Here is a 57526-nt window from a genome sequence, read left to right on the forward strand (position 1 = left end):
ACACTCACTGCGGAGGGAGGCGAACAGCTATTGGTGCCGCGCGGCTTCGCCCACGGCTACTGCACGCTCGAGCCCAATACCGAGGTCGCCTACAAGGTGGACGGCTTCTACTCACCCGAGTGTGATGCCGGCCTAGCCTGGAACGATCGGACCCTTGCCATCCAGTGGCCGATTGTGCCTGAGGACGTGCTCCTGTCTGAGAAGGACAAGTCCCTACTTGCTTTCTCCGACTTCGTCTCGCCCTTCCGCTACGCACTGTCTACCGCGCTCGCCTAGGCCTGCTACGCCGCGTCTCCTAATTCAGGTTAAAGTTATACTCATGGCAGCAAAGCGCATTCTCGTCACCGGCGGCGCCGGCTTCATTGGTTCGGCGGTCACGCGCCACCTGATCGCCGAGACGGAGCATCACGTGCTCATTCTCGACAAGCTGACCTATGCGGGCAACTTAGACTCTGTCGAAACGGTCGCCAGCAGTCCCCGCTATCGCTTCGTGCAGGCGGACATAGTGGACGCGCCGCTGATGCAGGAGATCATCACCTCCTATCGCCCTGAAGTCATCATGCACTTGGCAGCCGAGAGCCACGTTGACCGCTCGATCGACGGGCCAGGCGCGTTCATCGAGACCAATGTCGTTGGTACCTACACCCTGCTGCAAGCCGCCCTGGCCTACTGGCAGCTCCTGTCCTGCGTGGAGAAGGAGGCATTCCGTTTCCACCACATCTCGACTGACGAGGTCTTCGGCTCTCTCGGCCCTGAAGGCTATTTCACGGAAAGCACTCCTTATGATCCGCGCTCGCCTTACTCCTCCTCGAAAGCGGCCTCAGATCACCTTGTGCGCGCTTGGCACCACACCTATGGCTTGCCGATCGTAATTAGCAATTGCTCCAACAACTACGGTCCCTATCACTTTCCGGAAAAACTGATCCCACTTGTCATTCTCAATGCGCTCGAAGGTAGGCCTCTGCCAGTCTATGGCGACGGCTCGAATGTGCGAGACTGGCTCTATGTCGAAGATCATGCCCGAGCCCTTGTCACGATCGCTGAGCGAGGCCGCGTCGGCGAGAGCTACAATATCGGCGGCCACAACGAGAAGACCAATCTCGAAGTAGTCCGGGCGATCTGCGCCAATCTGGACGAGATCGCCCCTGACACGCGCATCGGACCGCGCGACAGGCTGATCACCTTTGTCAAGGACCGCCCCGGGCACGACCAGCGCTACGCTATTGATGCCTCCAAAATCAGCCGGGAGCTGGGCTGGATCCCCCAGGACACGTTTGAGACAGGACTGGCCAAGACTGTGTGCTGGTACCTGGACAACCGCATCTGGTGGGAGCGGATCCGCTCCGGCATCTATCGCGGCGAACGGCTGGGGACAGCGGCATGATCTTGGTCTTCGGCAGCGGTGGTCAGCTCGGGCAGGAGCTGACTGAGACCGCCCACTTGGCGGGCACAGCCCTGACCGGACTGGGGCGGGCAGAGGTTAGTATCGCTGATGAGGCCGCCGTCCAGCGTGTCCTCGACGGCCTGAAACCGACCGTCGTCATCAATGCGGGTGCCTACACCAAGGTTGATCGGGCCGAGACCGAAGCCGCGGAAGCCTTTCGCGCCAACGCTATAGGACCTGAGGTCCTCGCGAGCGCCTGCGCGTCCGTCGGTATCCCGCTGGTTCATGTATCGACGGATTACGTCTTTGACGGAACCAAGATTGGCGCTTACCGCGAGAACGATCCTGTCGCGCCGCTCGGCGTCTACGGCCGCAGCAAGGCGGCCGGCGAGGAGGCGATCCGGTTCCATGCGCCCCGGCATGTAATCGTGCGGACCTCCTGGGTGTATGGGGTCTACGGTGCGAACTTCCTCAAAACGATTCTGAGGCTGACCGGCGAGCGCAATGAACTGAGAATTGTCGCCGACCAGCACGGGTGCCCCACCTCCACAACCGATCTCGCCCAAGCTCTCCTCACCGTGGCGCAACACCTCAGAGAGGGAAAGGTGCCTTACGGCACCTACCATTGTGCCGGTTCAGGGGCGACCACGTGGCACGGTTTTGCGCAGCGGATCATCATGGCGCAGCGCCGCTTCACGGGACGTGCCCCGGCCCTCGTTCCAATCCGGACAGACGAATATCCCACGCCGGCCAAGCGACCAGTTAACTCGGTGCTGAACTCCAGCCTGTTCCGCCGAACCTTCGGCTACACCGCGCAGCCCTGGGAGAGTGCCGTCGACGCCGCGATCGAGCGGCTGCTGCCACAGCTCTTCACTGCATCCTAGAGCCCAGGCAGAGGGCACAACAAGGAAAGCACCATGGACCGCAAGGGCATCATTCTCGCCGGGGGCTCCGGCACCCGTCTCCACCCGCTGACGCTTGGCACGTCGAAGCAGCTCCTGCCGATCTTCGACAAACCCATGATCTACTACCCGCTCACCACCCTCATGCTGGCGGGAATCCGGGATATCCTGATCATCACCACTCGGGAGGACCAAGCGGCCTTCAAGAGGGTTCTCGGAACCGGACGACAATGGGGCGTTCGCCTTGAGTACGCTGTTCAGCCGAGCCCCGATGGACTCGCCCAGGCCTTCGTCATCGGCGAGGACTTCGTGCGTGGTCACCCCTCCTGTCTGGTTCTCGGCGACAACCTGATCTACGGCCACGGTCTCTCTGAGGTCCTCACACGGGCCCATGCGCGTCGGGAAGGCACCACGGTCTTTGGTTATCGGGTCGAGGACCCGCAGCGTTACGGCATCGTGGCCTTCGATGACCAGGGGCGGGCGACCTCCATTGAGGAGAAGCCGGCCAGACCCAAATCGCACTGGGCGGTGATCGGACTCTATTTCTACGATGAGCAGGCGATCGACCTCGCCAAGAGCCTAAAGCCTTCGGCGCGTGGCGAATTAGAGATCACCGACCTCAACAATCGATATCTCTCCCAAGGAAGCCTGCATGTGGAGCAACTCGGCCGTGGATACACATGGCTCGATGCGGGAACGCACGAATCGCTGCTGGAGGCATCCGAGTTCGTCCACGTGCTGCAATCACGCCAAGGTCAGCTGATCGCTTCCCCGGAGGAGATCGCCTACCGGGAGCGCTGGATTGACCAAAATACCTTTGAACATGCTGCCCGCGCACTCTCTAAGACCAGATACGGACGCGCACTCCTGGCTCAGCTTCAGGCGCAGGAGCTGTGATCCTTGACGAGTACGCCGGCGCCAACTGGTGGTCCACAAGAATGGCGCCGATTGGTTTCGCTGCGGAAAACGCCAAGTTCGCAGAGTGGTCGGCAAGCGACGCGGCCTGTTCGATCCTGAACCTAACGCCCTTCTTAGATATCCCGGTTTGAGCCAGATGAGTAGCGGCCCGAATTTCAACTCGTGGCAAAGAATTCTCGTCGCGGCCTTCCATCTGTGATGGATCAGTGATCCATTTCGCACCTCCCATTGCGTATATGGGAGCCTCTCGAAATGGGTAGCTTGGGGCGATGTGCGCCCCATTAAGGGGTAGAGATGGCATCTGTTGCTAGTGCATTCGACGGAGCTGTGTCGCAGGAGGCGTACAGCTATTTCTTGAGAGGTATCAAGAACTCTCTTGGCGACGACTCGTTTCGCGTCCGGGACTTCAGTCAGAATCCAGCGCACTCGGTCGTAAAGGGAACGAGTGGATCCGACTACGTGATTCTCGGCAGCGGCGACAAGCTGGCGAGCGTGAAGGGGCTCCGCGCGGCTTCGATACTGTCGAGACCAGCAGCTCGATCAACATTAAGGGCACCGGGTTCCGGGGCGTCGTTCTGACCGGCGATACAAACGCCAAGGTCACCGGCAGCTCTCTGGACGATCGGATCGCAGGCAACGACGGCAACAACCTGATCAAGGCAGGTATCGGCAAGGACGTTGTGGCCGGTGGGGCAGGTAACGACAGCATCTTCGGTGAAGGTGGTCGCGATACGCTCTTCGGTGACGCAGGTAACGACTCAATCCTTGGCGGCGACGACAATGACCTGCTCAGTGGCGGTGTCGGCAACGACACCCTCAAGGGCGGCGACGACAGCGACCTGCTTTATGGCGGAAGCGGGAGTGATCGCCTCTACGGCGACAACGGCAGCGACCGCCTGTTTGGCCAGGAGGGCAATGACCTCCTGGATGGCGGCTCCGGCAACGATCTTCTGGATGGTCTCGTCGGCGACGACGTGCTCTTCGGCGGCGCCGGCAAGGACACGCTGCTAGGCGGAGACGGAAGCGACACGCTCTTCGGCGGCACGGGCTCCGACGTCTTACGGGGCGGCGAAGGCCACGACACCTTCGACATTCAGAAGGGAGCGCGCGGCGATATCGATACGATCGCCGACTTTAACCAGAATGAGGATGTCATCGACCTGTCCGGCACTGCAGCGACGAAATTCAGCAGCCTGTCTCTCAAGAGCGACGGCCATGGCAATACAGTCGTGACTGTGAAGGCGGATGGCACGAAATTCAAGCTGGTCGGCTATGATCCGAACGATATCAACAGCTCGTTCTTCCACTTCTGATGCTTGCTACTCCAAACGGCGAATTGGAGCTTCCGGTGGTTAATCCTCCGGAAGCTCTTCCGGTTTTCGTCGTCCCGTATTCGGCCGGTGCGTCCTTCGTCTGGTGTCCTCGCCTCGAGGGCGGCACACTTGCCGGCCTCCGGGTGGCGGGCGCTGCTGCGTCCATCCACGAGCGCAAAAAGCTACTTCGCCCTGGCCAGAATCTCGAGGTCCTGTTCGTAGACGGTGTGAGCCTCCGGGACGGCGCCGAGTGCGCGCTGGACGTGACTGCGGTCGATGGTCATGAGGTCAGCTGTCATGGGCTCGCGCGGCTTGCGCGCTGGGACGACGGAGAGACCCGGCGGGCGCTAAGCCTCATCGCCAATCGCTTTACAAGCGCGCAGGGATCATCCCCCGTCCTCGAGCGGTATCTTGCGTTCATCAGCACTTGGCAGGCTCCCGCCCACCTCATCAGTGTATTTCCCGAAGGCTGCCTCATCGAAGTCGATGCCACGTGCCAAGAGAGCGACATTACCATCTATGCCGTGACGGGTCACGGCTTGCGCCGCATCGAGGCAAAGGTTCTTCACAATCGCGACGGCAAGTTGACCCTCTGGCTTGATGCCATCGATGCACCGTATGCCTATCTCGAGATCCAGGGCTCCCTGGTCCGGATCAATCTCGACGTGAGACCGGTGCGGCCTGCTGCCCCTTTCACGGACGCCGCCGACGGCCCCGAACTTGTCGAGGCCCTGCACGGAATCGTCGAAGGTCCCTCCGAGGAGCTTGCGGCGTGGGCTGCGGGCCGTTGCCGGGCTCAGACCTCAGTTCATTCGGATGAAGGGACCATCAGGCTGTTCCGGGCTGTCCGGTTGCCGGACTCCGGTGATGTAGCCTTTTTCCTCAGCATTGCGGGCGAACCGGCGGACCTGAGGCAACTCAGAATCGAGGCCTTCGGCGAGAGGGAGGATCTCGACAGCGCGATCATCGCGCGAGATGTCGACAGCGAGGCCGGCGAGTTCCGACAGCAGATCGTCGTGACGGCGTTCGGGCCGCGATCCACCTCGCGCTGCTTCAAGCTGTCATGGGTCTGCGCCGGACAGCCGAATGCCACCTGGATCCGCGAGACTGATGCGGCGGATACCAGAAATCGCGCTCTGGCACAGGAATTCGCACCCCTGGCCCTGGTCAATCGCAAAACATTCGAAACCGTCCTTCATCCCCTGGCAGCTGCCGCGGAGGCGGACGTGGCGCCCGGTCTCCTGCAGATCATCGATCTGACAGACGAAACCGCCAAACCCTATGCCGACATCGTCGTGTTTGTGGGGCGTGATCTCGAGGCACTGCACCGCACAGTCCTGGGCTTGTCGCTCACTACACGGAACACGCCGTTCTCCGTCCACCTTTGTCTGTTCGATCCGCGTCTGACGGCGGCGCTCGAGACGGCGGCCCGCAACTGGACGCGGATGTATGCCGTGGATTTTCGTCTGTCCATCTTCAGCTCGCGGACCACAGACGCGCAGGTCGCACGGCAATTCTTTGCGAGTGCGCGCCCGCAGATTCTCTGCCGGGCCGGAGTGGCTCCCCGGCTGAGCGGCTGGCTACCCCAGATCCTGTCGAAGCTCGAATCACGGCCGAATGGAATTCTCGTCGGCGCCGATTCAGGCCTTGGCGCTGCCGGTCAGGACAATGCATCTGTGGTCCGGCTTGCAAGCCTGAACCGCAGCGAGGCGGGAGCCGGCTTGGCTGATCGGATCATCGCGGCCGCCGTAGCTCCCGGAGTTAGGCCGAACCTTGAGGCGACACCGTGCTTCTATACCCTCGAAGGCTTCATCCTAGTCCAGGCGTTTCAGGGCGCGGCGGGTGAGACATTGAAGATTGATGATAACCTCCGTTTCACCCGCACCGGGACAACCGATTGTCACGATGACTTTCATGCGCAAATTGATTCTTACAGCCTGCAGATTCTGCACAAATCATCACCTGCGGCGAGGCTCCGGGTTCGCAAGCGCGTTGGCCACGTGGCCGCTGAATAAGTCCAATCTTTATCGGCCTGGTTGAGGTGACAGATCATGAGCAGTCATCGCTATTCCCCCTCTCAGGTCGAGGACGTTGCGGATGCACTGAAAGCGTGCCGGCAGCATTTCCTGTTCGCGCTGTGTTTCGACAGCGGCGTCAACATCCTTCTGCTGGCCTATCCGATCTTTATGATCCAGCTTTACGACCGGGTCATTCCGGCTAAGAGTTGGGAGACGCTCATCGCTCTGGTGATTGGCCTAGCGACTGCCGTCTGTGCGAAGGGTATTTTTCAGTGGGTACGGGGCACACTTCTGGTGCGTGCCTCGGCGCGGATCGAGCGCCGGCTGGCTGACCGGCTATTTAAGGTTGTCGTCCGCCGGTCAGCAAACGGCACGGGACCGTCCAACGCGCAGCTCATCCGCGACTTGGACAGCTACCGCCAGTTTGTGACCGGCAAAGGAGCTCTGGCTGCGCTCGATATGCCTTGGGGGTTCCTGTTCCTGGGCGTCCTCATCGTTCTGGATCCCATCATCGGCACAGTTGCAGGGATCTGCATTGCTATTTCTGCGGCGGCGACGGTGGCCAATTCCATTCTCACGAAACGGGCCCTAATCAACGCCAATGTGGTCGCGAACGCATCGCACCATTTCAGCGAAGCAGTCACACGTTCGGCCGAGGCTGTGGTTGGCCTTGGAATGTTAAATGCTGTCGTCGTCTGCTGGCGCCGGGAACGCGATAAGGCCATCGAGGAGCAGTTGATCGCCAGCGGACGGGGCGTCGTTTTCTCGTCCTTTCTCGGCTCGGCTCGCATTCTGATGCAGGGCGCTCTCATGGCCGCGGGCGCGATCCAGGTCATCAATGGCGAGGTCCCATTCGGGGTTGTTTTTGCGTCGATCTTCATTTTCGGCTTTGCTATGAAGCCTGTAGATCAGCTGATCGCGGCCTGGGAGGATTACCACCCGGTCAAGGAGGCCATGAGACGCATCAATGCGGCGCTCAAGCACACCCCGGAGCCCTCGACATCGCTGCAACTGCCGCGCCCGGCGGGAACGATCACCTGCCAGGATCTGACCTTCCTGCCTGCCGGATCGGATCAGGCCGTGCTGAAGCGGATCAGTTTTGGTGTTCGGGCCGGCGAGAGCCTGGGCCTCGTCGGCTTGAACGGATCCGGCAAGACGACCCTGGCGCGGGTCCTGACGGGGAGCCTGCGCCCCCACCGCAGGGTCCGTCCGTTTCGATGGAGCAGAACTGGACCAGTGGAGCAACGAGGATTTGGGACGCTTCATCGGCTATCTTCCCCAGAGCGTCAGCCTCTTGCCCGGCACCGTTGCCGAGAATATCGGCCGCTTCGGTATGTTCTCCGACGAGGCAATCATCGATGCGGCCATGAGAGCGCGCGTGCATGACGTAATCCTGCGGCTTCCAAAAGGCTATGAGACCGCACTGAACGACGGCGCGCTGCTCTCAGGCGGGCAGCGCCAGCTGATTGCTCTGGCGCGCGCTATCATAGGGCATCCTTCCATCGTCGTTCTCGATGAACCGAACTCCAATCTCGACGGGCCCGGCGAGGAGGCGCTGATCGCCTGCATGCGGGAGCTGAAGGAGCGCGGCACCACGGTGATCCTGATCACTCACCGGCCCAATCTGGTCATGCATCTCGACCACGCCGCCATACTGAAGGAGGGCATACTGGTGAGCTTTGGCGCCACCTCCGAGGTCTTCAAGCAACTCGGTCGACCGACAATCGTCAAGAAAGTGGCGCAGGCGCATGAGTAATCAGCTTCCCGCAGTGGCTGTCAAAGGCTCGCCGGTCAACGACTCGGCCTCCGGACCTGTGCTTTTCGGAGGCCTTGCCGCTCTGGCCCTCCTGGGTCTTGTGGCGGCCTGGTCGTCATCCATGTCGGTCGCAAGTGCCGCTATCACCTCCGGGGTGGTGACCGTTGAGGGAAACCGCAAGGCGGTTCAGCACCCCACGGGCGGCGAGGTCGGCGTCGTCTTTGTGCGCGAGGGGCAGTTCGTCGAAAAGGGGCAGAAGCTCGTGCAGCTTGAACTAGCCGACGCCAGAGCCGAGGCCACCGTCTTGAGCAGCGGCCGCGCTGCAGCCCTTCTGCGCGCAGCCCGCCTTCATGCGGAGCGGACGAACGCCGCCGAGATCATCTTTCCCGAGGCCTTGCGCGACCAGACGACGGACCCACAGATCCAGATGTTCTACCAGCAGGAACTCGGACTTCTGGCGGCACGACACGCAGCCTATCTTGGGCAGATCAGCCTGCTGCAGCAGCAGATCGAGGGCAGTCGCCGTCAGATCAAGGCGTTACAAGACCGTTCCCATGCCTCCCAGACCCAACTACTCAGCATCGAAGATGAACTCAAATCGCTGCAGCCGCTCCTGGAGAAGGGCCTTATCGCACGTCCGCGCGTGCTCACCCTAGAGCGGTCTGCCGCGGCCCTGCGGGGCGACATTTCCTCCGTTTCTGGTTCCGTCACGGCTGAGGAGGACAGGATCCGCGCGGCCGAGATCCAGATTGATCAACTCACTAAGGAACGGCTCGAGAGCATTGCACGAGATAGTGCCGAGAACGACTCCCGTCTGGCGGAGATTGAACCGCGACTGACGTCAGCGCAACGAAAGCTGGACCAGGCCGTCATCGTCGCCCCGGAAAGCGGATACGTGTATGGCCTTACGGTCTTCGGACCCGGCGCAGCCCTCACCCCTGGGCAGACGGCCCTGGAGATCGTGCCGAAGGATGAACCGCTCGTGGTCGCTGTGGAGATCAATCCGACGGATGTCAACCGCGTACGGCCGGGGCAGACGGCCAGCATCCACTTCTTGCCTTACCGTCAGCGCTATCATAAGGCGATCCCCGCGATGCTGGAGAAAGTGTCCGCCGATCGCTTCGAAGACAGGGCGACAAACCGGATCTACTACAAAGGCGTCGTCAGGGTGGATCCCACAGAGATCGAGAAGGCTCATGTCGAGCTGACACCGGGCATGCCGGCACAGGTCACGATCGAGACGGGCAAGCGGACCATTCTCGCGTATTTCCTGGATCCCGTGTTGAAGATCTACGATTTTGCTCTCAAGGAAGAATAGGAGAATCCAATGGCAATGGGGCGTACAGGACAGATGACGGAGCACCAGAGGGGCGATGCGACCAGCAGCCGCGCGGTCAATCTCGAGGGGGACAGCCCGGAGGTCGTGGCATTCGCGCTGCTGCGCTATCTCGCGCAGCTTGAGCATGAGCAGACCCGAGAAACAGGCGTGGTGTTTGATCGGGAGTGGCTCCTCGATGCCTATGCAGATTGCCTCGATGCGGTGAAGGGCAATCGTAATGTCGCCGCCCAAGATGTGAAGCCCCCCGCAAAGGCGGCCGCCAAGGGCCGGTGAGATCCTGAGCGCTACAAGCGTGGCGCTCCAGAGCCTACCGCGCGAGCGTCTGCTGGATCAGGCGCTCGTAGGCCGGCAGGCAAACTGTTCTGAAATCGAACCGATCACGGGCAGTTTGACGGGCGCGGGCTGAGAGGTGGTGGCGCAAGTCCCGGTTATCCGCAAGTGACGCGATCCGCGCGGCAAGCGCCCGCTCATCGAAGAAATCCGTCAGCACGCCGTTGTGGCTATCCTGGATCATCTCCATGACCGGGTCTGTGGCCGATCCGACGATCGCGCAGCCAGTCGCCATCGCCTCGAGCAGGGACCACGACAGCACGAACGGATATGTCAGGTAAACATGCACGGTTGACAGGCGGAAGAGGTTGATCAGACTGTCATAGGGCAAGGTCCCGAGAAAATGGACCCGCTCCCAATCAACCTTCGAGCCGATCTCTTCGATCATCACCTGCTTCCAAGTCCGACCCCGACCGGGACTGCGCCCGTAGCTCGTCGGCTCCTTGCCCACGATCGCCACCCGGGCATGGGGCAGGAGTTTCTGCAGGTAGGGAAGGGCCCGCATGAATGTATGGAAGCCACGATAGGGTTCCAGGGAGCGCGCCACATAGGTGACGAGGATCTGTCCGGGCTGGATCGTGCCGTTCGGGACCGATAGGGGAACGGCCGGCGCGGGATGTACGAAATCCGTGTCGATGCCTTCGTGGATGATGTTGATCCGTTGCGCCAAGGGCATTGGGAATGTCTCCGCCTGCCAGCGCGTCGGCGATACGAGAGCATCCGAGACCGCTGCAGCTTGCATCGTGGGAAGATTGCGCAGGGAAACATATTGCAGATCCACTGACGGCGCCTGGAACTCCGCATCGAAATCCAGATCGCTGGCGCTGCTCCGGTAGCAGTATTCCAGATAGGAAATCAGCTTTGTCTCTGGGAAGATGTCCCGGATGAACAAGGCTTCGCCCCATCCGGGGTGGACGAAGCATAGACCGGGCGTGAAGCCGCGCCGCTTCAGATCCTGCAGCCGCCGGCGAACCGTGTCGCCCCGGCGAACCTGCTCCGAGAAGAACGTTAGCGGCGGGAACACGTCAGACGAATGGCCCGGTCCGGAGCTATAGGCTTCGTATTGAACCGGGCCGAAATCGGCTCCGAAGGGTTGCTTTTGCCCCATGGCGACGACCTTGAACCCGTCGCGATTGCTGATTTCACGGGAAAGCAGCTTGTACTGTCCGGGAAAGTTCTGATGGAGAAAGAGGACATTGCACGTCATTCGTAGTCCATGGGAAAATGGGTCGTCTGGTCAACAGAAGGCATGTGTCCCGGGAAAGGCTGCACTTTTGTGGGAATGCATTTCGATCAAGAACTACGATGGTTCTTGTTGGCAGCACATCCGCAACAAGCGCTCTTCCTCGACTCAAGATGGGACACTCTCGCCCTTGCCCTGAAGAAAGATTGTTTATAGCATCGCCCGCGTAAGTCGAGCTGCCTTTATCGCGCACGACCTGCCAACATTTCTCCAAAACGAGCGCTACACGTTCAACGCTCCCTCAACCGAACCATGCGCGCTCATCTAAACGAAGTATTCGAGATTGGTGGCGCGATCATCGGCCTGATCTGCGTATCCGGCGGCTCGTCCAAGGAGCATTCGTACCGTTTCACTCTCGAGCAAAATGGTGTGAGCGTCGGTAGCGATGCCAAGGATTGGATCAGGATCAACGGACCCTCGATTACGACGGCAAAACGAGGACCTGGAAGTCGTCCCTCCTCGGTGCGGCTGCGCAGCAGATCCGGCATTGTCTACCTGACAATCTTTGGGGGCGACGCATCGACGGGTTTCAGCACCGATCGTCCCGTGCATGCGGCTGTTCACGCGGGCACGGCTGAAGTGTGGTCCGGAATAATCGAAATGGGCACCATCGATCCTGCGCGGCTCCTTGATCGCGGCTTCAGGCTGGCCTTGCATGATGCCTTGCAAGCGGTCGGGATGCCGGAGATCACCTCAGTCCTTCAGGCATCACCTCAGATAAGGTCGGTTGACGACCTCACCCCGATCCGGATCGAGTGCGCCATTCGCGCGAATTCTGGTCTGGTTCTCAGGGGCCGAGCGACCGCGCTCGCGGGGCGTGATCTTCACATCGTGACGGCGGATCTTCGCCGCTGGCTGACGTCCGGTCAAACTGCGGTCCATGCTGTCGATGAGACCGTGACCGAAGCAACCGCTGATCGTCAGAGCGATGCGGTCGACTCAAGCTTTACGGCCGTCCTTCCGACCACGGGCATGGGAAACGCCGAGTCCATCTATGTCGTGGAGGTCGATCCGACAGGAGCAGAGGCCATCTTCCACGGCCCCTGGACCGTGACTGGTGTGGATGATGAGCCCGAAGCCGTGCGCCTTGTTCGGGACACTTTCGGTCCAATCCAGTCCTTGCCCGAGACGCTCATCCGGGATGTCTACCGTCCGATCCTCGCTCGTCCGAAGATGAGCGCCTGTGCACGGCGCTTTGAGTTTGGCCCTGCTGTCGATCAAACCAAACCTCTCTCGTCCATCATCATCCCGTTTTACGGCGATGCGTTCTTTCTCAACTGCGTTTACCACCTGCAGCGGATTCTGGGGCCAGGTTTCGAGCTTGTGCTCGTCGTCGACGATCCGCGGATCTGGCCCGAAATCTATGGCCGCCTGAGCGCCCGCCAGTCCTCGATCACGGTTCCGACCGTTCTGCTGCAATGCGCCAGCAATTACGGCTACGCGCGCGCCAACAATCTCGGGTTCACGGCCGCTCGCGGTGATGTGATCTTTCTGATGAACTCGGACATTCTGGTTCTCAATCCGACGACCTTGAATGAGGCGGCCGATGCCATACGCGCGCGGCAAGAGTTTCATCAGCCCGAGGCGGTTATCGGGTTCTCGCTTCTTTATGAAGACGACACCATTCAACATATCGGCATGGAATTCCCCCGTTCCCGGCTCATGGGCGATCTTCGCTTGGCCGATCATCCCATGAAGGGCTTGCCGTTCGCATCGTACCGGGGGGCATGTCCCAGCAGGTCGAGGCGGTGACAGGGGCCTTGATGGCGCTCTCGGCTCGTCTCTTTCGGGATCTTGAAGGGCTCGATACGGCTTATGAGCGAGGGGATTTTGAAGATGCGGATCTCTGTCTGCGGGCCCGACAGCGTGGTGCCCAGATCTGGATCCATGTCCGGCCAGGCCTCTATCACCTTGAGCGGCAGTCGATCCGCCGAATGGGAGATCCCGAGTTCCGGGAGATGATCACTTACATGAACTGTGTTGAGTTCAACTTCCGATGGGATGCTCGCTTGTCCGAGGGTCTCCCGCTCCCAACCGGTTCGCCCGTGCATTCCGACTTGGAGCGCAGAATGATCGGCGTGCGAAAGCGCGACCTCGTGCGCTCCTTAGGCGCAGCGAGTGCGTCCGGAATCGGCATGCTGTGACCGAGGCACAGTGATGCGGATCCTCGTTCTCGCGCACGGCCATCCCGATCTCAATCCCGGGGGAGGGGAGCGGGCAGCCTACGCCCTGTTCCAACGCCTGAAACAAAGTCCGGGAGTGACAAAGGCCGTATTTGCTGCCTATGCCCGTCATGAGGCGATTGGTCATGATGCCTCCTTTGGCAGTTTCCGCGCTCGGCCCGATGAAATCCTGGTCGCAGCACCTCCCGTTGATGGATTTACGTTCCAGAGCTTTGGGTATGACGCACTCGAACGGCTCGTGAACGACCTCGTCCAGAGTGTCAGGCCGGATGTCGTTCACATCCATCACTTCATCTTCTGGGGAATCGAGATCTTCGAACTGTTCAGGCGGGTGGGGGTTCGTGTCGTGTTTACCCTGCATGAATTTGCCGCTATCTGTGCGCAATATGGCCAGATGGTGAAGACCGATGGACAATTGTGCCACGTGTCGTCGCCTGGTGAGTGCGGCCTGTGCTACCCAGCCATTGGGGCCGGGAAGTTCTTCGTCCGCGACACGATCCTGAAGTCGCTGTTCGAGAGTGTTGACCAGTTTGTCGCTCCCAGTCACTTCCTGAGGGAGCGGTATGTCGCATGGGGAATTCCGAAGGAGCGGATCACCGTCATCGAGAACCTGCTCGATGCATCTGCAGTTGCACGCTCCTACGCTCTAAGCGCCCGGAAGCAGGGCAGGGCTCACCCAACTCCTTCAGAGGCGAGACTGGTGTTCGGATTCTTTGCGCAGATCAATCCGTTCAAAGGGTTGGATATTCTTCTCGAGGCGACCTCCTCCTTGCCGGAAGATGTTCGTCGGCAGGTGATGATCCGCATCCATGGTGAGAATCGACACTATCGCAATACGGAATTCGACCGGCGGACCCAGGAACTTCTCGCTCAGGTTAAGGATGTTACATGCCTCATGGGAGGCTACCGTGGAGAGGATGTCATAGACCTGATGGCCACATGCGACTGGATTGTCGTGCCGTCAATCTGGTGGGAGAACTCGCCTATTGTCATTCAGGAAGCACGATTAGCCGCTCGGCCTCTGCTCGTATCAAACATTGGTGGAATGGCCGAGAAGGTCAACCCGACGGTCGACCGCCTCTTCCCAGCCAGAAGCGCAGGTGCCCTCGCGAGTGCCATCAGCGACATTGTGAGGGCAATGGCGCCGCCGAACCGGAAGCGTCTGGCCGGCTTAGCTCGGTCAAGAATTCAGGCTGATGAGGCCTACCTAGTTCGCCACCGTACCGTCTACGATGCCGCGCTGGCAGAACCATCGTCCATCAAAACACCTGGCTCGCCTTCGGATAGTCGGGCGCGCCCTCAATCCGTTGTGAGATAGACACGTAAGTTAAGCTGAAGGGACCGCAGACGTCGTGTGCCACCGAGTCTAGCAAGATGCTCGATAAACAGCCTGTATACCACTTGGCAGCAATCCGAGGCGCCCTTGCGCTGACGTTGAGCACAACAATGCGGATGGGATAGCAGTAAAGCCTCAAGTTCTTGAAGTTCGCCATGTCGAAAGTCAGTGCGGACTTGAAGTCGACCGGGTGACGAATCCGCTGCAAACTTTCTGGTCTCAAAGGTTCCGCGACTGTGTCCAAAATAGCTTTTCTCACACCCTTATCACTCAGATTCCGCCTATAGCGCCGATTGATCTCAATCATTTCACTCGAACGACATAAGACATCCACCGCCTGTGTCTTTGTAGCCACATATATGCATGATTTTGAAAGCAAAGTTGCGTAATCGATTACATTGACGAACTGATACTTCAAAAGCAGCGGGTTAATGGTAATAAACTCGTGCGACCCGCTTACCCCTTTATGCAGTGCGGTGTCGCTCCTCTGAGAAGAGGGATCCTCCCAAATGCGGACTGCTGGCAACGGCAGTGCTTCCTTTGTCTCCACTGGAGTATGCCGATGCCTCGCAAGAGCATAACTTGGCCCGATTTGGCCCCGCCTGCGTACCGGCAGGCTGCCGTGACAAAGGCATATGCCGCAGACCTGGTTGATCAAGTCTTCAAGGAGATTGGCACCACGCTCGAGCAGGGGCGGGAGCGTGAAGCTGTCCTTAATCGGAGTCTTCACAGTTCGCCGAAAGGGCAAGCCCCCGGGTCACCATCCGTGGACTGGAGGAGAGGTGCCCATTGCACCCCGGAAAGTCATCCCATTCAACGCCTCGGCTCGTGCCAAGGCACACATCAACCGAGCGTCCTCCCTTCATCGGGTTCTGACTTCATGACATTGAGGGTTGGATAGGGTGACCAGCGTGAAAAGGGAGTTAGAGCCGGAGCAGCATTCGAGCGTCTCAAGTGGCGCTCTTTATGGCTGCCTGATTGGTATCGCTCTTACAGTCTTCCACCCAATTCACGACACCCTCACAGACGACATCCCGGAAGGCGCTCTCACGCATCCCATTTTCGACGTGATCGCCGGAGACTTAGGCGGCGCAATCCTGTTCGCGGTCACCACAGCTCTCCGAAATCGGCCCGACCGGAGGCGCTAGTCTACCATGACGAGAGAGGACGAACGCGGCCGGCACCGTCAGTGGCCCTGTGATTACCGGGCTAAGGCTTTACTCAAAGACCAATCTCTCGCCGTCGTCTGTACTGTGGTCGACATATCGACGGGAGGGGCTCGTATCCGGTTCGCGGCCCCTGTCGCCCTTCCACCCGACTTTGTATTGGTGATTCCTTGCCTCGCCCTGAGTGTTGATGCCCATGTGGTGGGGAGCCGAGGTCAGCACTACAGCGTCAGGTTCGACTGGCCCGTGGACGGGCCCCTGGATGCCCAGGCCATAATGCTGCACGGCCTGCAAACAATCCTTGAGGCAGAAGGTGTGATGTTCGTTCCTGAGCATGGCAGCCGTCCGGGTGTGACAGTGCGGCACGTTCGGCCGCCAGCCATCCGAACGCGGAGTACGAAAGGGAAAGGCTAGCCGATGTCCGTCAGGTCCATGCCCAAGGCGATCCGCTACGATACCCTCGAGACATTCGCAGAGGTCGACGGCCTGCACCTTTCCCTTGTGAAAGCGGATGGCGAAGAAGACGGGTTTTTACACGGCCCGCCCTGCCTGCATCTGCTCCTGAATGCTCCCGATGGCGCTTATGAGCGGGTTTTCACCGTGCAAGCTGGCTATGAGGATCTCGCCAGGGCGATCGGGCAGGGAATGACATTGGCCCTGTCGACGGCCCGGGCAGAATGGGAAAGCTCGGCACCAGCGCCGCCATCTCGGGGGCAATGTGTCGTGATCCCGTTCCCTGTGAAAAGTGAAGACGCGCCCACATGACCGTCTGGGCTACACCCGGCGGAATGGATGGATGGAGAGCGTATGCGGGCAAAGCTGCAGATACAGTTCGGAGGAAGGACGTTGCACCTCCCACGCGGAAACGGCGTCCCATCCTACCGGTCTGGTTGAGAGTTCAAGTCCTGCCAGGCTTACCACGCACATCCGAGCTCCCTGGCGCGACGCTCGCCTCATGTATCGATCCCCAATGTCCCTATCTGCGATGAAGATCTTACCCGATCCTCACAATCTTACGGAAGCCGACGTGGTGGAGCGTCACGGCTACCAAATCCGCCTCAGCCATGTCGGCTTGGAATGGATGGCCTTCGTGGCCCGGCCCAAGCAGCGACCGACCCTGATCATGGCTCCGGATCGTGAGGCTGTCCTCGCCAAAGCTGATGAGTGGATTGAGATGCAACTCAAGTCTGCTAAGAGCGCATCATGACCTATCGCCTTATCCAGCTCGCGCCTGGCGCCTACGATCTCCTCCTGAATAGCGAGGTGATAGGCAGCGTTGTCAAATCCGGATACCGCAGCACGAACACGACCTGGACGGCCGAACTGCTGGAAGATCTTCCTCGGAGGAAGCGACCAGCTCCCTTCATTGAGATCGAGCATTCCTTTCTGACGCTTGAGGACCTGTGCGGCTGGCTCGGCAGTCCGCAGGTGAAGAGCAATTTCGGGCGCAGCCCGGTAGGACGAGGCGCCTGAGACGACAGCAATCCATCGCCGAATGACCCAACGCGGCAACTAGCCCGCGGCAAGCAAACCTCGTCAGCCCAGCCCTGAAGCTTACATCTCGCGCTGCTGGACTGGGCCGGACTCTAACTCGTGCCGGCTCGGACTGCCTGCAGCCGCATTATCGGATCTGGATCTCCTCGGCAGGTTGGCGCTCCTGCCTGTGTCTCCTGAGCCACAGATTAGCCTTAACTTGGCAAAATAAAATTTCGTAATCGATTACACGCGCGCAACGAGGCTTCAAATACCTGCGATTGATGGTAAGGGACTTGCGCAAGCCACATCTACCCTGTGGTTTCGCTCCTCTGAGGAAAGTCGTTCCTCCCAAACTCAGGCTGCTGGTGACGGCAGCCCCCTTTTTGACCTCATCGGGGTGCGCTGATGGCCGGCAAGAGTGTAACCCGCGCTGATCTCACTGAAGCCGTGTACCAACAGGGTATCGTCACAAAGGACTTTGCCGCGGACCTGGTCGATCAGGTCCTCGCGACGATTTGCACTGCGCTGGAAGACGGCGAGAACGTAAAACTCTCTTCATTTGGCGTCTTCAATGTGCGTAACAAAGGAAAGCGCACAGGGCGCAATCCCAAAACAGGATCGGAGGTGCCCATCGAGCCCCGCCGGGTCATCCAATTTAGCGCCTCTCCAGTTCTCAAGGCACACCTGAACCGGCGATCCTCAAAGTCATCCAGTCTCGATGCGCAAGACCTTGCGGTTCCGGGGAGAGCGCAGCATGAAACAGCGCCTTGAGCCGGAGCAGATGTGGAGCATCGCCGCCAGTACTGTCTATGGTGGGCTGACTGGATTCGCAGTGGGCGTCGTCCATCAGATCCATTCCGCACTCTCAACGGAGATCCCGGACAATGTCTACATGCATGTCGTTGGTGCATTGCTTGTCGAAGCGATCGGCGGCGCCATCCTGTTCGCGGCAGCCGCCTGGCTCAGAAATTGGCTTAAACGAAGGTCCTAGACCCCAATAGTCTGTTTAGTAGGAGTCCTCACCATCAGAACGACGATCAGATTGGCCGAAGACATATCAGGGCAGCGTACAGGTCGTTGAGGTAAGTTTCCGCTGACGGAAGCCAACATCTCGGAGCAATCGATGAAAGAGCGACACTTTGATTTCTGTAATGGAGAGTTCGTCTTTCGTGACAACCAAGGAGCGTCTGTTGATCATGTTGAGGCGGTCCGACGATCGGTCATTCAAAGCCCGCCGAACCTATCGCGTGCCGGCAGCTTAAGATCGGCACTTTCGAACGGATGGACACGATGACAGATGCCTTTCCGGCCCAGAGATTAGGTAATTGCGCATGAGCCATCACGCTTCGACCGATCGATCGCCGATCACCATCCCGGTGCTGCAGCAGCGCGCGTGATGGCCAGCGGCTGGTGATGACCACGGCCTATGATGCCGTCACGGCACGGCTGGCTGATCCTGTCGTGGACATGATCCTGGTTGGCGATAGCGTCGGCAATGTCTGCCTCGGTTTCGACAACACACTGCCGGTCAGCATGGCGATGATGAACCATCATCTCGAAGCCGTGGCCCGTACCAAGCCTCGTGCCCTGCTCGTGGCCGACATGCCGTATCTCAGCTACCACCTCAGCCTCGACGACACCTTGTGCAATGCCGGCGGTTTTCTCCAGCGCGGAGCGGCGGCCGTGAAAGTGGAAGGCGGAGAAAAGCGTGTCGAGACGATCCGGGCTCTCGTGGAGTGCGAGATCCCGGTCATGGGCCATCTCGGGCTGACGCCGCAGAGCGTGCATGCCATGGGCGGTTTCAAGGTGCAGGGCAGGGGCGCGCAGGACGCCATCCAGATCCTGGAGGACGCGCATCGGCTGCAGGAGGCCGGATGCTTTGCGCTGGTGCTCGAGGGCATCCCCTCCGAGCTGGCGGCGCGGATCACCCAGAGCCTGAGCATCCCCACCATCGGCATCGGCGCTGGCCCGCATTGCTCGGGCCAGGTTCTCGTCCTGCATGACGTGCTCGGGCTGACCCAGGGGCACCGGCCCAAGTTCGTGCGCACCTACGTCGACGGCTTCGATCTGTTGCAGCAGGCGCTCACGCACTGGGCCGACGACGTGCGCAGGAGGGCCTTTCCGTCCGCTGCTGAATCCTATGCCTTGCCGGCCGATGCCCTGGCAGCGGTATCCGCCTGGATGCCGCATCCCTCCAGCAGCTCGTGAGGCCGCTGATGCTCACCTTCCGCACGATCAAATCGCTGACGCAGTGCCTGCGCGGCTACCGCGCCTCAGGCCTGCGGGTCGGCTTTGTGCCCACCATGGGCTTCCTGCACGCGGGCCATCGGGCGCTCATCGACGAGAGCGTCGCCCGCTGCGACATCACCGTGGTGAGCATCTTCGTCAATCCGGCCCAGTTCGGGCCGAACGAGGATCTCGAGCGCTACCCGCGCGCTCTGGAGCAGGATCACGACCTCTGCCGCACGGCCGGCGTGACCCTGATCTTCGTGCCGGATGCCGGCGAGATCTACCCGCCCGGCTTCCAGACGTACGTTGAGCCTGGGCCTGTGGCTGAGCCGCTGTGCGGCGCTGTTCGGCCCGGGCACTTCCGGGGCGTCGCCACCGTGGTGACCAAGCTGTTCAACATCGTGCAGCCGGATGCGGCCTTCTTTGGCCAGAAGGACTTCCAGCAATGTGCCGTGATCCGGCAGGTGGTGCGCGACCTGAACTTAGCCATCGAGATCGTCACGGTGCCGACCGTGCGTGAGCCGGATGGCTTGGCCCTGAGCAGCCGCAACAGCTACTTGAGCCCCACCGATCGCGAGCGCGCCCGCTGCCTCAGCCAGGGTCTGTTGGTCGCCCAGGCCGCCTACAGGGAGGGGAGCGGGACAGCGAGCGGCTGATCGCGCTGGCCCGGGCTTCCATGACCGAGGTCGACCAACTGCAGTATCTCGAGCTGCGGGATGCCCGCACGTTGGACGCCATTCAGGGGACGGTCGAGCAGCCGGCTGCCCTGTGTGTCGCCGCCACTGTCGGGACCACCCGCCTGATCGACAACGTACTCCTGATCCCCCCGCCGACAGCCCTGTCCGATCACGAGCTGGCGTTGGTCTCGCATGCGATCGCTCGGCAGGCGACAGCCGATGCGGACGGGCCGGACCCGTCATGACGACACAATCCACGCCCGATGCCCCTATTCAGGACCTCAGTGCCCGGCTTACCGCTGGTGCAACGGCGACGAAAACGCTCCTGTCATGGTGCGAGGAGCATGGCCTGTCGCAGGGGCCAGTCACTGTCGAGATCCGTCAGCGGTTCTCACCGGCCGTGATCCCTGACGACGTCCTATTGGCTCTAGAACCCGCTTCCGGCGAAGCCATTGACTACCGGCAGGTTCGGCTGATGCGGGGCACACTGCCGCTCGCGGCGGCCGAGAATTGGTTTATCCCGCAACGCCTCGCTGCAGGCATGAACGATCTCCTGCAAACGACAGATGTCCCGTTCGGGACCGTCATTGCGCCGCTTCATCCGTCCCGTCGCACGCTGGCTGCCCGCGTCGGGCCGCTCACCGCTGACCCCGCTGAGGATCCAGAGCGACGCTGCGACCTCGCTCACCCGTCATGCCCTGAGATCATCCTGGAGCACATCGCTGCGATCCTCAGCGAGTCGGGGACCGCGTTGGCGCTTGTGAAGGAGAGCTTTTTCTTCGAACTCGTCTCGTTTGCGGCCGCGCCATCGCCTTGATCCCGGGCTCTCGATGGGAGGTCCGGACAAGGCCAGCACTGCAGAATGTGAGGCTTGAGCCATTTATCGGCGTCGTAGAATCACGGTTTAAGCTGCAATTGAGGTCTGCGGGACTGCCGAGTGCACGTCCGAATCCACGTGGCCGTCGAAGCGCTTGAAGTTCTCGTTGAACATGTCGATCAGGCGCTTGGCGGTCTCGGCGAACTCGGCTTCGTTCAGGCAGGTCTTCACCGGATAGAGGATGTGCGGCTCGACGCCGGCACCGCGAAGCGGAAATAAGGATCGGGGCATCTGGCGCTTGTTAAACTTGCGACGACACAGCGGGGTGACCGGGAGAAGTCCCCAACCTCTGGCAGGGAAGGGGAACGATGTTCAGAATGATAATTTGGGCAAGGTGGTTTGACGCGATTGAACGCCTGGAGCCCGTACGCCCTTCAAGGCGACGCTCAACTCCTTTGAGCGATCGATGAAGCTCGACTTCCCTACGCTTGGTACAGTGTTTGTTGTGAACACGGCTGTGCTCACGGCACTTCTTCTGTTCGCATGGGCAGTCAACCACCAGGTGAGGGCTCTGGCCTGGTGGGGGCTGGCGTTCTTCCTCGTCCTCGCTGGCATGGGCCTTATGGTTGTCGCACAAGGCGCGCCGACCCTGGTCATCGTGCTCGCGGCCAACATTCTCCTGATGCTTGCCTATGGTGCCCTCTATGAAGGGTGCCGGGTCTTCAATGGACGGCTGCTGAAACTGCCATGTCTCTTCATCGGCGCCATTGTGTGGTGCGCCGCGTTTCCCCTCCTCTTCGATCATTCGAGTGCCAGATTAATTCTCACCTCCGCAATCGGTGTCGGATACTCGGCGCTTGCCGCCTGGGAACTCTGGCGCCATGCCCCTCAGCGATTGGCGTCCCAATTCGCCGCGATCATCCTGCTGATTAGCTTGGCCGGGTTCAATGTCGTGCGCGGAGCGCTCGGGTTTTCGCTTGCTCATGCTCTTTGGATCGATGCCCCGGCGCCGCAAGGGTCAGGACTCATGGCACTGGCCGTAGCGACCTTCATGCCGGCGATCGCCTTCGTCTTCCTGTCCATGGCCAAAGAACAACTCGCGTCTGAATACAGGCGCGCTGCCTTGGTTGATCCTCTCACAGGGATTCCGAACCGAAGGGCCTTCTTTGAGAAGGCCTCTGCCGTGCTCTCCGGGCAACGAACCGCGCCGGTCAGCTGCCTCCTCTTCGACTTGGACAATTTCAAGAACCTCAACGACAGCCATGGCCATGAGGTGGGCGATCATGTCCTCGAAATCTTTGGCCGAGTTCTGTCGGATCATCTCCCTGACAGTGTCTTTGGCCGACTAGGTGGGGAGGAGTTCGGAGCCATGGCACCTCTGGGTCAGGCAGAAGCAGAGGAATTGGCAGAGACAATCCGGCATGCGTTCGCCTCTGTCGCCATGGTTGTTCGCGGGCTGCGTCTTAACGTGACTGTCAGTGTCGGCTGTGCGACCGGTGTAGCCTCCACCGTTCAAGACCTCCTTCGCGAGGCCGATATCGCTCTGTATCAGGCAAAGGCCAGAGGCCGGAATAGGGTCGCTTCCAGACGCAATTGACATCCCCTTCAAGAGTCAGATCCGCTCCGATCCGCGCGATGATGGGCCGATCGATGACTGTGTCCCAATTGTCGACGGACCCAGCGAAGCCGGAAAGGTTCACAAAGGTCAACTGACGCAGACTGTGACGAGGGCAAGATGTCCATACAGGCTATGAATCTCTCGCGCTTGTGCCCCGGATTGAATCTGGCCCCGGTAAGGCGCGGCGATCAGGGTGGAAGTTGAGCGGCAATCAGAATGAGAGGTGACGGTGCGATCCGTACGGATCGCACCGTCTGGCCGTCGCGGTCGACCGGGTAAGACTTGGGCTTCTTCACGCCAATGAGGAACCCAGCCCTTGCCCGGCCGCCACATCACCGACTGCCAGATGAGACTCTACATGAAGCTCCGTCACACCAACACCATCCCGATCGCCGCTGCCAAAGCCGGCTTCAGCCCCTCCACCGCCTCCCGCATCGACAAAGACCCGCGTCTGCCCTCCCAGAGGAAAGCCCCGCGCGGGCGCCGGCGTCCCGACCCGCTCGCGAGCGTCTGGGACAGCGAGATCGTCCCGCTGCTCCAAGCCGCCCCGAGCCTACGGCCCGTGGCTCTCTTCGAGGAGATCGTCCGTCGCCATCCCGAGCTCGGCACCGGCATCCGCCGCACCCTCGAGCGCCGCGTCCTTGCCTGGCGCGCCCTGCACGGCCCCGAGCAGGAGGTCATCTTCCGTCAGGTGCATGAGCCCGGACGCATGGGCCTGTCCGACTTCACCGACATGGCCGACCTTTCCATCACCGTGGCCGGCCAGCCCCTCGATCACCGGCTCTATCACTTCCGGCTCGCCTATTCCGGCTTCGAGCATGCCCACGTGGTGCTCGGCGGCGAGAGCTATGTCGCTCTCGCCGAGGGGCTGCAGAACGCTCTCTGGGCCCTGGGTGGTGCGCCACGCGAGCACCGCAGCGACAGCCTCTCGGCTGCCTTCCGCAACCTGGATCGCGACGCCCGTGAGGACCTGACCCAGCGCTATGATGCCCTGTGTACCCATTACGGCATGGAGCCGAGCCGCAACAACACGGGCGTCGCCCACGAGAACGGCGCCATCGAGAGCGTGCACGGCCACCTCAAGAAGGGGATCGACGATGCCCTGCTGTTGCGCGGCGCGCGCGACTTCGCCGATCTTTGTGCCTACCGCCGCTTCATCGACGAGGTGGTCGGGCGCCGCAATGCCCGCAATACCGCGCGCATCGCGGTCGAGCGCGCTGCCCTTCAGGAGCTGCCGGATCGACGCACCGCCGATTACGAGGATGCCATCGTCACGGTGACCTCGACCAGCGGCTTTGTCCTGCGCAAGGTGTTCTACAGCGTGCCCTCGCGCCTGATCGGCCACCGGCTGCGCGTGAGGCTGTTTGACGATCGCCTCGAGATCTATCTCGGCGGCACGCACCAGATGACGCTGCCGCGCGGGCGGGCTCATCCCAACGGCCGGCACGGGCATGTGGTCGATTACCGGCATGTGATCCACTCGCTCAGACGCAAGCCCATGGCCCTGATGGGGCTGGTCTACCGCGATCAGCTCTTTCCCCGCCAAGCCTACGCCCGTGCCTTCGAGGCGATGTGCGCCAAACTGCCGGCCCGGGTTGCCTGCCGCACCATGGTGGATCTGCTCGCCCTGGCGCATGAGCGCGCCTGCGAAGCCGAACTTGCCGAGCGCCTCGATGCGGATCTCGATGCTGGCCGGCTGCCGGATCTCAAGAGCTTGCGCGCCCTCTTCAGTCCGGATGCCGGTGCCGTGCCTGACATTGTGGTCTCTCATGTGCCGCTGAGTGCCTACGAGGAACTCGCCCGCGTGCATCCGGGAGAGGTCGCATGACGAGCTCCGATATTGATGCCGGTCGCCTGACCCTGGCGCTCAACGACCTGCGGCTTCCCGCCATCAAGTCAATCTGGCCAGACTTCGCCGCCCGTGCTGACAAGGAAGGCTGGCCGGCGGCCCGCTTCCTGGCGGCTCTGGCCGAACACGAGATGGCCGAGCGCGCCAGCCGGCGCATCCAGCGCCATCTCGACGAGGCGCGCCTGCCGCCTGGCAAGACCCTCGACAGCTTCGACTTCTCCGCGGTGCCGATGATCAGCAAGGCGCAGGTGATGGCGCTGGCAGCCGGCGACAGTTGGCTGGAGAAGGGCGCCAATCTGTTGATGTTCGGCCCGCCGGGCGGGGGCAAATCGCACCTGGCGGCCGCGCTGGGCCTGGCCCTGGTCGAGAACGGCTGGCGGGTGCTGTTCACCCGCACCACCGATCTGGTGCAGAAGCTGCAGAGCGCGCGGCGGGATCTACAGCTCGAAGCGGCGATTGCCAAACTCGACAAGTACCACCTGCTGATCCTCGACGACCTCGCCTATGTCAGCAAAGATCAGGCGGAAACCAGCGTCATCTTTGAACTCATCGGTGCCCGGTACGAGCGTCGCTCGCTGCTGATTACGGCCAATCAGCCCTTTGGAGCCTGGAACTCGGTCTTTCCGGATCAAGCGATGACGCTCGCCGCGGTGGATCGCTTGGTCCACCACGCCACCATCTTCGAGATGAATGTGGAGAGCTATCGCCGCAGAGAAGCCCTTGAGCGTAAGCGCGGTCCAGGCCGTCCGCCGACCCGCGCGACAATCAAAACCTCATCCTGATTGACGCTCCGCGACAATCAAGAAAGCACTTGCATCTCTGTCACGGCGCGACAATCATCATCCCGCCGCGACAGCCAATCACCCGATCCTGATCGTCGCGCGCTCCATCCAGATCGTCGCGCTATACCCCGGTGAAGACGACATCTTGTCTCGTGGCGCGCGCATCATAAAATATGTATAGGCCTGACCATCTTGCCTCTGGAAGACATCGCCATGACCCAGAACCGTGAGTGCCACCGGCATCCTCGGGGGTCGTCGGCCGCAGCGCACGGGCCGTATTCAACAACCGCTCCCCAGCTCTCGATTGCATGGTGCAGAATCGATCCTCCAGCAGAGCTCACATTGCTTTCGCCGCACCGCTCGGCCGTCGGGGCGAATTTGCGTTGGAGATCCCGGGTCTGGATCTCAAGGTCGAGGCGCACGTGGCATGGAGCCGGGCGGCCCGGCGGCGCGTTCGTGTGGCCACACAAAACGGCGTGGGCGTGAGAATCAAAGCGGCGGGGTCACCGATGACAGATGATGATTGGTCCGATACCAATGGGGCAATCCCCGGCAACTGATCGGTTGGCTCACCGGCTCACGCGGCTGGGTTTGTTTGCCGCAATGGGGCTCCTTGGATGGGCGCTGTTGATCGCCGGCGCATAGGCCTGCACGCTAAAGGGCTAACGATAGACCAGATGGCATCCTGTGATGGGCAAACTGTCGGTCGGCACTGCCGCTGAGGCCGAGAGGCAGCGGAGCTGCAACAGGAAATGTGTCGGAGCCTCGCAAGGCGTTCCTGATGATGATCCCAACCCGAGAACAGGACTGACATGGCGGATGTTTGGGCGGTGTATGCCCTTTGGCCTGAGCGTGGAGAGCATGCATGGGAACTGAACGGTATCTACGACTTCGAGGTCACCGCACCCCAACAATGCGCACAATCGACAAAAGCATCTCAGGCCCGTAAGGCAAAGGCTAACACAGCCGAATACCCCACACGGGTGATATGCTTTGCAACCGTAAGCCGGTAGACACCTCGGCTTCTCGCTGAAATGCCGAGGCTGAGACGATGGACAATGAGATTGAGTATCACAGATATCGCCTGAAGGTGGTCCGCATTGGCCTGGGATGGACTGTTTACATCTATTCGCCTGGAAGCCGCTTCAGCTTCGATGCGATGAAGACCTCACGGGACAGCGACCGTGATACCGCGATTGCTGAAGCGAAGGCGTTTGTCGATACCCATATGCGCCAGACCGAAACTCCTATGTGATTGTGCCCAGCGTGCTGAAGACCCAATCGCGCCTCGACCACAGGCTGCGAAACGTCACAAGGGTCAAAGCTTCTGAAAGGCATTGGTTCCTCACCGCACTGGCCGCACGTGAGGCGCGGACCAATGAGGTCGGTGGACGCCTTTGGATGGTCGGCTTGTACCCGCACTGGCACTCAATGCTCAGGTCCCGCGGGATTATGTTGGCGACCATTTCGTCCGGCAGCTCTGACCCCGGGTGTGAAGGGGCGACAGAGGCAGTAGGCTTTGCGGGACGTCGATTATGCCTTCCGGCCGATCCTTTGAACTTTGGAAGCAACTCTGTCTAAGCAAAGAATGAAGGTCACTGTGAAACAAACAGTGAGAGTCGCGACGGCAACGGCGATGCATAGGGACAGCATTGGAGAGACAGCCACTGAAAGATGGGCGCATAGGCGCAGACGACAGCGAACCGATCAAGACCGACTCAGGAGGCGGCTCAATTCCGCATCGGGCTGAGCCTTTCCTGCATCAACGCACATCCGAGAGCATTAGAATTGCCGGGCCATGCGACGCTGGTTCTCCACCTAGCTCCACCTGTTGGGTGCTTTCGGCGCGATTGCCCTATTCGGTGCACCCGCTTTGACCCCGCTTCGCCGGTTGGTACGCTGACGCGTTCGGACGGCTCAGGCCGGCCGTTGGCCCAGGCAAGTATCGCTTTCTGTTATGATCTGCACGAAAAGACTGGACGACCAATGTGCTCAGCGATGTAGCGGTTGAAGGCGGCCCGGAAGTCGGCCAGCGAAATACACTTGCCGCACCTCCCGCTGTCATATAAGTGCCGAGACGGATGTCCCACCGCATTGAGCCATGAGAGTGAAGTCGGAGTGACGTGGAATATTCCACGCGGATGATGGGCAAGCCGACCCGAAACTTTGGAGGCCTGTGCGCAACATGGTTGTCAAGGACGGCGTGGACCCCCTTGCCAGCGGGCAAGCTTGCCTCGACCCTATTCAGGATCAGGACCAAGTCGTGATGCTGGTGGCGCTGCATGCAGCAGCCCCGCACGGTGCTTCAACAACGCTAAAAGCGGCAAACCGTGTCGTTTTCCCAACGAGTCATCATGAGTGATGGTCACAGAGCGGCTCAGCTGCACGAGGGTATCGGGTCGTGTACGGTTGAGCACCTGGCGATCGATACTGTCCAAATCGCCCCCTTTGAGTTAGGCTGACGGCGCCGATACTGCCGGGTCCAGCGAATAGACCAGCTCATGAGCCGGTTTGGGACGTCCGAAGTAGTAGCCCTGGGCCTCCGTGTAGCCCGCCGTCTGAACCTGGAGGAGCTGCTCCTGCGTCTCAATCCCTTCAGCAACAGTGGACATGCCGAGGCCAGTCCCTAGGCTTGCGATCGATCGTACAATCGTCATCGCATCCCGCCGTGATGAAAGATCCCGCACAAAAGACCGATCGACCTTGATCCGGTCGAATGGAAAACTGCGGAAATAGCTGAGAGATGAATAGCCCGTGCCAAAATCATCAATGGCAATCTGCACTCCCAGCCGGCGCAACTCATGCAGAGCCGCCATCGTCGCTTCGTTCTCATCGAGCAGGGACGTTTCGGTGATCTCCAGTTCGAGCCGCTCTGGAGCAAGCCCGGTACTCTCCAGCGCATGGCGCACGCTTTGCACAAGGGCTCCGTCGCGGAACTGAACCGGCGAGACGTTGACGGCGACCTTGATGTCCCGCGGCCAGTTGACCGCTTCAGCGCAAGCCGTCCGTATGACCCACTCGCCAAGCGGTGAAATCAAGCCAATGTCCTCGGCAACCGGAATGAACTCTGCCGGCGAAACCTTGCCCCATTTGGGATGGCGCCAGCGAAGAAGCGCCTCAAAGCCGTTGATCTCGTTGAGCGTGAGATTAACCTGAGGCTGGAAGAACAGCTCAAACTCATCGTGGGCCAGAGCCTTGCGCAAATCGATCTCAAGCGACCGGCGTGCATCCAATCGCGCTTCCATGCTCGGCTCGAAGTAGCAGAACATGCCGCGCCCTTGAGATTTAGCCTCGTAGAGAGCGAGGTCGGCACGCTTCAGCATCTGATCGGGCGATATAATATCTGCCTCGACCGAGGCGATCCCGATGCTGGTGCCGATGACGATCTCACGCCCGTCGACAGAGTAGGGGGCGCTCAGCTGCTCCACGATGCGTCTCGCAAGAACAGTGCACGGTTCGAGCCCGCCTGGAGCCTCCAGAAGGATTCCAAATTCGTCGCCACCAAGGCGCGCCACTATGCCGCCATCACGCAGGCACCTTCGAAGGCGATCAGCGACAACTTTCAGAAGAGCGTCGCCAATCTCATGACCGAATGTATCGTTGACGCTCTTGAACCGATCAAGATCCAGGCACAGGACAGCAATTCGGATGCCCTTCTGGTGCCACCTGGTGAGATGCGCCGCCAATCGCTCATGGAAGAGCACGCGGTTCGCCAGTCCAGTCAGTGCATCGTGGCTAGCTGCATGGGCGAGATGACTGGTGAGAGCGTGGAGATCCCTATGGGCTCGTTCCAGCAACTGATTATGCCTGCTGAAGAGGCCAATCAGGATCAGTCCCAGCAGGATTAGGCCGAGCGATAGTCCCGAGAAGATCCAGTACAGGCGATTGAGCGCTTTCTGATCCTGGGCGATCCTCTCACCCCCACGGATTTGTGCGTAGGATGCGAGTTGCAGCAATCTTGCCTCCAGCGGCTCCAACAGCTGAAGCGCCTGCTGGACGGAGCCAGGGCGCTCGAGTCCTGTGATAAGAGGCTGCATCAAGGCCAAGACATCAGCGAGACGGCGGAGAGTGGCCAGCTGATCAGGATCGTCCCGAATGATGTTCTGGAAACGGCCCTCAATGAGGAGCGTTGCTCTGCTGAGAAGGATCTCGAAGCGGAGTTCAACTTCGTCCTTGTCGACACCTCGGCCCGGGAGATTGAACGCGTCCAATCGGCGCTCGAGGCGCATAAACTCTGACACCGCCTGGCTGGCCTGCCAGGCTGGGTTATAGTGCGTAATATCTCCCAGCACCTTCTGACGTTCTGTCACCAGCACTGCGATATAGGCGCTCGCCACAAGGAAGCAGACGGCAACGGCACCAAAAATGACTTTGAGGGTGCGCAGTGACACAAACCCATCCTTTGGAGATTATACGTCGATCATATCTCGATGAACCATGACGGAATACTGTTAAGTATCTGTAGATGTACAGAACGCCAATGCAACCGGCTCACCCCCGAGTGCAGTTTGTTCGTTCCAAAATGTTTGTTCAATGACGCTTGTGTTACATTGCAACGAATGCGATTTCCGCGATGAACACCTAACCCAGCTTGATCTTTGATGAGGTGCTTCGGGTCAGGGGAAACAATTATGACAGGGCGGAGATCAAGCGCCTCTACAGTCTCCTGCCAAACAGCTGTCCGAGTGGCTTCAACGGCTTCCTAGCCGACGAAGTTAGCTCCGTTTTCTTCCGGTCGCATCCGCCGGGCTATCGGTTCTTCTCGATAGGCTTCGGTGCCCGCTGGCGTGTGGAGAGCGACGAGCTTCTCTGGAGCCCGATCTCATTGGCCAACAAGTGCCGCAGCAATTCCAAACTGCCTGAACTCGTCGATCTCTACCTGTCGCGCCCTCTGGTAACCGTGCCTCTAGGCGCGAAGCGCTTGAAGGTCACACCCAAGGCCGTCGATCTGATTCTCCTGCTGCTGGGGCCTTACTGAGAGAATTGACCGGCTGGCGACATTACAGGGCCTGGGAAATCGGCTAGAGGCAAGGGGACCCGGAACCAACTCGACTTAATCAAACTTAATCACTACGATTGACTATGATCGGGAGAATGAGATGAAAACTAAGGTCCTGACGGCTCATGTGCCGCTGCCTCTCGCTGAGAAGGTGGATGAGATGGCGACCAGGCTGGAACGATCCCGAGGCTGGATCGTCAAGCAGGCCCTCTCCGCCTGGATCGCGCGGGAAGAGGAGCGCAGGCAGCTCACACTTGAGGCACTGGCAGATGTGGATGCTGGCCGAGTTATCGATCATCAGGCCGTGCAGGCATGGGCGGACAGCCTCGACAGTGACAATCCTCTGCCGCCCCCCCGCTGATGGGCCTCAAATGGACAGAAAAGGCGCTATCGGACCTGACGCGCCTCTACGATTTTCTCGCGCCGATCAACAAGTCGGCTGCCGCAAAGGCGGTCCAATCGCTAACGGCCGCACCAAGACGGTTACTGGAACATCCTCGTATCGGGGAACAACTGCATGAACTCGAGCCTCGCGAGGTTCGCCGGATCCTCGTCGGACAGTTGTCAAGCGAACCGAAGAATTGACCCCTTGAGCGAATTGAAGATCTAACCCCCTCTCATTGCTTTGTGGCTCCCTCGGTTTCGAATGCCGCTCCAGCCTTTTGCAGTAGGCCGGAACGGCGCTTTTCGCGCAGCCGGTAGCTGTCACCGCGGATGGTGATCACCGTCGAATGATGCAGCAGGCGATCCAGAATCGCCGTCGCCACAACGGCGTCGCCAAACACCGATCCCCATTCGCCCACGGAGCGGTTGGAGGTGATCAGGATCGAGCCGCGCTCGTAGCGGCGCGATACCAGCTGGAAGAACAGATGCGCTGCATTGGCTTCGAACGGCAGGTAGCCGAGCTCGTCGATGATCAGCAGCTTCGGCCGTGCTAGGATCGTCAGCTGCTTGTCGAGCACGCCATCGTCATGGGCCTTGGCCAGCATCGCCACCAGCGTGGCAGCCGTGACGAACTGCACGCTGCAGGTCTGCCGGATCGCCTCCCGCCCGAGCGCCACCGCTAAATGGGTCTTGCCGGTGCCTGGAGGTCCTAAAAGCAAAACCGCGTCACCATGCGCAATCCAGCGGCAGGTCGCCAACTCCCGGATCTGCCGCGGATCCAGCGACGGCTGCGCGTCGAACTCAAAGCCGTCGAGTTCCCGCACAAACGGGAACTGCGCGATCTTGCTCGCCATGGCAATCCGCCGCTCGTCGCGCCGTGCGATCTCGCGCCTAACCAGGAACGCCAGGGCCTCGCGCAAGGTCATGTCGGAACGGGCTGCTTCGTCCAGCAGCGTGTCGAGCTGGTCGCGGATCGCCGTCAGCTTGAGCCGGTCGAGCATCGTCACCAGCCCCTCGTGATCGACACCCGTCATCACCAGCCTCCTCCCACAAGCGCCTCATACTCGGCCAGCGGCCGCAACAGGGCGGGAGGCGGATCGAGGTCCGCCGACGCCGATCGCACCGGCCCGGCCGCGCCGACCACGCCGGTCAGGTGCGCCCGCTCGACAATCCGTTGCCGGCGCCCCCGGCACAAGGCATGGTCGGCCACCACCTCACCGGCATGGCGCACGATCACCCGCCCACCCAGCACCACCACCTGGACGCTCTCCCCGATCAGCCGCCAGGGCACCGAGTAGCTGTTCGTGTCCAGGTCGATGGCGCAGTCCGCCTGAACCTTGCGCACCAGATCCCGCAACTGCCCAAACGGGGCTCGTCCGCCGAGGGGGCGAAGCGCCCCGGCCTCGGACGCAAAGCGCTCCGCCGGAGCCACGCCTGTCGTGCCATGCACCCGCTGATCGGCGATCTCGCGCGTCCACCGGTCCAGATGGGCCTCGAGGGCCGCCCAGCTCTCGAAGCAGCGGCCGGCAATGGCGTTCTTCTTGACGTAGCCGACCCCACGCTCGTCCTTTCCCTTGGTGCGCGCCCGGTAGGGCGCACAGACGCGCGGGGTAAATCCCCAGTAGCGGGCAAAGGCGTGAAGCCGTCCATTGAAGCGCACCTCCCGTGTTGCCGCATCGTGATGCTCGACCAGCGCCTTGGCATTGTCGAACAGCACTTCGGCCGGAACCCCGCCAAAGCGCAGAAAGGCGCCTTCCATACCCTCGAACCAGTCCGCCTGGCGTTCCCGCAGCGAGGGACGGATATGCAGCCGGCGCGAGTAGCCCAGGGTGGCCACAAACAGGTGCACCCGCACCCGCTCGCCACCGATCCACACCCGCGTGTCGCCGAAGTCGATCTGCATCTGCTGACCCGGTGCCGTCTCAAACCGCACGGTTGCGCGCATCTGCGCCTTCAGCTCGCGGCGCCAGCGTTGCACCCGCAACTCCACCGAGCGCAGCCCGATGACGATCCCGTGCTCGCTCGCCAGTTCCTGGCGGACCACGTCGGCATTGCCGCCATGCCGGAAGAAGCGCTCCCGCAGCCAGTCATCCAAGCCGTCGAACGCGGTCCGGCGCACGGGCTTGCGGAACGCCACAGCCCCGCCCTCGCGCAAATACCGCCGCACTGTGTTGCGGGCGCAGCCGAATTCCTTGGCCAGCCGCTTGGCACCCCAGCCAAGCTCATGAAGCCGCAGCATCGCGGCCACCTCCTCAGCCTGAAGCATCTCCTCTCCCCGCATCGTCCGCGACAATGCAGGATCCACTGAAACCCCAGTCGACATCTATTCCTCCTTTGCCAAGGAGGGGGTCAGTTCTTCGTTTCGTCAGGGGGGCAGTTTCTCAGTTCGGCCGACAACAGTATGAAATGCGCTACGAGGTCCGGGGGCCCGATATTTATATTCTACGGCTCTGGCACACGCGCGAAGATCGATAGGGTGTTGGGCGAGCCGAGGCCATCGGAGCTACCGGACATGGGTGAGCCACGCCAAGAGAAGACCGGCCGGCGGCCCGATCGTGCTTAGGGTCCGTCTAATAACCGGCCTGGTCATATATTAGACGCAGAGAGTCATAGTCGGGTGGCCTGTAATGGATGATGCGACGTTTCAGATCCTTACGCTGGCAGAGGAATGGCCGGTGATGAATAGCGCGCCGTGTTCTGGTTCAAGCACCAGCCAAATTCCAGGCTGATCAACCCCATTGAACTTATCCACCCTGAAGTATGTCTGAGGGCTCACAGGAGGACCAGTTCCCAACCATGCAGGAACTCTGCGCCTGGCTCGGCGTCCAGAGTTGAAGAGCAACTTTGGGCGCGGAGCTCCAGCTTGAAGGGCCTGGAAACGCGGGATCGATCCGGCCAACCCTCAACTCCGTCTGCGGTGCAGAGATATGCCAGGGGTTGGTACGGGTTCTCCCCGTTCACCGATGATTCAGCGCGAGCGCTTCATCTTGAGGGACCGGTCGCCCAACCGTACTCCCGGCCAAGCCCAGGACCTCCTATCTCTCTTATCGCTGGACTTGGTCGGGTTTCCATCCATCTCGCTGGTCCAGCAGCTGTCAGCGGATCAGGATGGGGTTTTCGGTCTCAGGCCCAAAGGATCACAGGCGTTTGCTCAGGTGAGAACGGATGCCCAGGAGGCTGTCGAGCCCAAACGCAAAGGCCACTGCAAATCCAGCAGTGAGAGAAGCGACAACAAGAGCGACACAAAAGGACAGTATCGGGAACACACCAATTCGGGCGATGCATAGGCGCAGACGGCTGGGTATCGATCAAGGGAGATTCGGTCGGTGTCTCGCCTTCGCGCGAGGCTGAGACTTTCCTGCATCAATGTATTCTCGCGGGAGCACGGTTGCGGAATACCGTATTCAAATGTCGTCCCAGAACTTCATGGTCGACTGGGGCTGGTACGTCCGCCTTGCCTTCGCCTCCATGGCTGGAATGGGGTGCAATTCCGCCCCATTGAGAGGCTTCAATGCCTCTAGTGATGTCAGCACAAGAGGCTAAATTGTAAAAACCGTGACACCTGACTTGTCACACCCTTGAGGGAGCAATGCCTTCCCTCGCTCATCCGAGTGGCTTGGCCTTTAGGATGAGATATCCTCCAGAGGTAACAATCACATAGGCAGCCGTGATCGGACCTCACGGTTTTTCAGCAGCGTTTCCAAGATGTTGGTCTAAGCACGGCTATCTAACTACACTGTAAATAATTTACAGATTTACACTCGACTCCTTGTAAAGATTTTCACCTCGACTTTTACTGAACTTTCCGGCCTGACACGCGCCCTATACTGCCAATCCAGCGATCCCTTTTAGTCGAGGAATACGGATATGGCGTACCAAGATCAGATCACGCAGGCTCAAATGCTCATCGAGGGTCAGGGCACCTGGAATGGCATCGATCCGGAGCCGGTTGCCCGCATGCGGCTGCAGAACCGGTTCAAGACCGGCCTCGATATCGCCCGCTACACCGCCGGGATCATGCGCGAGGACATGGCGGCCTATGATGCCGACCCGTCGCTCTACACCCAGTCGCTGGGCTGCTGGCATGGCTTCATCGGCCAGCAGAAGATGATCGCGATCAAGAAGCATTTCGGCTCGACCAAGCGCCGTTACCTTTATCTCTCCGGCTGGATGGTGGCAGCGCTCCGTTCGGAGTTCGGCCCGCTCCCTGATCAGTCGATGCACGAGAAGACCAGCGTTCCTGCCCTGATCGAAGAGCTCTACACCTTCCTGCGCCAGGCCGATGCCCGCGAGCTTGGGCTTCTGTTCCGCGATCTCGATGCTGCCCGCAAAGCCGGCAACACGGTCAAGGAGCGTGAGATCGTCAGCGCCATCGACAACTACCAGACCCATGTCGTTCCAATCATTGCCGACATCGATGCCGGCTTCGGCAATGCGGAGGCAACGTATCTGCTTGCCAAGAAGATGATTGAGGCTGGCGCCTGCTGCCTTCAGATCGAGAACCAGGTCTCGGACGAGAAGCAGTGCGGTCACCAGGACGGCAAGGTCACCGTTCCACACGAGGATTTCCTCGCCAAGATCCGCGCCATCCGCTACGCCTTCCTCGAGCTCGGCGTCGATGACGGTCTGATTGTCGCCCGCACGGACTCGCTCGGCGCCGGCCTCACCAAGCAGATCGCCTTCAGCCGTCAGCCGGGCGATATCGGCGACCTGTACAACGGCTTCCTCGATTGCGAGGAGATCACGCCGGAGAACTGCACCAACGGCGATGTGGTGATCAACCGCAACGGCAAGCTGCTGCGGCCGAAGCGGCTGGCGAGCAATCTGTTTCAGTTCCGCCCCGGTACGGGTCAGGATCGTTGCGTGCTCGACTGCATCACCGCGCTGCAGAACGGCGCGGACCTCTTATGGATCGAGACCGAGAAGCCGCATGTCGAGCAGATCGCCGGTATGGTCGACCGCATCCGCGAGGTCATCCCGAACGCGAAGCTGGTGTACAACAACTCACCGTCCTTCAACTGGACGCTCAACTTCCGCCAGCAGGTCTTTGACGCTTGGGAGAAGGCCGGCAAGGACGTGTCCAAGTATGACCGCGCCAAGCTGATGAGCGTGGACTATGACAACACCGAGCTGGCTAAGGAAGCCGACGAGCGTATCCGCACCTTCCAGGCCGACGGAGCCAAGCGCGCCGGCATCTTCCACCACCTGATCACGCTGCCGACCTATCACACGGCGGCGCTCTCCACCGACAACTTGGCCAAGGAGTATTTCGGCAGCGAGGGCATGCTGGGCTACGTGCGCAACGTTCAGCGCCAGGAGATCCGCCAGGGCATCGCCTGCGTCAAGCACCAGAACATGGCGGGCTCCGACATCGGCGATGACCACAAGGAATTCTTTGCCGGTGAGGCTGCCCTCAAGGCAGGCGGTGCTCACAACACCATGAACCAGTTCGGCTAGGGCCTAAATTGTCCGTCATGCCTGCATTGCGCTACGCATGACGGACGCTGACAGACCGTTGATATTCCGAATGCTGTAATCGCCTTCGCGTTTAACAGGAGTGAGACCATGACTGCATCAGAAAAGCCGCACCTGACGAGCAGAATCGAGGAGGCAGCCAGCTCGATGTCTCCTGAGCAGGAATCGGCTCTGCGGATCCTTGCGAACGAACTCCACCGGACGAACGAGGCGGTGATGAACTGCGTCAGCCATGGCCTTTCGGTCGAGCTGCAAAGGGTCAAGCGCTTCCATTCGGAGAAAGGCTACTGGGGCGATCTGATCGTACCAATCGTGGTCAAGCAGAGCAATGAACAGCGCTGAAGTGCAACAAGAAGCCTCGAACAGGGTTCGAACTGCACGGGGCTTCTTTTGGGGCAATGAGACTCACCCCTGTTGCACATCAAAATGAATGGCACACGAAACACGTGCATCGATGGGTTCTGCCGCTTCCACGACCATCCCCGCTGCCGACTGAGCTCATGACATCGCCCCGAATTTGCATGTAAAGTCGTGGAAGGAAGATGGTCTGAAGATCAGTCGTCAGTAGTACGACCCCGTAGCTGATCCAGTCGCCCTCTGCTCAGGGCTCTCCACGGATGACAGCGAGGAATGACGAAAGTTGATCATGAGCAAAGATTACTCGGCGAACGAAGAGTTATCCAAACAGCTGGGGGATCTCTTGGCAGACGATGTCTTCGAGCATCCCGCTGCGCGGGCGACGGCACGGCTTGTTGCTGAACATGATCTTTCGATACTCACGCCTGACCAGCGCTTCATCTACGACTGGCACATCAGGCCATATCTCCGCGGCGCCCACTCTGACGAGGATCCTGAATGCATGTCAATTTGAATCCCGGGGATCTCCAAGACGGTGGGATAGTGCACGTCCAGACGAACGGCCTCCAGGTTGCACCGGTTCTTCACGATTTCATCGAGCGGGAGGCGATTGCCGGCACGGGGCTGTCGAGTGCTGTCTTCTGGGGCGGCTTGGCCGGGCTCGTCCGGGATTTCGCGCCGCGCGACCGCGAGCTGCTCGCCGTCCGTGACAAGATCCAGGCCCAGATCGACGAGTATCATCGCGCCCGGACCGGAAAGGCCTTCGATCAGGCGGATTACGAGCGCTTCCTGCGCGACATCGGCTATGTGCTGCCCGAGCCGGAGGATTTCTCCGTCGGGACGCAGCATGTGGACGACGAGATCGCCCGCATCGCCGGTCCCCAGCTCGTGGTGCCGGTCTCCAATGCCCGCTACGCGCTCAATGCCGCCAACGCCCGCTGGGGCAGCCTGTACGATGCGCTCTATGGCACCGACGCCGTCCCGGAGGAGGACGGTGCCGCCCGCTCCGGCGGCTACAACAAGGCACGGGGCGCCAAAGTGGTCGAGCGTGCCCGCGAGGTGCTGGACCGGGCGGCGCCCCTGGCCAGCGGCAGCCACCGGGATGCCGTGGCTTACGCCGATCAGGGCGGCGCCCTCTTCGTCACGCTGCAGGACGGCACCGAGACCGGCCTCATGGATCCGACCCAGTTCGTCGGCTACCAGGGCGAGGCTGCCAATCCGTCCTCCGTGCTCCTGCGCCACAACAACCTGCACCTGGACATCCGGATCGACCGCTCGCATCCGATCGGCGCCGACGATCCGGCCGGAATCGCCGATGTGGTGCTGGAATCGGCGGTCTCGACCATCATGGACCTGGAGGACTCCGTTGCGGCGGTGGATGCCGAGGACAAGGTCCAGGTCTACCGCACCTGGCTCGGGCTCATGAAGGGCGACCTCGTCGAGAGCTTCGAGAAGGGCGGACGCACCATCGAGCGCCGTCTCAACCCGGACTGCGTTTACACGATGCCCAACAGCGGCGAGTTGCGCTTGCACGGGCGCAGCCTCATGCTGGTGCGCAACGTCGGCCACCACATGTTCACCGATGCGGTGCTGGACGAGGACGGCCAGGAGATTCCTGAGACCATTCTCGATGCCGCCGTCACCTCGCTGATCGCCATCCATGATCTCAAGGGCTCGGGACCGATCCGCAACAGTCGCGCGGGTTCGGTCTATATCGTGAAGCCCAAGATGCACGGTCCGGACGAGGTGGCTTTCGCCAACGACCTCTTCGGTGCCGTCGAGGATATGTTGAGCCTTGCCCGCAACACGCTGAAGATGGGCATCATGGACGAGGAGCGGCGCACCTCCGTCAACCTCAAGGCCTGCATCAAGGCAGCGTCCGAGCGCATCGTGTTCATCAACACGGGCTTCCTGGACCGCACCGGCGACGAAATCCACACGTCCATGGAAGCCGGCCCCATGGTCCGCAAGAACGACATGAAGGCGACCGCCTGGATCAAGGCCTACGAGGACAACAACGTGGATGTGGGGCTCGCCTGCGGCCTACCTGGCAAGGCCCAGATCGGCAAGGGCATGTGGGCGGCGCCCGACAAGATGGCCGACATGCTGGAGCAGAAGATCGGCCATCCTCAGGCCGGCGCCAACACCGCCTGGGTGCCGTCGCCCACCGCAGCGACGCTTCATGCGCTCCACTATCATCAGATCGACGTGCAGGTCCGTCAGGAGGAGCTGAAGGAGCGTCCGCGCGCGAAGCTCTCCGACATCCTGACCATTCCGGTGTCGCAGTCGAACTGGGCGCCGGATGCGGTGCAGCAGGAGCTCGACAACAATTGCCAGGGCATCCTCGGCTACGTGGTGCGCTGGATCGACCAGGGCGTTGGCTGCTCCAAGGTGCCGGACATCCACGACGTCGGGCTGATGGAGGATCGCGCCACCTTGCGCATTTCGAGCCAGCACCTCGCCAACTGGCTGCGCCACAGCATCGTCTCGAAGGACCAGGTGATGCAGACCCTGCGCCGCATGGCGGAGGTGGTGGACCGGCAGAATGCGGGTGATCCGCTCTATCGTCCCATGACGCCGAAATTCGAGGGCCCGGCCTGGAACGCCGCCTGCGACCTGATCTTCAAGGGCGCCGAGCAGCCCAACGGCTATACCGAATGGATCCTGCACGCGCGCCGCCGCGAGGCGAAGGCCGCAGGGGCGCCGGCTCGGATTGGATCATCTGGGATAGCAAGCGCGAAAGAGGCTTCCGTGAGGCTAAGATCCTGAAGCAGCGTGTCTGGGATCGGTCAAGTTCTGAACGGAGGTTTGGCTACAATGGCCAATCGTGCCCATCCAGCATCTATCTGATGATCCGCTGGAGCGCTGGCCTCACAACTTCTACCGGGAGCTCAGACTTGCCTAACAAGCGGCCTCAGGCAACGTCAAGACCGAGGTCAAGAATGGGAGCGCTGTGCGTGATCCAGCCCGTCGAGATCAGATCCACGCCTGTGGCTGCGATCGCGGGTGCTGTCGCGACTGTAATTCGGCCAGAGGCTTCCGTGATGGCTCGCCGGTTCACCCGCCGCACCGCCTCCGAGAGGGTCTCAGGGCTCATGTTGTCGAGCAGGATCGCATCGGCGCCAACCTCCAACACCTCATCCAGCTGATCAAGGGTATCGACCTCAATCTCGATCTTGACGAGATGCCCCACGGCCACGCGTGCGCGCTCCAGGGCTGGCTTGACCCCTCCGGCAATGGCGATGTGGTTGTCCTTGATCAGGACCGCATCATCGAGCCCAAAGCGATGGTTGGCTCCACCTCCGGCCCGGACCGCATGCTTTTCAAGCGAGCGCAGTCCTGGCGTCGTTTTGCGCGTGCAGACGATCCGGGCATGGCCATATGGACGCACCGCATCGACAAGAGCAGCCGTTGCCGTTGCGATGCCTGACAGACGGCAGAGGAGATTGAGAGCAACCCGCTCCGCCGAGAGAATGCTCCGGGCCGGGCCGCCCACCCGAAGCACGGCCTCTCCGCGTTCCACCCGGCTGCCGTCGGGGCGGTCGACGGCCACTGTGATGGCAGGGTCGATCAAGGTGAAGGCCAGGAGCGCCGCGTTGACGCCCGCGACTACACCTGGCTCACGCGCCACAATGGCCCCACGCCGTCTGGCATCGGCAGGGATGACAGCATCGGTCGTGATATCGCCGGCCCGGCCCAGATCCTCGAGCAAGGCTGCGCGCACGATGGGCTCCACCAGAAGCTGCGGGAGCGGCGCGAGAGCGTCTCGTGTAGTGGTGATCGGCTTCATGCGACTCTCCTGACAGGCACGGCTGTGTTGTTGTCGATCTCGGCTGCGATGCGCAGCGCCTGATCGAGGGTCATGTCGGTATGCTGTTCCGGCACCAGGGCAGAGTGATCGAGCCGCTGATGAGCGCCCCGGCTCTCCTGCCGGGTGTACGCCGCAGTCGCAATCAACAGGCCGACCAGGGCAGCATTGCGTGCTCCTCCTGAGTGGCTATCGAACACCTGCTGGCGGAAGCGACGGATGGCCTGCTGTAAACCAGGCGCGTCACGCAGCACACCAACCTGGTGATCCATGATCGACCGGATCTGTTTCAGATGGGAAGGCTGCTGATCAGAGATGGGCCGATGCTGCGCGGCAAGAGACGGTGAGACTGGCTGCTTCGTGGGCTGCCGACTTACCGCTCCCTTGATATCCTCTGCAATCCAGGCGGCATAGGCCAGCGCCTCCAGGAGCGAGTTGCTCGCCAGCCGGTTAGCCCCGTGTAAGCCTGTCGAGGATACTTCACCGCACGCCCAGAGCCCCTCGACAGAGCTGCGCCCGTGATCATCCACCTTGATGCCGCCCATATGGTAATGAGCGGCCGGGCGCACGGGGATCGGATCACGAACCGGATCAAAGCCGGCGGCCTGGCACAGCGCCGTCACCCCCGGAAATTTGCGGATGATCTGCTGCCCAAGGGCCTGTCGCGTGTCGAGGAGCACACGCTCACCGGTGCAGATCTGAGCAAAGATCGCCCGGGCCACCACGTCGCGCGGCGCCAGTTCCCCTCCGGGGACGTCTTGCATGAAGCGCTCGCCGCGGCTGTTGACGAGCGTTGCCCCTTCGCCACGCAGGGCTTCGGTGGCCAACGGCATCGGATCAAGCCCAGCCGCAATTGCTGTGGGATGGAACTGAACGAACTCGAGATCGCGCAGGACAGCCCCCACACGGGCCGCCAACGCCAGCCCGCCACCCAATGCGCCCAAGGGATTGGTGGTGTGGGCGTAGAGCCCCCGATTCCGCCTGTCGCCAGAACCACGGCCTGGCCGGGGATCAGGATGGGCTCATTACTTCCGTCAGATTTCCAGGGAGCGCAGCGCACACCGGCCACTGCACGGTTGGCGGCGAGCACCAGATCCGTGACACGGTGGTTCTCCAGGATCTGAATGGAGGGAGCGTTCCTGACAGCACGGATGAGTGCGTCCAGAACACGTTTGCCGGTTCTGTCCCCATCCGCATGAACAATCCGCCGGCGGGAGTGCGCGGCTTCCAGTCCCAGGATCAGGTCATCCCCAGATGGAGCGCGATCGAAGGCTGCGCCTTGAGCGACCAGCCACTCGATGCAGGAGGGGGCAGCGGCCGCCACTCGGGCAGCCACATCGGGATCGCTGAGACCAGCACCCGCCTGAAGGGTATCGGCGGCGTGCAGGGCAGGATCGTCATCTGCTCCGAGGGCGGCCGCAATCCCACCCTGCGCCAGAGGCGTGGAGGCGTGCTGTCCCAGAGGGGACGCTACGAGCAAGGTCACGGGCAGCGGCGCCAGGTGCAGGGCAGTTGCGAGCCCTGCGATGCCGCCACCCACGACCACGACACGGTCGCGCGGATTGGCTGTTCTCATGGCCAGCCCTCAGCGAACAGCAAGCATGCGCTCGACAGCCAACCGCGCCCGCTCGGCCACCATTGGATCAATCGTGACCTCATGCTGACGCTGCTCAAGGGCACGGCGGATCTTGGGCAGGGTGATCCGCTTCATGTGCGGGCACAGGTTGCACGGCCGCACGAACTCGACCTCAGGATACAGAGCCGCCACGTTGTCGCTCATCGAGCACTCAGTCACGAGAGCGACACGGGCGGGTCGCTTTTCGCCGACATAGTCAGCCATCCCGGCCGTCGATCCGGCATAGTCCGCCTCCGCCACCACCTCGGGCGGTGCCTCCGGATGGGCCAGTACGACCACGTCCGGATAGCTCTCGCGCACGGCGCGGATATCCTCAGGGGTGAAGCGCTCGTGCACCTCGCAGTGGCCGGCCCAGGTGATGATCTCAATGCCGGGCACCAGGGCGGCCGTGTTCTGGGCCAGGAACTCGTCCGGCAGCATGATCACGCGGTCGACACCGAGAGACTCGATGACCTTCTTGGCATTGCCCGACGTGCAGCAGATGTCCGACTCAGCCTTCACGGCAGCCGACGTGTTCACATAGGTGACGACAGGTACGCCCGGGTAGCGCGCCCGTAGCTGGCGCACATCCTCGGCCGTGATCGACTCCGCCAAGGAGCAGCCGGCCTGATCATCTGGAATGAGCACCGTCTTGTCCGGATTGAGAAGTTTGGCGGTCTCAGCCATGAAGTGCACGCCGGCGAGCACAATCACATCGGCATCGGTGTTCACGGCCTCACGGGCCAGGGCCAGGCTGTCGCCGACGATGTCAGCCACCGTGTGGAAGATCTCGGGTGTTTGGTAGTTGTGGGCCAGGATGACTGCATTGTGCTCGCGCTTGAGGGCAAGGATGGCCTCGATGTCGCCGGCATAGAATGGCCACTCCATGGCCGGCACGTGATGCCGCACACGGGCATAAAGATCGGGCAAGGGCAGGGACACAGGCACCATCGGAGCAGCGGACATGGCAGCCTCCTATGCTCATTATGAGCATTAGCTGTTCATAGTAATGCTCATTATGAGCATTGGCGGACTATAAGAAAACCGGCTGGATAGCCGGCACATCACTTATGCTAGACCCGAGTATAAGCTCGCGTCAACCCACAAATTGCCGCAACAGTGGCTCACCTCAAGCGGGGGAGCCGCACGCCGGGAGCCGGTCGCTCGACCAGCACCTCACGCCGAAAGCGCACGAGCCGGGCCGGGCGTCCGCCCGTCTCGGATGAGATCTCCCCGGTCTCTTCCACCAGCCCCTGCATCTCGACCAGCCGACGGAAGTTCTGTTTGTGCAGGCGTACTCCAGACAGAGCTTCAACGGTTTTCTGAAGGTCCAGCAGAGTGAAGGACGAGGGCATCAGCTCAAAGATCACAGGTCGGTATTTGATCTTGCCGCGCAGGCGGCCAATGGCCGTGGCCAAAATCCGCCGATGGTCAAGCGCCATCGGCTTCCCGGGAGCAAGCCGCACCTTCGCGGAAACGGGAGGCTGTGCGTCTCGCACAGCCTCCGGTACTAGACCAGCCTCGAACAGGAGTTCGTAGCGCTCCAGCACCCGCTCGTCGGTCCATGTGCCAGATTCGAAGCCGAATGTGAGTTCGATCCGTTCCTCCCGAAAGGTCTTGAGAGACTTCCCACCTGTACGAGCCCAAGCCTTCAAGGCTGGTTCGATGGCCTTGAGGGCCTGTGGGCAGCCCTCACGCCAGTCCTCCCACGGAAGATAGCTGTACCAGTTCCGCCAAGCGGCATGGGCCAGCCCGGCCGGTCGCGCCTCCCGCACAAGAGCCAGATAGGCAATCGACAGGGAATGGCCAACACCCTCGACGTCAGCCTCAGCTCGGTCCCGATCGCCGAAGGTGTAAAGCTGCTCAACATAGCCTAGGGTCAGTTGGGTTTGCTCGGCCACCCACGTCCGCAACCCCATCTCCAGAGTGCGATGCTGCGACTGCAATGGGCCTGAGGGCAGTCCCTCAAGGTGCTGCGGAGTGGCTCGGATCGTGAGTACCCGTGGCTCGTCCGGTGTGGCGGCCATGATCACGGCACTGAGATCGACAGTCGGGGCAACATAAGGCTGCTTGAGGGTCTTGGGTTGCCGGGAGGTCGGAGCAGAGGGCATGGAAACTCAAAAGCTACAGGATCTGAGGCACAATGGTGGAAGTCTTCGCGCCTTCTGTCGAGGGCTTTGTGGCAGAGGCAGGACTAAGCACCTCGATTGCAAATTGAATTGTTGGAGGCGAATGCCACAGACGAATAAGACGAGCGCTGACGCAGCCAGCGCTGGAGAGCGAAGCGTTGGGCTGCTGAAGATGGGAGCGGTATCACGATTCTTCCTGCGCATGGAACGAACCCGACGTGGGAACCTTGGCGGCCACATGGGGTTAGTGGCGGGGCAGCGTGCCCGGGTCAGCAACCCATTGCTCCCTAACCTTCTCTTTCGAAACGTGCCTTCATGAAGCGACTCACCCCTTACCGGTCACAGGCTATCGATTTTTGGCTGACGGCCACGGCGACTTCGGCTGCCATTGCCCTCATCACCTTATGCGCTCAACTTCCGTAGGAAGACTCCCGATCATCCGCGACGCAGTGGCTCCGCGATCCGACATGTCATCGCTCAATCTGTTGATAGCTCAAGCGGGCATGGAACTCAGCCAAGCCCTCATTGAGTTGCCGCAGATCCATGGATCGGATGCCAGAGCCATGCCTGAGATCAGCGAGCCGTCCGCGCGGACCCAAACAACCCTGTTCAAGCTCCGGGCGCGGCAATGCCGTTCTATCGTCTCGGACGATCGGTCCGAAGTGATTTTCTGCGGAGGGGAGACGCAGGATGGATCGAGCTGGTGCCCATGGCACAGGCGTTTGGTCTACACGAGGCCAATGATGGCTGGATCAGGTGCTGGGAAACGCTTTGCATGAGAAATCGGGATCGCCGCCCGAAATGGGATCAGCGTTTTAGAGGTCGTTTGCAATGGCTGAGCAGTCCTTAACATTGGCCTACGGGAAATCCCATCCCCTTCAGGGGATCGGGAGGAGGGCAGGCTGGCAGCATTGCCAGCACGGTCAGCGTGGGCGAAGCTTGACCGTATCCGGTTTGTTCTTGCCATGAGGGCATGGGAAGGGTCTCGCTTTATCGCCTAAGTTGGCTGCCGAACGGGCAGCTTGCGGCGAGGCGCACAAGGAGGCGGCGTGGGAATGGATGGATCTCGTCGCCGTTCCCAACAAAGCGCGGCCGGCCGGTGAACAATGGCCGGGACGGGATGTGCTACAGAACGTCACCAAAGGAAATTACCGTCTGCATTCGCAGACGATCGAGATGATCGCCCGTCAGTTCCTGGCGAACAGCGAGGCGACAACGGAGCGGCGACGCAATGAGCCCTCGTCTCGCACATGGCTACGCTATCCGCATCGCGAGAAGGCGTTCCATCCGCTCTCCTGGCCGGCGCAGGCCGGGACCTACCAGAAAAGCGCCAAGCGCCTGATCCTGCCGATGGGCCGTGGTCGGAAATCGCTCGTGGTCAAGATTGCTCTCGCGTTCGAGCCAGGCCGCGTGAAGCTCGCTTGGCAAGACGGCTATGAGCTCCACGTCGTGGCTCGGGATGAACAACCGAGCGGTTGCGTCAGCACCGGAACGTCGTAGGAGCCCGGGCACGAGCCTGAGGCGTCAGATCCAGATGCTTGGGCCGCCCTTCCACAAGGCGGACCTTCAGAACCCCCCAGGGACACTGGATTGCCGGTGCGTCGCAAGACGCTGCCCGAGGTGGCCTGAAAAACCAAGAAACTCACTCCCTCCGGGGAGTGAGTGTGTCATCAGACGCAGATTTGCCTTCCGTTGACAGGGGCTGGTGAGTTTTTACTTCTGACGGATCTGCCTACTTTGGATACTCCGCAAGGGTCATACAGAATCATCGCTGTCTGGTGTAAGGCATGCCCAGATGCTGTGCGAACAACCGCTCAAGGACGCCGGCTTCGGGGGATCTCATGCCATTCATTCAGCACCTGGTACCGGCCAGAGCACATGCACGGGATTGCACCTACAATCTGTTCCGGAACAGGCCCCGACCCGAGATTCTTTGTGCCGTGCCGGAGGATCGCCCGGTGCCCGGATTTCTCGATCCGGGTGACTGGAGGTTCGAGCGGGCGCTACGGCCCTCAAACATGTGCCCTCCGGGCTTCGACGAACGGGCCGCCCAGGTGGGCGTGCGGTTTAATGGGTTCTACCTGTTCCAACTCATCGGCTCGTGCACAGAACTGGCGGCTTAAGCCCAAGCTCCTCCGTCTGCCATAGAACGCGTTCACTTCAAGACCTCACAGACTTCTATTAACCGGCTGGTAACCACCTTTGGCGCCGAATGGGCCTGCTTGAGAGGCATGGCCGTCACTGCTCCAGTTTCTTGTGGCCTCGTTCCGTATCGCTGCCCCTCGATCTCGCTTGTGCCTGCGTGGGTGCCGTGCCTCCTCACGGTCTCTCTGGAGAAATGCTAGCGATGAAAAAGCCGAGACATAAGCATTCCAAGGTGAAGACAAAGGCGAAACAAGGCAGGGTGCTCGTCGTGACCTCCGGCAAGGGCGGCGTCGGCAAGACCACCTCCACGGCGGCCTTGGGCGCGGCACTCGCCCAGAACGGGCAGAAGGTGGTCGTCGTCGACTTCGATATCGGCTTGCGCAATCTCGATCTGGTCATGGGGGCCGAGCGGCGCGTGGTCTTTGACCTGATCAATGTCATCAAAGGCGAGGCCAAGCTCGCGCAGGCGCTCATCCGGGACAAGCGCCTCGCCACACTGGCTCTTCTGCCGGCCTCGCAGAGCCGGGACAAGGACAGCCTGACTGAAGAAGGGGTCGCGCACGTCATTGGTGAGTTGCGGGCGCAGTTCGACTGGGTCATCTGCGACAGTCCAGCCGGCATCGAGACGGGAGCCACCCTGGCTATGCGGCATGCCGATGTCGCTGTTGTCGTGGTGAACCCGGAGGTCTCCTCGATCCGCGATGCCGATCGCATCATCGGCATGCTTGATGCCAAGACGGCCAAAGCGGAAAGCGGGCAGCGCATCGACAAGCATCTGCTTCTCACCCGCTACGATCCCGTTCGTGCCCGGCGCGGTGAGGTCATGACGGTGGACACCGTGTTGGAGATCCTGTCCATCCCGCTGCTGGGCATCATCCCGGAGAGCGGAGAAGTGCTGCTCAGCTCAAACGTTGGAGCCCCAGTGACCCTGGGCAGCCCTGACAGTGCACCGGCTCAAGCCTACCTTGAGGCGGCGCGACGGCTGAAGGGTGAGGGCACCGTCATCGTCGACTCGAGCGATAAGCCGCGCCTGTTTCAACGACTGTTCACCCGGCGAGCAGCATAGTCTCCCTCGGTCATCGCTCAAAATGAGAGCTGCTGGCTTCTGAGGTAATCTGTTGTATAGAATGTAGTCTGGTGCCAGACTGGTTCACGAAGATTTTGAGGAGAGGCCTGTGGGCTTCAGCTTGACGTCATGCGCGCAAAATCTTAGGTCCTCACGGTATAAATCTATAATCAGCATATAAGATGAAGCGTAATTCAAAGCCTTTCTCTGTTGAGATCAAGAAGTCCCGTGTTCAAGGTCAGCGTCATCAACTTCTGCCAAGGCGCTTGTTCGCAAACTTTGCGGATGAACCTGCAGAGGTCTTGCAGAAAGAAGAACCTCAAGCTGTCACGGAACCAGTGGTAGCCCCTCGCATCCTGCCGAGCATTGTCGAGCCTGCATGGGGCCGTTCGGAACCCGATGAGCCTATTCGCCGCAGGCGCTCTTCAGGGGACGCTGATCGGGAACAGTTGGAGTTTAATCTGACTCAGGCACCCTCTAAGGATATGAAGCATGCGCCCCCGCTTGTGCTGGCGGTCGCCGAAACGATGTCGCAGACTGCCAATACTAATGTCGCTGAAGCGGACGCGAGGCCTGCCGATGGCGTTCAGCGCGATCAGGGTCAACCCGTGAGATTCAATTCACGAGTTCCCCGAAAGAAGAGTCTGGAAGTTTTTGAACCGGTAACGGCATTCAACCCAACGCTGGGGCCAGAGCCGATCCCAGATGCCGAGATGATTGCGCCAACTTTGGCGACACCGTCGAAGGAGATCGAGTGCAGACTGACCAAGCGTCAGGCTGCCGCTGTTAAACTGCCGAGGCATGAGCGTTGGAAGCGGCGTCTCCATCCTGCCTCCTGGTGAGGCTTTTAGGAGCAGAGGCAAGATAGATACGGTAACTGCTCATCATCTTAGAGACTGCTTCCTTCTCGCTACCTCACTCTCGTGCAGTCGCGGCCGTCTGCTTTAGCATCATACAAGGCCCGATCCGCGCGTTGCAGAATGGTGCTTCTGTTGTCCTGGGGCAGGGCCTCTGTCAGCCCGGCACTGAATGTGTAGGTGAGGTCAATGGCATACCCTTCGATTTTGGCTAGCGGAAAGTCTGCCCTGATGCGGGCTATGGTTCGGATAGCCGCCTCAAGACTAACCGTTGGCAGCAGCACCAGAAACTCTTCGCCTCCGGTTCGACCAACAGAGATGTCGGGACTCAGCCTCTCGCGGCAGACCGAGGAAAAGTGCTGCAGCACCGCATCGCCGACGTCATGGCCATAACGGTCATTGATAGACTTGAACCAGTCAATGTCGATCAGGGCGACACACAGGTTGGAGCCTTCGTGCTTGTACCCTCTGAGGTGCTCATCAAGGATCTCCAGGATATAGCGGCGGTTCGGCAGGCCGGTGAGCACATCGGTCCGCGATGCCAGGAGAGCCGCGTCGTGTGCCTGTCGCAGTGATCTCTCATCGTGCTTCAGCGCCGTGATGTCAGCTCCCACCGTAAGCAACCAGCCATTCGGCAGGATGGTATGATCCATCCAGAACCAGCGGCCGTTGACGAGATCCGTCTGAAAGGACTTGCGCGGAACGATCCGGCGTCGGGCGAGCGTCCTGGCAATGAAGGGTTCCACATCGCCACCATCGATCCTTACCCCTCGTCCGTGCTCATGCGCGTAGCGAAGGATATCCGGGAAGGTGAACGGGCCCTCGTAGTCTCCCAGGAACATGTCCTGGTAGGTCTTGTTGGCATACCGGAGCCGGTCGTCCGCATCGTAGAGACAAATCGCCTGTCCGCTTTCGGTCAGTGTTTCCACCAAATGGCGAAGCATGTCGTCGTTCAGATCAGCAACAAACCCAGGCATTCAATCAACCGTTAACGAATATTGCTAAGATCTATATCAGGTCATAGAGGCTAGTCTATCAGTAGAAGCCCTCATCCCTGCAGGTTCGAGATGTGCCGTTCTCCTGTTAGGGAAGGTGAACGGCCGCGTCTTGGTTCTTTATGTGCCATTTGCAGCCGTCATCGGCCGAGCAGTTTGACCTGCTCGCCACATGAATGCCTTGCAAAGCACCGGCCACTGCCGCGTGCTCGCTTCGAGCTTGCGACGGGTCCTTGACACGCGAGGCTAGATCATTCCGCCATCGGCGACGATATCAGAGGTCAGGCCGTCACGCAGGGCTTTCGCGGTCTTCGCGAGAGCCGCATCTTGGCGCCGGCGCGGGTACGGTCTGTCGATGCGATGCTCCGCCACAATCCGTCCAGGGGATCCTGAGAGAATGATGACCCGATCCGCCAAATAGGTGGCCTCGTCGATATCGTGCGTCACGAACAGGATCGTCTTGCCGGTCTTCTGCCAGATGCGGATGAGTTCGTCCTGGAGGCTCTCGCGGGTGATGGCGTCGAGAGCCGAGAATGGCTCGTCCATGAGCAGAACCTCAGGCTGGACTGCGAGAGCCCGCGCTAAGGAAACACGCTGGCGTTGCCCGCCCGATAGCTCGTGCGGCCACCGCTGCGCCAGATGGCTTAAGCCGACGAAATCGAGCGCACCCTGTGCCTTCGACTTCCGCTCACGACGGGGCGTATGAGGATGCTCCAGGCCGAAGGCCACATTGGACATGACGCGCCGCCACGGCAACAGACGGGAATCCTGAAACACGAATGCCACGGGCCGGCGCTCCGAATTCTTAGCACGAACACGCCACGTGCCGGCGCTAGGACGGACAAGTCCCGTCAGCACGCGCAGCAGGGTGGATTTGCCGACCCCCGACGGACCGACAATGGCAAGGAATTCGCCGCGGCGCACATCCAGCGACAGGCGGTCGAGAACCGTCGTCTTTTGGCCAGCTCTCTCGAAGGCGAGCGAGAGGTCCCGGATCTCGATCACGCTTTCCATCGCAACAACCATCCTTGCAAGGCCACGAAAGCCGTATCAAAGAGTCCGTAAAGGGCCGCCATGGTCAGCATGTAGACCACGACCACGTCGGTCGCCAGGAGGCTCGAGGCCTGCATCATGCGTTGGCCCAGCCCACTCACGCCAAAGATCTCAGCCGCCACCACAGCCATCCAGGCTTGTCCCAGGGCGGTGCGCAGGCCGACCAGAATCCCGGGAGCGGCAGCAGGAAGCAGGATCTTCTGCAGGCGGCGCAAACCGGAATGGAACCCGAAGGCCTCAGCGACCTCCACTAGGTCGCGATCGACGTTGCGGATAGCTCCATGAGCCGCGAAGTAGACGATCCAGAACACTCCGACTGAGATGATGAACACGGCCGCCGACGTGCTGACGCCAAACCAGATGATGGCAAAGGGGACCCAGGCGAGACCTGGGATCGGACGCAGAACCCGCACGATCCAAGCGGTAAAGCCTTCCGCAGTCCGGTACATGCCCGTGATGATGCCGAGCGCCACCCCGAGCCCGGCACCTACGCTCAGACCCGTGACATAATGGCTGAGGCTGCTGCTGACGGCTTTCAGCCAAGCCCCACTTGTGACTTCCTTCAGAAAGGCCGTCGGGATTGCACTGGGACCAGGCAGCATCGCCGGATTGACGAGACCCAGACGCGGAACGGCCTCCCACAACCCAAGAAAGACGAGGAGGCCGACGCACGAAAGCAGGAGAAGGCGCATAAAGGTTTAGTTGCTGTTGGTGGCGCGTTCAAAGAAGCGCGGCTCAAACAAGCCTTCGAACGGCAGCTCCTTGTCGAGGGAACCCAGCTTAACCTGATAGGCTTGCATGAGGCGCGACGACTCGACGATCGTGCGAGGATCGATCTGGAACTTGGTCGCCGGTGAGGAGAGGGCCTTGCGGATCGTTTCGCTATCCACGATCCCCTTGCCGAGAGCGGCCTCCAGCGGCGGGACAGCGCGATCCGGCGTTTTGGCAAGGAGATCTGAGGCCTTCACAAGCCCGCTGACCAATGTTTGAACCGCTTCAGGGTTCTTCTCAAGGAATGCTCCTGACACGGCGACGACCGTTCCGGGCTGGCCAGGGAACATCTCGTCACCGAGAGCCACTAGTTTAATGCCAGGATTGCGTCCCTGCACGATCGTGACGGCCGGCTCGCGAATGGTGGCACCCTCAACAGCTCCTGCGAGAGTGGCTTGCTGAGTGGCATCGATCCCCATGGGAACGATCTCGACATCCGTCTTGTCGGCTTTCGCCTGCTCCCACAGCCAGTATTGCAGGGTCGTGTTCGGCACTGAGCCTGCCGGCTGGGTTGCCAGGCGAGCGGGCCTGCCCTCGGCCGCGCGATAATTCTTGAACGCAGCAGCGTGCGACGTGCCCGGTGTGAAATATTTGGCAAGCTTCGGCGCGGCCACGAATACGTTCTCAGCTGTCGCTGTTGCCGCGACAACGCGCACGTCAACGCCTTTCGAGCGAGCCACGGCCAGTGGCGCAACACCCGCCACATAAATATCAATCGTGCCTGAGGCAAGCGCCTGGATCATGTTGGGGCCGGACTCGAAGGTGGTGACGGTGAGATCGAGGCCACCCTGCTTCAGCCAGCCTTCGTTCTGAGCCACGAACAATGGAGCTGTGCCAATGATCGGGATGACGCCGACCCGGGCAGTGACCGATGCCTTCTGCGCAAGGGCTTGCGAGCCTATGATCATGGCAGTCGCCAGCATGCCGGCGCAGGCGAGGAAGGTGCGCCGCTTCACAAGGCTCGTTCCTCGTACGGAGCCGCTCGAGCGGACCGTGTCATTGGCCAGTTCATTCTCGGTCCATTGTCCCAAGTGGGGCATCATGGGTCTCCATAGGTGGGATGCGTATCGTTGCCCGTGATCGGACCTTTATTGGCTCTGGCAGCTCCTGAGCTCAATGGAGAAAGTGTTCTTTATACCGAACAAAGTCAAGCAGTTGGGATAACAAGTTACTTAGATGATTGACGGGCATCATAGCTGGGATAGCTATTCTCCCGACGAAAGACTTGCATTTTCTCTTTTGCGGCCGGAGCATAGAAAAATCTTCTCTATAGTCAGACCTAAAGAAAGAACATTTTTCTCAGAAGGGTGAGCATGTCGGGATTGCTGGAGCGCCCGTCTGGCTGACGAGTTTGGTGACGAGAACTGATCGGATACGCGACTTCTTTGACGATTTCCGACCGGAAAACGTGCACATCCATGCTGACTGACGATGAAATTCGTCGAACGAATTCTACCCACTAAATTTGGCATTTCCCAAATTCGAAGGACTGAGTTCTTGATCAACATCCATTGATCGGTTCTTGGCATCGTCATCCTTCATGAACCGAAAACGGTGCAAGGATCTACGCGGTCATTTGCATCTTGAATACGATGGTGAGTCCCTAACTCGTTTCGGCAAGCGTCGTTTCTACGATACCATAATTCAAGGAGTGAGATCGAAAATTCGATAGCTTGATCCTTCGAATGCAAGTAAACTTCGACTGGCAACAGGATACGCATTCATGCGAATTTGTCTTGCTAAAACTGCCGAGAATATTCGTCGCCAGATCGGATTGTAATGACTAAATCGGACGGCTCGTACGGTAGAGATGTACCTACATTTGTAAGCTTACGTATGATCTATACCCTACACGGCCGGCACTAATCCAAAATTTTTCGCTTGAAAGTTCAGGTTGGCACGCCACAGTCATTGCCCATCAACTCACCTGAGGGCCTAACGACGCCGACGCGAGCCACGCTGCCTGTAGATTGCACCCAGGATCACTGCGCCGGCGTCTGTCGCGTCTCCGTAGAGACCTAGTCTGATGGCAGTAAGCGGCCCGGTCAGCGATTGCAGCGCCAACTGGGCCTATCCCTACATCCTCGCTCAAGAGGTTGCCATGGATGATTGGCAGCGTACGCCCCGGCGCATTCAACAAGCCCCACGTCAAAGCAACAGGCGGAGTTGTTTGTCATCATGGTTCAAGGGGCAAGGGTGATGATGGATGTCCTCCCTGATCGCAAGTACATCTGCCTCATGGAACTTCAAGCCCCACAAGGCGAGGCTGAGTCTTCCGTCTGGCATCGTTGCAAGGTCGGGATCTATGATGATCGACTCTCTACGCTGCTGTGAGAAGGCTTCTTCTCAAGAAGAGATATCAACAATCATCACAGCGATTTCGGCTCCGATGAGCCCACGAGCTAGGGAGCGGCTTTACGAGCGCGCGGCGCCCGAGCGCACGGGTCGGCAGGTAGAACCAAACCAAAACGCCCCGACTGAGGGCTGTCTTGAACCTCAACCAGGGTGCTCAGCGGAGGGTAGAGCCTCCGCATCTGTTCGGGCTGATACACAACGCGCCCGGTGAGAGAATCCTGACCGGACAAGGTAAACATCCGGTGTCAGGCTGCTGAAACGGGAACGCCCCAGCTGAGAGAGATTCGCTTTAACTCTCAGCCAGAGCGCCCGTGGCTCCCATAGGGGCAACTGCTTGAGCCACGCATTATAGGTTACGCGGTCCCTATCCATCCGCAACTGAGCAAGAGGGGTGGGTCTTTGGTCCTGAAACGCGCACTCTCTGCTTTCAGGAGTAGCCCAGAAAAAGAAACGCCCCAGCCGGGGCCTCTCGCAAACCTCAACCAGGGCGTCTGTGTGCCAAGGGAACTGACACAAATCGGAAGTGGCGCACCTGGCTCGATCGTCAATACCGCTCTACCGCGAGTACAGGATCGGTCCTCGTCGTTCCATGCCACCAGGCCGCTTAATTGTCACGGGTGAGAAGCCCCGGGGAAGAGACATCTGAGTTCTTCGTGGTTCGTTTGGCTCATCCGGATCCGATCGTCAAACGCCTTGAACAAGGACTGCTCTGCTGGAGTGAGTTGCGCCGACATTACTTTAATTCGAAGCTGGTGCAAATCCTCAGCGAGCGAGTTCCTAATTTCACTCGCCACCTTCAAAAGATGATGGTCGGGAAGTGCGGGTCGATTATTAGACGCAGCTGCGTCAAAGACTTGGAGGCGGCTCAAAACTCTTGTCGCCATGTTGAAGGTAAGTGCGAGGGCGCGACGCTCGTCAGCTATCATCCTCTCGCGCGTGAGCCCAAGAGCTTCCATTAGCGGAGATGGCGCCTAAGAGGCTGGCTTTCGGGCTCTACCGCATCATTGTGCTTGCTCTTGGCGTCGAGAAAGAACCTCCCATTTACGATTGCTGCAGCCTCCTGATCATGCGCAGTCTGGAGCAAGCAAGTGCAACAGAAGCAATCCCTGACCGGGTCTAATGTAGCCCGAACTCGGCTAAGAGAGACTGCCGCAGTGAGACGAAGCGAGGATCGCTGCGGTCGCGGGGGCGCGGAAGATCCACCTCGATGGTGCGGATGGCACTGCCCTTGTGCTTTGGCAGGATCAGGACTCGGTCTGCAAGATAGACCGCTTCTTCGAGATCATGGGTGACAAGCACCATTGTCACATGCTCCTCCGCCCAGATCCGTGCAAGTTCCTCCTGCATCGTCATCTTCGTCATCGCGTCGAGCGCTCCGAGAGGTTCGTCGAGCAGGAGCAGTTCCGGTTGCACCGCCAACGCCCGGGCGATGCCCACCCGTTGCGCCATGCCTCCGGACAATTGGGCAGGATAGGCCTCCGCGAATTCGAGAAGTCCTACCAGTCGCAAGTAGCGGCGTGCCCGCTGCAGGGTCTCCTTAGCGGCAAGGCCGCGGATTTGAAGGGGAAAAGCGACATTGCCCATCACCGTGAGCCAGGGCAGAAGACGTGGCTCCTGGAAGATGACGGCACGATCGGACCCCACGCCGCGAATGGGCGCGCCGTCAATCAGAACGTCGCCGCCATCAGCGGGCTCCAAGCCCGCAAGAATGCGCAGCAAGGTCGTCTTGCCCGAGCCGCTGGCCCCGACGATCGCCACACACTGGCCGCTGCCGACATCAAGGTCGAGACCTCGCAGCACGTCGAGGTCGCGCCCGTTGAGTGAGAAGGATTTGGAGAGGCCCCGTATGGAGACCTCTCCGCGTCCGGTGGTCTGTGCCTCGGCCATCATCAACCTCCGCTTGCAACCGTCTCAGGGGCGTACAGGATATCCGACGCCTTGAGCTGTCCATCGGCCAGCTTTCCTTTGCGAACCAGCACGTCGATCCAGAACTGCAGGTCGCGATCGACTGCGTGGCCTCCGGGCCGCACGCCGTAACCCGCAAAGTATTTTGCAATGTCCGAATTCTCGCCCCGGGACTTCAAGACGCGGGCCAGGATCTCCTGCGTCTTCTGTGGGTTTTCGCGTGCGAAATCGAGCGCCTTCGCGGAGGCCTCAATGAATGTCTTGGCCGCTTCTGGATGCGCTTTCGTCCAGTCCCGGCGGAGCACCACGAAGCCGCCGGCGATTTCCCCTAGGACGGCGGTGTCGTCGAAGATCGGGCGCAGGCCGCCATTCTGGCGCGCCGCGCCCTCGAAGGTTGTCTGCCAGTAGCCGAAGGCGGCAACATCCACCTGTCTGGAGCGCAGCACCTGCTCAAGCTGCGGGCCCGGGACGACGACCAGGCGCGCCGCATTCTCGGGCAGGCCTTCGGCATGCAGGGCCTCTCGCACGGTGTAATCCAGATGCGCGCCAAGCGTGTTGACCGCCACGGTCTTGCCGACCATGTCCCTCACCGAGCGGATGGGACTGCCTTCGAGGACGTAGAATATGCTCCGAACCTGATTGTTGATCCCATTGCTCGGATAGGCCGCGACGAAATCATTGCCGCCGGAGATCGCGTTGATCACCGCCGCAGTTGCGGCACTCCCGATCTCCACGTTCCCGGATGCCAGAGCAAACAGGGACTCGGGGCCGCCGCCGGAATAGCCGATGTTTTCCAGCACGATTCCCGTTCCGTCGAAGTAACCAAGTTCGGCAGCCAGTTCGTGGGCCGAGACGCCACCGTGGCTGGCAAGGTAGCGGAGCTTCGCCGTCCCTTCTGCAGCGTGCACCGTTCCCAGGAGCGCGGTGCTGGCGAAAAGCGCGGCCGCTGAGCGCATCGCCAGGAGAGTGAGATGTCTGCGGGTGATGTTCATATCAGTATGCCCTTTCGATTGAGGATGGACGGGTGATGTCATTGGTTCAGCCGGTTCCAGCGGCAGAGCCGGCCTTGCAAGCGCTCCAGCGCGTAGTTTGCGCTCAGTCCCAGGATCGCTAGCAACAGGATGGCCGCGAACATCAGCGGGATCTGGAAGTTGTACTGGGCATTCATGACCTGAAAGCCAACGCCGCTGTTGGCGCCGATCATTTCAGCGGCGATCAGAAGAAGCAGGGCGGTGGTCGCGCTGAGCCGCAGGCCGACGAAGATGGACGGCACCGCGCCCGGCAGCACCACGCGACGGAAGATCGTCAGCCGTGACGCCCCGTAGACGCGGGCCATCTCAATGAGCTTGGGATCCGCCTGCTTCACGCCGCCGATCGTGGCCAGGAGCGTCGGGAACAGTGTGGCCCAGAAGATCACGAAAACCTTAGAAGCCTCGCCTAGGCCGAGCAGAAGGATGAAGACCGGATAGAGCGCCAAGGCCGATGTCTGCCGGAACAGTTGCAGGATCGGGTCGAGGCTGCGCTCAACCGCCTTCACCTGACCCATGAACAGGCCGAGCGGAATGCCGATGACGACGGCTGCCGAGAAGGCGATGCCGGCTCTCTGCAGGCTGATGGCCACGTCGTCCAGCAGAAATCCGCCGACCAAGCCGCTCCAAAGGGCCGCAACGATCGTATTGAGCGGCGGGAAGACCGCGGGGTTCAGCCAACCGACTGAACTGGCCACTTGCCAGAAGACCAGGAAGCCGACGAGCACGCCGTAGCGGGTGCCGATTTGGATAAGGCCGGCTGTGGCTTTTTCGGCAAGTCCCGAGACAAAGGCGATGTCAAATCGGGTTCGACGGTAGGCATGGCCCTGCTCTGTATCGATCATAGACATGACTGAATCCTTTTCCTGGGCCCTACTCTGCGGCCTGAACCGTATGTCTTGCGGCGGCCCAGCGGTTGTGCGGATAAGGAAGTCCGAGGTTGTCCCGAAGTGTGCGGCCCTCGTATGCCGTGCGAAACAGTCCGCGCCGCTGCAGCTCGGGGATGACGAGCTCGATAAAGTCCTCAAGCGCGGTCGGCAGCCAGGGCGGCAGGATGTTAAAGCCATCTGCTCCTTCGTTCTCGAACCACTCCTGCAGTGTATCGGCGATCTGGGTTGCAGAGCCGACCACTGTGAAGTGGCCGCGAGCAGAGGCGACCCATTGATAAAGCTGCCGGATGGTGAAGTTGTTCTCGTCGGCGATCTGCCGAATGAGCGCCTGCCGGCTCTTATTCCCTTCCGTAGGTGC

General features: G+C 60.7%; 51 protein-coding genes and 6 pseudogenes (2 of these 57 only partly in view). 40 read left to right on the top strand and 17 right to left on the bottom strand.

The features are described 5' to 3' along the window. The 10 genes and pseudogenes from rfbC to ACD578_RS27640 all read left to right on the top strand — a co-directional run. Positions 1-276, top strand: partial view of a dTDP-4-dehydrorhamnose 3,5-epimerase gene (gene rfbC / locus ACD578_RS27595; protein ID WP_404295193.1) — the final stretch only. 312 nt of this gene lie to the left of the window's left edge; the window shows 276 of its 588 coding nt (coding positions 313-588); the start codon falls outside the window, past its left edge; the stop codon is at positions 274-276. A 43-nt stretch (positions 277-319) separates the two neighbouring features. Further along, entirely contained in the window at positions 320-1384 is a 1065-nt protein-coding gene (rfbB, locus tag ACD578_RS27600; RefSeq protein ID WP_404295195.1) for a dTDP-glucose 4,6-dehydratase, read from the top strand. Then, positions 1381-2268, top strand: a complete 888-nt coding sequence (gene rfbD, locus ACD578_RS27605; protein ID WP_404295198.1) for a dTDP-4-dehydrorhamnose reductase — start codon at positions 1381-1383, stop codon at positions 2266-2268. Before rfbB ends, rfbD begins: the two co-directional genes overlap by 4 nt. A 33-nt stretch (positions 2269-2301) precedes the next feature. Continuing rightward, complete coding sequence (gene rfbA / locus ACD578_RS27610; RefSeq protein WP_404295202.1) at positions 2302-3183, top strand: glucose-1-phosphate thymidylyltransferase RfbA; 882 nt, start codon at positions 2302-2304, stop codon at positions 3181-3183. 635 nt (positions 3184-3818) lie between these two features. Next, the gene (locus ACD578_RS27615) at positions 3819-4517 is read left to right on the top strand and encodes a calcium-binding protein (RefSeq protein WP_404295475.1); all 699 of its coding nucleotides are present in this window, start codon (positions 3819-3821) and stop codon (positions 4515-4517) included. A gap of 35 nt (positions 4518-4552) precedes the next feature. Beyond that, entirely contained in the window at positions 4553-6532 is a 1980-nt protein-coding gene (locus ACD578_RS27620; RefSeq protein WP_404295204.1) for a hypothetical protein, read from the top strand. A gap of 36 nt (positions 6533-6568) precedes the next feature. Further along, positions 6569-7708 (top strand): annotated as a pseudogene (locus ACD578_RS27625) (ABC transporter transmembrane domain-containing protein); the annotation flags it as partial. Between the two features lie 55 nt (positions 7709-7763). After that, the gene (locus ACD578_RS27630) at positions 7764-8291 is read left to right on the top strand and encodes an ATP-binding cassette domain-containing protein (protein ID WP_404295478.1); all 528 of its coding nucleotides are present in this window, start codon (positions 7764-7766) and stop codon (positions 8289-8291) included. Next, positions 8284-9609 (top strand): HlyD family type I secretion periplasmic adaptor subunit, encoded by a 1326-nt coding sequence (locus ACD578_RS27635; protein WP_404295205.1) that lies wholly within the window; start codon positions 8284-8286, stop codon positions 9607-9609. The genes ACD578_RS27630 and ACD578_RS27635 overlap by 8 nt, the downstream gene beginning before the upstream one ends. Before the next feature lie 9 nt (positions 9610-9618). Beyond that, positions 9619-9903: a hypothetical protein gene (locus ACD578_RS27640; protein WP_404295207.1), complete on the top strand. Its 285-nt coding sequence runs from the start codon at positions 9619-9621 to the stop codon at positions 9901-9903. A 34-nt stretch (positions 9904-9937) separates the two neighbouring features. Here ACD578_RS27640 and ACD578_RS27645 read toward each other — a convergent pair whose 3' ends face one another. Next, entirely contained in the window at positions 9938-11167 is a 1230-nt protein-coding gene (locus ACD578_RS27645) for a glycosyltransferase (RefSeq protein WP_404295210.1), read from the bottom strand. Positions 11168-11455: 288 nt separating this feature from the next. Here ACD578_RS27645 and ACD578_RS27650 point away from each other — a divergent pair, with 288 nt between their 5' ends. From ACD578_RS27650 to ACD578_RS27715, 14 genes and pseudogenes are all read left to right on the top strand, one after another. After that, positions 11456-12955, top strand: coding sequence for a glycosyltransferase family 2 protein (locus ACD578_RS27650; protein WP_404295213.1), 1500 nt, complete (start codon positions 11456-11458; stop codon positions 12953-12955). Beyond that, positions 12931-13347, top strand: a complete 417-nt coding sequence (locus ACD578_RS27655; protein WP_404295215.1) for a glycosyltransferase family 2 protein — start codon at positions 12931-12933, stop codon at positions 13345-13347. The genes ACD578_RS27650 and ACD578_RS27655 overlap by 25 nt, the downstream gene beginning before the upstream one ends. A gap of 13 nt (positions 13348-13360) precedes the next feature. Next, complete coding sequence (locus tag ACD578_RS27660; RefSeq protein ID WP_404295217.1) at positions 13361-14704, top strand: glycosyltransferase; 1344 nt, start codon at positions 13361-13363, stop codon at positions 14702-14704. 653 nt (positions 14705-15357) lie between these two features. Then, complete coding sequence (locus ACD578_RS27665) at positions 15358-15606, top strand: HU family DNA-binding protein (protein ID WP_404295219.1); 249 nt, start codon at positions 15358-15360, stop codon at positions 15604-15606. A 27-nt stretch (positions 15607-15633) separates the two neighbouring features. Next, entirely contained in the window at positions 15634-15870 is a 237-nt protein-coding gene (locus ACD578_RS27670) for a hypothetical protein (RefSeq protein WP_404295221.1), read from the top strand. Between the two features lie 6 nt (positions 15871-15876). Continuing rightward, positions 15877-16302 carry a PilZ domain-containing protein gene (locus ACD578_RS27675; RefSeq protein ID WP_404295224.1) on the top strand — a complete coding sequence of 142 codons (426 nt, stop codon included), beginning with the start codon at positions 15877-15879 and terminating at the stop codon, positions 16300-16302. An 18-nt stretch (positions 16303-16320) separates the two neighbouring features. Further along, positions 16321-16653 (top strand): hypothetical protein, encoded by a 333-nt coding sequence (locus ACD578_RS27680; protein ID WP_404295226.1) that lies wholly within the window; start codon positions 16321-16323, stop codon positions 16651-16653. A gap of 205 nt (positions 16654-16858) precedes the next feature. Continuing rightward, complete coding sequence (locus ACD578_RS27685; protein ID WP_404295229.1) at positions 16859-17095, top strand: hypothetical protein; 237 nt, start codon at positions 16859-16861, stop codon at positions 17093-17095. Beyond that, on the top strand, positions 17092-17361 hold the full coding sequence (locus ACD578_RS27690) for a hypothetical protein (RefSeq protein WP_404295232.1): 270 nt from the start codon (positions 17092-17094) through the stop codon (positions 17359-17361). Before ACD578_RS27685 ends, ACD578_RS27690 begins: the two co-directional genes overlap by 4 nt. A 408-nt stretch (positions 17362-17769) precedes the next feature. Next, on the top strand, positions 17770-18135 hold the full coding sequence (locus ACD578_RS27695; protein WP_404295235.1) for an integration host factor subunit alpha: 366 nt from the start codon (positions 17770-17772) through the stop codon (positions 18133-18135). Further along, a complete protein-coding gene (locus ACD578_RS27700) occupies positions 18119-18355 on the top strand; it encodes a hypothetical protein (protein ID WP_404295238.1) in 237 nt (78 codons plus the stop codon). The genes ACD578_RS27695 and ACD578_RS27700 overlap by 17 nt, the downstream gene beginning before the upstream one ends. Positions 18356-18695: 340 nt before the next feature. Then, a pseudogene (panB, locus tag ACD578_RS27705) lies at positions 18696-19572 on the top strand (3-methyl-2-oxobutanoate hydroxymethyltransferase). 8 nt (positions 19573-19580) lie between these two features. Further along, positions 19581-20515, top strand: a pseudogene (panC, locus tag ACD578_RS27710) (pantoate--beta-alanine ligase). After that, entirely contained in the window at positions 20512-21087 is a 576-nt protein-coding gene (locus ACD578_RS27715; protein ID WP_404295241.1) for a hypothetical protein, read from the top strand. Before panC ends, ACD578_RS27715 begins: the two are co-directional and overlap by 4 nt. An 87-nt stretch (positions 21088-21174) precedes the next feature. On the opposite strand, the pseudogene ACD578_RS27720 reads toward ACD578_RS27715, so the two are convergent. After that, positions 21175-21360 (bottom strand): annotated as a pseudogene (locus ACD578_RS27720) (phosphoenolpyruvate carboxykinase (ATP)); the annotation flags it as partial. A gap of 193 nt (positions 21361-21553) precedes the next feature. Between ACD578_RS27720 and ACD578_RS27725 the strand changes: the two are divergent. From ACD578_RS27725 to ACD578_RS27745, 5 genes are all read left to right on the top strand, one after another. After that, positions 21554-22684, top strand: coding sequence for a GGDEF domain-containing protein (locus ACD578_RS27725; protein ID WP_404295244.1), 1131 nt, complete (start codon positions 21554-21556; stop codon positions 22682-22684). 367 nt (positions 22685-23051) lie between these two features. After that, entirely contained in the window at positions 23052-24533 is a 1482-nt protein-coding gene (gene istA, locus ACD578_RS27730) for an IS21 family transposase (RefSeq protein WP_404295481.1), read from the top strand. After that, positions 24530-25336, top strand: coding sequence for an IS21-like element helper ATPase IstB (gene istB, locus ACD578_RS27735; protein ID WP_404295246.1), 807 nt, complete (start codon positions 24530-24532; stop codon positions 25334-25336). Before istA (ACD578_RS27730) ends, istB (ACD578_RS27735) begins: the two co-directional genes overlap by 4 nt. Positions 25337-26387: 1051 nt before the next feature. Next, positions 26388-26591 carry a hypothetical protein gene (locus ACD578_RS27740; protein WP_404295248.1) on the top strand — a complete coding sequence of 68 codons (204 nt, stop codon included), beginning with the start codon at positions 26388-26390 and terminating at the stop codon, positions 26589-26591. Positions 26592-27521: 930 nt separating this feature from the next. Beyond that, positions 27522-27698, top strand: a complete 177-nt coding sequence (locus ACD578_RS27745) for a hypothetical protein (protein ID WP_404295251.1) — start codon at positions 27522-27524, stop codon at positions 27696-27698. A gap of 91 nt (positions 27699-27789) precedes the next feature. On the opposite strand, the gene ACD578_RS27750 is transcribed toward ACD578_RS27745, so the two are convergent. Next, complete coding sequence (locus tag ACD578_RS27750; RefSeq protein WP_404295254.1) at positions 27790-29727, bottom strand: putative bifunctional diguanylate cyclase/phosphodiesterase; 1938 nt, start codon at positions 29725-29727, stop codon at positions 27790-27792. 200 nt (positions 29728-29927) lie between these two features. Here ACD578_RS27750 and ACD578_RS27755 point away from each other — a divergent pair, with 200 nt between their 5' ends. From ACD578_RS27755 to ACD578_RS27765, 3 genes and pseudogenes are all read left to right on the top strand, one after another. Then, complete coding sequence (locus tag ACD578_RS27755) at positions 29928-30314, top strand: helix-turn-helix domain-containing protein (protein WP_404295257.1); 387 nt, start codon at positions 29928-29930, stop codon at positions 30312-30314. Between the two features lie 121 nt (positions 30315-30435). After that, positions 30436-30696, top strand: a complete 261-nt coding sequence (locus tag ACD578_RS27760; protein WP_404295259.1) for a CopG family ribbon-helix-helix protein — start codon at positions 30436-30438, stop codon at positions 30694-30696. Then, a pseudogene (locus tag ACD578_RS27765) lies at positions 30696-30893 on the top strand (type II toxin-antitoxin system RelE/ParE family toxin); the annotation flags it as partial. The gene ACD578_RS27760 and the pseudogene ACD578_RS27765, both read left to right, overlap by 1 nt. 59 nt (positions 30894-30952) lie before the next feature. Here ACD578_RS27765 and istB (ACD578_RS27770) read toward each other — a convergent pair. Together istB (ACD578_RS27770) and istA (ACD578_RS27775) are read right to left on the bottom strand one after the other, a co-directional pair. Further along, on the bottom strand, positions 30953-31753 hold the full coding sequence (istB, locus tag ACD578_RS27770; protein WP_404292504.1) for an IS21-like element helper ATPase IstB: 801 nt from the start codon (positions 31751-31753) through the stop codon (positions 30953-30955). Further along, positions 31753-33042, bottom strand: a complete 1290-nt coding sequence (gene istA, locus ACD578_RS27775; protein WP_404294640.1) for an IS21 family transposase — start codon at positions 33040-33042, stop codon at positions 31753-31755. Before istA (ACD578_RS27775) ends, istB (ACD578_RS27770) begins: the two co-directional genes overlap by 1 nt. Before the next feature lie 1544 nt (positions 33043-34586). Here istA (ACD578_RS27775) and ACD578_RS27780 point away from each other — a divergent pair. From ACD578_RS27780 to ACD578_RS27795, 4 genes are all read left to right on the top strand, one after another. Further along, positions 34587-36176 (top strand): isocitrate lyase, encoded by a 1590-nt coding sequence (locus tag ACD578_RS27780; RefSeq protein ID WP_404295262.1) that lies wholly within the window; start codon positions 34587-34589, stop codon positions 36174-36176. A gap of 108 nt (positions 36177-36284) precedes the next feature. Beyond that, complete coding sequence (locus ACD578_RS27785) at positions 36285-36536, top strand: hypothetical protein (RefSeq protein ID WP_404295264.1); 252 nt, start codon at positions 36285-36287, stop codon at positions 36534-36536. 304 nt (positions 36537-36840) lie between these two features. Beyond that, positions 36841-37065: a hypothetical protein gene (locus tag ACD578_RS27790; RefSeq protein ID WP_404295267.1), complete on the top strand. Its 225-nt coding sequence runs from the start codon at positions 36841-36843 to the stop codon at positions 37063-37065. A 26-nt stretch (positions 37066-37091) separates the two neighbouring features. After that, complete coding sequence (locus ACD578_RS27795) at positions 37092-39320, top strand: malate synthase G (protein ID WP_404295483.1); 2229 nt, start codon at positions 37092-37094, stop codon at positions 39318-39320. 145 nt (positions 39321-39465) lie between these two features. Here ACD578_RS27795 and nadC read toward each other — a convergent pair whose 3' ends face one another. The 4 genes and pseudogenes from nadC to ACD578_RS27815 all read right to left on the bottom strand — a co-directional run bounded on the left by nadC (position 39466) and on the right by ACD578_RS27815 (position 44085). Continuing rightward, positions 39466-40341, bottom strand: coding sequence for a carboxylating nicotinate-nucleotide diphosphorylase (nadC, locus tag ACD578_RS27800; RefSeq protein WP_404295269.1), 876 nt, complete (start codon positions 40339-40341; stop codon positions 39466-39468). Further along, positions 40338-41935: pseudogene (locus ACD578_RS27805) on the bottom strand (L-aspartate oxidase). The gene nadC and the pseudogene ACD578_RS27805 overlap by 4 nt, the downstream one beginning before the upstream one ends. A 9-nt stretch (positions 41936-41944) precedes the next feature. After that, a complete protein-coding gene (nadA, locus tag ACD578_RS27810; protein ID WP_404295272.1) occupies positions 41945-42940 on the bottom strand; it encodes a quinolinate synthase NadA in 996 nt (331 codons plus the stop codon). A gap of 158 nt (positions 42941-43098) precedes the next feature. Further along, the gene (locus tag ACD578_RS27815; RefSeq protein ID WP_404295275.1) at positions 43099-44085 is read right to left on the bottom strand and encodes an NrtR DNA-binding winged helix domain-containing protein; all 987 of its coding nucleotides are present in this window, start codon (positions 44083-44085) and stop codon (positions 43099-43101) included. A 581-nt stretch (positions 44086-44666) separates the two neighbouring features. Here ACD578_RS27815 and ACD578_RS27820 point away from each other — a divergent pair. The 4 genes from ACD578_RS27820 to ACD578_RS27835 all read left to right on the top strand — a co-directional run bounded on the left by ACD578_RS27820 (position 44667) and on the right by ACD578_RS27835 (position 48156). Beyond that, positions 44667-44882, top strand: coding sequence for a GcrA family cell cycle regulator (locus ACD578_RS27820; RefSeq protein WP_404295485.1), 216 nt, complete (start codon positions 44667-44669; stop codon positions 44880-44882). A 280-nt stretch (positions 44883-45162) separates the two neighbouring features. After that, positions 45163-45603: a hypothetical protein gene (locus ACD578_RS27825; RefSeq protein WP_404295276.1), complete on the top strand. Its 441-nt coding sequence runs from the start codon at positions 45163-45165 to the stop codon at positions 45601-45603. An 847-nt stretch (positions 45604-46450) separates the two neighbouring features. Beyond that, positions 46451-47314 carry a septum site-determining protein MinD gene (gene minD, locus ACD578_RS27830; protein WP_404295278.1) on the top strand — a complete coding sequence of 288 codons (864 nt, stop codon included), beginning with the start codon at positions 46451-46453 and terminating at the stop codon, positions 47312-47314. A gap of 182 nt (positions 47315-47496) precedes the next feature. Beyond that, entirely contained in the window at positions 47497-48156 is a 660-nt protein-coding gene (locus ACD578_RS27835) for a hypothetical protein (protein ID WP_404295281.1), read from the top strand. Positions 48157-48224: 68 nt separating this feature from the next. Here ACD578_RS27835 and ACD578_RS27840 read toward each other — a convergent pair whose 3' ends face one another. The 8 genes from ACD578_RS27840 to ACD578_RS27875 form a co-directional block, all read right to left on the bottom strand. Further along, positions 48225-49115, bottom strand: coding sequence for a diguanylate cyclase (locus ACD578_RS27840; RefSeq protein ID WP_404295284.1), 891 nt, complete (start codon positions 49113-49115; stop codon positions 48225-48227). Between the two features lie 297 nt (positions 49116-49412). Further along, positions 49413-50180: an ABC transporter ATP-binding protein gene (locus ACD578_RS27845; protein WP_404295287.1), complete on the bottom strand. Its 768-nt coding sequence runs from the start codon at positions 50178-50180 to the stop codon at positions 49413-49415. Continuing rightward, positions 50168-50911: an ABC transporter permease gene (locus tag ACD578_RS27850; protein WP_404295289.1), complete on the bottom strand. Its 744-nt coding sequence runs from the start codon at positions 50909-50911 to the stop codon at positions 50168-50170. Before ACD578_RS27850 ends, ACD578_RS27845 begins: the two co-directional genes overlap by 13 nt. Positions 50912-50917: 6 nt before the next feature. After that, positions 50918-51898 (bottom strand): ABC transporter substrate-binding protein, encoded by a 981-nt coding sequence (locus ACD578_RS27855; protein WP_404295488.1) that lies wholly within the window; start codon positions 51896-51898, stop codon positions 50918-50920. Between the two features lie 2563 nt (positions 51899-54461). Next, positions 54462-55232: an ABC transporter ATP-binding protein gene (locus ACD578_RS27860; protein WP_404295491.1), complete on the bottom strand. Its 771-nt coding sequence runs from the start codon at positions 55230-55232 to the stop codon at positions 54462-54464. A 2-nt stretch (positions 55233-55234) separates the two neighbouring features. Then, complete coding sequence (locus ACD578_RS27865; protein ID WP_404295494.1) at positions 55235-56206, bottom strand: ABC transporter substrate-binding protein; 972 nt, start codon at positions 56204-56206, stop codon at positions 55235-55237. 74 nt (positions 56207-56280) lie between these two features. After that, positions 56281-57129 (bottom strand): ABC transporter permease, encoded by an 849-nt coding sequence (locus ACD578_RS27870; protein ID WP_404295292.1) that lies wholly within the window; start codon positions 57127-57129, stop codon positions 56281-56283. A gap of 22 nt (positions 57130-57151) precedes the next feature. Continuing rightward, positions 57152-57526 carry the 3' end of an LLM class flavin-dependent oxidoreductase gene (locus ACD578_RS27875; protein ID WP_404295295.1) on the bottom strand. It continues 978 nt past the right edge of the window, so the window shows 375 of its 1353 coding nt (coding positions 979-1353); its start codon lies off the right edge, out of view — the gene reads right to left on this strand; the stop codon is at positions 57152-57154.

The sequence above is a fragment of the Microvirga sp. RSM25 genome, from assembly GCF_044784385.1.
Classification (GTDB): Bacteria; Pseudomonadota; Alphaproteobacteria; order Rhizobiales; family Beijerinckiaceae; genus Microvirga; species Microvirga tunisiensis.

Coding starts and splice junctions, on each gene's coding strand:
- rfbB (WP_404295195.1), top strand. CDS start 320: ATGGCAGCAAAGCGCATTCTCGTCACCGGCGGCGCCGGCTTCATTGGT.
- rfbD (WP_404295198.1), top strand. CDS start 1,381: ATGATCTTGGTCTTCGGCAGCGGTGGTCAGCTCGGGCAGGAGCTGACT.
- rfbA (WP_404295202.1), top strand. CDS start 2,302: ATGGACCGCAAGGGCATCATTCTCGCCGGGGGCTCCGGCACCCGTCTC.
- ACD578_RS27635 (WP_404295205.1), top strand. CDS start 8,284: ATGAGTAATCAGCTTCCCGCAGTGGCTGTCAAAGGCTCGCCGGTCAAC.
- ACD578_RS27640 (WP_404295207.1), top strand. CDS start 9,619: ATGGCAATGGGGCGTACAGGACAGATGACGGAGCACCAGAGGGGCGAT.
- ACD578_RS27645 (WP_404295210.1), bottom strand. CDS start 11,167: ATGACGTGCAATGTCCTCTTTCTCCATCAGAACTTTCCCGGACAGTAC.
- ACD578_RS27650 (WP_404295213.1), top strand. CDS start 11,456: ATGCGCGCTCATCTAAACGAAGTATTCGAGATTGGTGGCGCGATCATC.
- ACD578_RS27655 (WP_404295215.1), top strand. CDS start 12,931: ATGTCCCAGCAGGTCGAGGCGGTGACAGGGGCCTTGATGGCGCTCTCG.
- ACD578_RS27660 (WP_404295217.1), top strand. CDS start 13,361: ATGCGGATCCTCGTTCTCGCGCACGGCCATCCCGATCTCAATCCCGGG.
- ACD578_RS27665 (WP_404295219.1), top strand. CDS start 15,358: ATGCCGCAGACCTGGTTGATCAAGTCTTCAAGGAGATTGGCACCACGC.
- ACD578_RS27675 (WP_404295224.1), top strand. CDS start 15,877: ATGACGAGAGAGGACGAACGCGGCCGGCACCGTCAGTGGCCCTGTGAT.
- ACD578_RS27680 (WP_404295226.1), top strand. CDS start 16,321: ATGCCCAAGGCGATCCGCTACGATACCCTCGAGACATTCGCAGAGGTC.
- ACD578_RS27685 (WP_404295229.1), top strand. CDS start 16,859: ATGTCCCTATCTGCGATGAAGATCTTACCCGATCCTCACAATCTTACG.
- ACD578_RS27690 (WP_404295232.1), top strand. CDS start 17,092: ATGACCTATCGCCTTATCCAGCTCGCGCCTGGCGCCTACGATCTCCTC.
- ACD578_RS27695 (WP_404295235.1), top strand. CDS start 17,770: ATGGCCGGCAAGAGTGTAACCCGCGCTGATCTCACTGAAGCCGTGTAC.
- ACD578_RS27700 (WP_404295238.1), top strand. CDS start 18,119: ATGAAACAGCGCCTTGAGCCGGAGCAGATGTGGAGCATCGCCGCCAGT.
- ACD578_RS27715 (WP_404295241.1), top strand. CDS start 20,512: ATGACGACACAATCCACGCCCGATGCCCCTATTCAGGACCTCAGTGCC.
- ACD578_RS27725 (WP_404295244.1), top strand. CDS start 21,554: ATGAAGCTCGACTTCCCTACGCTTGGTACAGTGTTTGTTGTGAACACG.
- istA (WP_404295481.1), top strand. CDS start 23,052: ATGAGACTCTACATGAAGCTCCGTCACACCAACACCATCCCGATCGCC.
- istB (WP_404295246.1), top strand. CDS start 24,530: ATGACGAGCTCCGATATTGATGCCGGTCGCCTGACCCTGGCGCTCAAC.
- ACD578_RS27740 (WP_404295248.1), top strand. CDS start 26,388: ATGGACAATGAGATTGAGTATCACAGATATCGCCTGAAGGTGGTCCGC.
- ACD578_RS27745 (WP_404295251.1), top strand. CDS start 27,522: ATGGTTGTCAAGGACGGCGTGGACCCCCTTGCCAGCGGGCAAGCTTGC.
- ACD578_RS27760 (WP_404295259.1), top strand. CDS start 30,436: ATGAAAACTAAGGTCCTGACGGCTCATGTGCCGCTGCCTCTCGCTGAG.
- istB (WP_404292504.1), bottom strand. CDS start 31,753: ATGACGGGTGTCGATCACGAGGGGCTGGTGACGATGCTCGACCGGCTC.
- istA (WP_404294640.1), bottom strand. CDS start 33,042: ATGTCGACTGGGGTTTCAGTGGATCCTGCATTGTCGCGGACGATGCGG.
- ACD578_RS27780 (WP_404295262.1), top strand. CDS start 34,587: ATGGCGTACCAAGATCAGATCACGCAGGCTCAAATGCTCATCGAGGGT.
- ACD578_RS27785 (WP_404295264.1), top strand. CDS start 36,285: ATGACTGCATCAGAAAAGCCGCACCTGACGAGCAGAATCGAGGAGGCA.
- ACD578_RS27790 (WP_404295267.1), top strand. CDS start 36,841: ATGAGCAAAGATTACTCGGCGAACGAAGAGTTATCCAAACAGCTGGGG.
- nadC (WP_404295269.1), bottom strand. CDS start 40,341: ATGAAGCCGATCACCACTACACGAGACGCTCTCGCGCCGCTCCCGCAG.
- nadA (WP_404295272.1), bottom strand. CDS start 42,940: ATGTCCGCTGCTCCGATGGTGCCTGTGTCCCTGCCCTTGCCCGATCTT.
- ACD578_RS27815 (WP_404295275.1), bottom strand. CDS start 44,085: ATGCCCTCTGCTCCGACCTCCCGGCAACCCAAGACCCTCAAGCAGCCT.
- ACD578_RS27820 (WP_404295485.1), top strand. CDS start 44,667: ATGCCTGAGATCAGCGAGCCGTCCGCGCGGACCCAAACAACCCTGTTC.
- ACD578_RS27825 (WP_404295276.1), top strand. CDS start 45,163: ATGGATCTCGTCGCCGTTCCCAACAAAGCGCGGCCGGCCGGTGAACAA.
- minD (WP_404295278.1), top strand. CDS start 46,451: ATGAAAAAGCCGAGACATAAGCATTCCAAGGTGAAGACAAAGGCGAAA.
- ACD578_RS27835 (WP_404295281.1), top strand. CDS start 47,497: ATGAAGCGTAATTCAAAGCCTTTCTCTGTTGAGATCAAGAAGTCCCGT.
- ACD578_RS27840 (WP_404295284.1), bottom strand. CDS start 49,115: ATGCTTCGCCATTTGGTGGAAACACTGACCGAAAGCGGACAGGCGATT.
- ACD578_RS27845 (WP_404295287.1), bottom strand. CDS start 50,180: ATGGAAAGCGTGATCGAGATCCGGGACCTCTCGCTCGCCTTCGAGAGA.
- ACD578_RS27850 (WP_404295289.1), bottom strand. CDS start 50,911: ATGCGCCTTCTCCTGCTTTCGTGCGTCGGCCTCCTCGTCTTTCTTGGG.
- ACD578_RS27855 (WP_404295488.1), bottom strand. CDS start 51,898: ATGATCATAGGCTCGCAAGCCCTTGCGCAGAAGGCATCGGTCACTGCC.
- ACD578_RS27860 (WP_404295491.1), bottom strand. CDS start 55,232: ATGGCCGAGGCACAGACCACCGGACGCGGAGAGGTCTCCATACGGGGC.
- ACD578_RS27865 (WP_404295494.1), bottom strand. CDS start 56,206: ATGCGCTCAGCGGCCGCGCTTTTCGCCAGCACCGCGCTCCTGGGAACG.
- ACD578_RS27870 (WP_404295292.1), bottom strand. CDS start 57,129: ATGTCTATGATCGATACAGAGCAGGGCCATGCCTACCGTCGAACCCGA.